This is a genomic window from Bradyrhizobium sp. FW305-F6 (assembly GCF_058782905.1).
The window spans coordinates 453773-503125 of record NZ_JBYSYD010000001.1 but is presented as its reverse complement, the minus strand read 5'-3'; the positions used below and the strand labels follow the sequence as shown (position 1 = coordinate 503125).

68 protein-coding genes and 1 tRNA gene (2 of these 69 only partly in view) are annotated in these 49353 nt (G+C 62.4%); 40 read left to right on the top strand and 29 right to left on the bottom strand.

Going from position 1 to position 49353, the window contains the following annotated elements; all coding sequences use genetic code 11:
- Window positions 1-1101: the 3' portion of a sensor histidine kinase gene (locus tag AC3WLX_RS02490; protein WP_492334555.1), read on the top strand. It extends 126 nt beyond the left edge of the window; 1101 of the gene's 1227 nt are visible here — the last part of the coding sequence; its start codon lies beyond the left edge, outside the window; it ends in the stop codon at window positions 1099-1101.
- Between the two features lie 138 nt (window positions 1102-1239).
- Here the strand turns inward: AC3WLX_RS02490 and AC3WLX_RS02485 are convergent, their stop codons facing one another.
- Both AC3WLX_RS02485 and AC3WLX_RS02480 read right to left on the bottom strand, forming a co-directional pair.
- Window positions 1240-1497, bottom strand: a complete 258-nt coding sequence (locus tag AC3WLX_RS02485) for a hypothetical protein (RefSeq protein ID WP_492334554.1) — start codon at window positions 1495-1497, stop codon at window positions 1240-1242.
- 339 nt (window positions 1498-1836) lie between these two features.
- On the bottom strand, window positions 1837-2079 hold the full coding sequence (locus tag AC3WLX_RS02480) for a hypothetical protein (RefSeq protein WP_291620681.1): 243 nt from the start codon (window positions 2077-2079) through the stop codon (window positions 1837-1839).
- Window positions 2080-2998: 919 nt separating this feature from the next.
- Between AC3WLX_RS02480 and AC3WLX_RS02475 the strand changes: the two genes are divergently transcribed.
- From AC3WLX_RS02475 to AC3WLX_RS02455, 5 genes are all read left to right on the top strand, one after another.
- Window positions 2999-3208 (top strand): hypothetical protein, encoded by a 210-nt coding sequence (locus AC3WLX_RS02475; protein WP_291620679.1) that lies wholly within the window; start codon window positions 2999-3001, stop codon window positions 3206-3208.
- Window positions 3209-4326: 1118 nt separating this feature from the next.
- The gene (locus AC3WLX_RS02470; protein ID WP_291620677.1) at window positions 4327-4566 is read left to right on the top strand and encodes a hypothetical protein; all 240 of its coding nucleotides are present in this window, start codon (window positions 4327-4329) and stop codon (window positions 4564-4566) included.
- Window positions 4567-5308: 742 nt separating this feature from the next.
- Window positions 5309-6484, top strand: a complete 1176-nt coding sequence (locus AC3WLX_RS02465; protein WP_291620675.1) for a zinc-dependent alcohol dehydrogenase — start codon at window positions 5309-5311, stop codon at window positions 6482-6484.
- Window positions 6485-6624: 140 nt separating this feature from the next.
- Window positions 6625-6837: a DUF6894 family protein gene (locus AC3WLX_RS02460; RefSeq protein WP_492334553.1), complete on the top strand. Its 213-nt coding sequence runs from the start codon at window positions 6625-6627 to the stop codon at window positions 6835-6837.
- A gap of 452 nt (window positions 6838-7289) precedes the next feature.
- Window positions 7290-7484, top strand: a complete 195-nt coding sequence (locus AC3WLX_RS02455) for a hypothetical protein (RefSeq protein ID WP_291620671.1) — start codon at window positions 7290-7292, stop codon at window positions 7482-7484.
- Between the two features lie 263 nt (window positions 7485-7747).
- Here AC3WLX_RS02455 and AC3WLX_RS02450 read toward each other — a convergent pair whose 3' ends face one another.
- A complete protein-coding gene (locus AC3WLX_RS02450; protein ID WP_492334552.1) occupies window positions 7748-7846 on the bottom strand; it encodes an alpha/beta fold hydrolase in 99 nt (32 codons plus the stop codon).
- Between the two features lie 31 nt (window positions 7847-7877).
- Between AC3WLX_RS02450 and AC3WLX_RS02445 the strand changes: the two genes are divergently transcribed.
- The 5 genes from AC3WLX_RS02445 (at window position 7878) to AC3WLX_RS02425 (ending at window position 11114) form a co-directional block, all read left to right on the top strand.
- Window positions 7878-8411, top strand: a complete 534-nt coding sequence (locus tag AC3WLX_RS02445) for a TetR/AcrR family transcriptional regulator (protein ID WP_492334551.1) — start codon at window positions 7878-7880, stop codon at window positions 8409-8411.
- A gap of 119 nt (window positions 8412-8530) precedes the next feature.
- Window positions 8531-9208, top strand: coding sequence for a transposase (locus AC3WLX_RS02440; RefSeq protein WP_492334550.1), 678 nt, complete (start codon window positions 8531-8533; stop codon window positions 9206-9208).
- 459 nt (window positions 9209-9667) lie between these two features.
- Window positions 9668-9976, top strand: a complete 309-nt coding sequence (locus tag AC3WLX_RS02435) for a hypothetical protein (protein WP_492334549.1) — start codon at window positions 9668-9670, stop codon at window positions 9974-9976.
- Between the two features lie 258 nt (window positions 9977-10234).
- Window positions 10235-10408, top strand: coding sequence for a hypothetical protein (locus AC3WLX_RS02430; RefSeq protein WP_492334548.1), 174 nt, complete (start codon window positions 10235-10237; stop codon window positions 10406-10408).
- A 370-nt stretch (window positions 10409-10778) separates the two neighbouring features.
- Window positions 10779-11114 (top strand): hypothetical protein, encoded by a 336-nt coding sequence (locus tag AC3WLX_RS02425; protein ID WP_492334547.1) that lies wholly within the window; start codon window positions 10779-10781, stop codon window positions 11112-11114.
- Between the two features lie 122 nt (window positions 11115-11236).
- Here AC3WLX_RS02425 and AC3WLX_RS02420 read toward each other — a convergent pair whose 3' ends face one another.
- Window positions 11237-11887: a hypothetical protein gene (locus AC3WLX_RS02420; protein ID WP_492334546.1), complete on the bottom strand. Its 651-nt coding sequence runs from the start codon at window positions 11885-11887 to the stop codon at window positions 11237-11239.
- A gap of 109 nt (window positions 11888-11996) precedes the next feature.
- Between AC3WLX_RS02420 and AC3WLX_RS02415 the strand changes: the two genes are divergently transcribed.
- The gene (locus AC3WLX_RS02415) at window positions 11997-12317 is read left to right on the top strand and encodes a hypothetical protein (protein WP_492334545.1); all 321 of its coding nucleotides are present in this window, start codon (window positions 11997-11999) and stop codon (window positions 12315-12317) included.
- On the top strand, window positions 12317-12580 hold the full coding sequence (locus AC3WLX_RS02410; RefSeq protein WP_492334544.1) for a hypothetical protein: 264 nt from the start codon (window positions 12317-12319) through the stop codon (window positions 12578-12580). Before AC3WLX_RS02415 ends, AC3WLX_RS02410 begins: the two co-directional genes overlap by 1 nt.
- Window positions 12581-12625: 45 nt before the next feature.
- Here the strand turns inward: AC3WLX_RS02410 and AC3WLX_RS02405 are convergent, their stop codons facing one another.
- Window positions 12626-12778, bottom strand: a complete 153-nt coding sequence (locus AC3WLX_RS02405; protein WP_291620651.1) for a hypothetical protein — start codon at window positions 12776-12778, stop codon at window positions 12626-12628.
- Window positions 12779-12836: 58 nt separating this feature from the next.
- Window positions 12837-13028, bottom strand: a complete 192-nt coding sequence (locus AC3WLX_RS02400) for a DUF3072 domain-containing protein (protein ID WP_492334543.1) — start codon at window positions 13026-13028, stop codon at window positions 12837-12839.
- Window positions 13029-13125: 97 nt separating this feature from the next.
- Between AC3WLX_RS02400 and AC3WLX_RS02395 the strand changes: the two genes are divergently transcribed.
- The 4 genes from AC3WLX_RS02395 (at window position 13126) to AC3WLX_RS02380 (ending at window position 14646) form a co-directional block, all read left to right on the top strand.
- Complete coding sequence (locus tag AC3WLX_RS02395) at window positions 13126-13359, top strand: hypothetical protein (RefSeq protein WP_291620647.1); 234 nt, start codon at window positions 13126-13128, stop codon at window positions 13357-13359.
- Complete coding sequence (locus tag AC3WLX_RS02390) at window positions 13353-13580, top strand: hypothetical protein (RefSeq protein ID WP_492334542.1); 228 nt, start codon at window positions 13353-13355, stop codon at window positions 13578-13580. Before AC3WLX_RS02395 ends, AC3WLX_RS02390 begins: the two co-directional genes overlap by 7 nt.
- Before the next feature lie 174 nt (window positions 13581-13754).
- Complete coding sequence (locus AC3WLX_RS02385) at window positions 13755-14324, top strand: hypothetical protein (protein WP_291620643.1); 570 nt, start codon at window positions 13755-13757, stop codon at window positions 14322-14324.
- 109 nt (window positions 14325-14433) lie between these two features.
- Window positions 14434-14646 (top strand): DUF2934 domain-containing protein, encoded by a 213-nt coding sequence (locus AC3WLX_RS02380; RefSeq protein ID WP_492334541.1) that lies wholly within the window; start codon window positions 14434-14436, stop codon window positions 14644-14646.
- 76 nt (window positions 14647-14722) lie between these two features.
- On the opposite strand, the gene AC3WLX_RS02375 is transcribed toward AC3WLX_RS02380, so the two are convergent.
- A complete protein-coding gene (locus AC3WLX_RS02375; protein ID WP_492334540.1) occupies window positions 14723-14956 on the bottom strand; it encodes a hypothetical protein in 234 nt (77 codons plus the stop codon).
- Window positions 14957-15456: 500 nt separating this feature from the next.
- On the opposite strand from AC3WLX_RS02375, the gene AC3WLX_RS02370 reads away from it, so the two are divergent.
- Window positions 15457-15672: a hypothetical protein gene (locus tag AC3WLX_RS02370; RefSeq protein WP_291620637.1), complete on the top strand. Its 216-nt coding sequence runs from the start codon at window positions 15457-15459 to the stop codon at window positions 15670-15672.
- Window positions 15673-15740: 68 nt separating this feature from the next.
- On the opposite strand, the gene AC3WLX_RS02365 is transcribed toward AC3WLX_RS02370, so the two are convergent.
- From AC3WLX_RS02365 to AC3WLX_RS02355, 3 genes are all read right to left on the bottom strand, one after another.
- Window positions 15741-16013: a hypothetical protein gene (locus AC3WLX_RS02365; RefSeq protein WP_291620636.1), complete on the bottom strand. Its 273-nt coding sequence runs from the start codon at window positions 16011-16013 to the stop codon at window positions 15741-15743.
- Between the two features lie 179 nt (window positions 16014-16192).
- The gene (locus tag AC3WLX_RS02360) at window positions 16193-16495 is read right to left on the bottom strand and encodes a hypothetical protein (protein WP_291620634.1); all 303 of its coding nucleotides are present in this window, start codon (window positions 16493-16495) and stop codon (window positions 16193-16195) included.
- Window positions 16496-16607: 112 nt separating this feature from the next.
- The gene (locus AC3WLX_RS02355) at window positions 16608-17096 is read right to left on the bottom strand and encodes a hypothetical protein (RefSeq protein ID WP_291620632.1); all 489 of its coding nucleotides are present in this window, start codon (window positions 17094-17096) and stop codon (window positions 16608-16610) included.
- 356 nt (window positions 17097-17452) lie between these two features.
- Between AC3WLX_RS02355 and AC3WLX_RS02350 the strand changes: the two genes are divergently transcribed.
- The 3 genes from AC3WLX_RS02350 (at window position 17453) to AC3WLX_RS02340 (ending at window position 18748) form a co-directional block, all read left to right on the top strand.
- On the top strand, window positions 17453-17749 hold the full coding sequence (locus tag AC3WLX_RS02350; protein ID WP_018323108.1) for an HU family DNA-binding protein: 297 nt from the start codon (window positions 17453-17455) through the stop codon (window positions 17747-17749).
- A gap of 303 nt (window positions 17750-18052) precedes the next feature.
- Window positions 18053-18190 (top strand): hypothetical protein, encoded by a 138-nt coding sequence (locus AC3WLX_RS02345; protein WP_291620611.1) that lies wholly within the window; start codon window positions 18053-18055, stop codon window positions 18188-18190.
- 360 nt (window positions 18191-18550) lie between these two features.
- Window positions 18551-18748, top strand: a complete 198-nt coding sequence (locus tag AC3WLX_RS02340; RefSeq protein WP_492334539.1) for a hypothetical protein — start codon at window positions 18551-18553, stop codon at window positions 18746-18748.
- Here AC3WLX_RS02340 and AC3WLX_RS02335 read toward each other — a convergent pair.
- Together AC3WLX_RS02335 and AC3WLX_RS02330 are read right to left on the bottom strand one after the other, a co-directional pair.
- A complete protein-coding gene (locus AC3WLX_RS02335) occupies window positions 18745-18870 on the bottom strand; it encodes a hypothetical protein (RefSeq protein WP_291620609.1) in 126 nt (41 codons plus the stop codon). The genes AC3WLX_RS02340 and AC3WLX_RS02335 overlap by 4 nt on opposite strands.
- Before the next feature lie 137 nt (window positions 18871-19007).
- Window positions 19008-19238 carry a hypothetical protein gene (locus tag AC3WLX_RS02330; RefSeq protein ID WP_492334538.1) on the bottom strand — a complete coding sequence of 77 codons (231 nt, stop codon included), beginning with the start codon at window positions 19236-19238 and terminating at the stop codon, window positions 19008-19010.
- A 283-nt stretch (window positions 19239-19521) separates the two neighbouring features.
- Between AC3WLX_RS02330 and AC3WLX_RS02325 the strand changes: the two genes are divergently transcribed.
- Entirely contained in the window at window positions 19522-19815 is a 294-nt protein-coding gene (locus AC3WLX_RS02325) for a hypothetical protein (protein ID WP_492334537.1), read from the top strand.
- A gap of 108 nt (window positions 19816-19923) precedes the next feature.
- On the opposite strand, the gene AC3WLX_RS02320 is transcribed toward AC3WLX_RS02325, so the two are convergent.
- Entirely contained in the window at window positions 19924-20088 is a 165-nt protein-coding gene (locus AC3WLX_RS02320) for a hypothetical protein (RefSeq protein ID WP_492334536.1), read from the bottom strand.
- Between the two features lie 252 nt (window positions 20089-20340).
- Here AC3WLX_RS02320 and AC3WLX_RS02315 point away from each other — a divergent pair, with 252 nt between their 5' ends.
- The 4 genes from AC3WLX_RS02315 (at window position 20341) to AC3WLX_RS02300 (ending at window position 22758) form a co-directional block, all read left to right on the top strand.
- Window positions 20341-21102: an SIR2 family NAD-dependent protein deacylase gene (locus tag AC3WLX_RS02315; RefSeq protein ID WP_492334535.1), complete on the top strand. Its 762-nt coding sequence runs from the start codon at window positions 20341-20343 to the stop codon at window positions 21100-21102.
- A 198-nt stretch (window positions 21103-21300) separates the two neighbouring features.
- Complete coding sequence (locus tag AC3WLX_RS02310; RefSeq protein ID WP_291626166.1) at window positions 21301-21963, top strand: cold-shock protein; 663 nt, start codon at window positions 21301-21303, stop codon at window positions 21961-21963.
- Window positions 21964-22076: 113 nt separating this feature from the next.
- Window positions 22077-22562: a DUF192 domain-containing protein gene (locus AC3WLX_RS02305; protein ID WP_492334534.1), complete on the top strand. Its 486-nt coding sequence runs from the start codon at window positions 22077-22079 to the stop codon at window positions 22560-22562.
- 119 nt (window positions 22563-22681) lie between these two features.
- Window positions 22682-22758, top strand: a tRNA-Pro gene (locus AC3WLX_RS02300).
- A 127-nt stretch (window positions 22759-22885) separates the two neighbouring features.
- Here AC3WLX_RS02300 and AC3WLX_RS02295 read toward each other — a convergent pair.
- The 4 genes from AC3WLX_RS02295 to AC3WLX_RS02280 form a co-directional block, all read right to left on the bottom strand.
- Entirely contained in the window at window positions 22886-23413 is a 528-nt protein-coding gene (locus AC3WLX_RS02295) for a hypothetical protein (RefSeq protein WP_492334533.1), read from the bottom strand.
- A gap of 107 nt (window positions 23414-23520) precedes the next feature.
- Window positions 23521-24015 (bottom strand): DUF302 domain-containing protein, encoded by a 495-nt coding sequence (locus tag AC3WLX_RS02290; RefSeq protein ID WP_492334532.1) that lies wholly within the window; start codon window positions 24013-24015, stop codon window positions 23521-23523.
- A gap of 64 nt (window positions 24016-24079) precedes the next feature.
- The gene (locus tag AC3WLX_RS02285) at window positions 24080-24955 is read right to left on the bottom strand and encodes an alpha/beta fold hydrolase (RefSeq protein ID WP_492334531.1); all 876 of its coding nucleotides are present in this window, start codon (window positions 24953-24955) and stop codon (window positions 24080-24082) included.
- A 131-nt stretch (window positions 24956-25086) separates the two neighbouring features.
- Window positions 25087-25857, bottom strand: a complete 771-nt coding sequence (locus AC3WLX_RS02280) for an alpha/beta fold hydrolase (protein WP_492334530.1) — start codon at window positions 25855-25857, stop codon at window positions 25087-25089.
- A gap of 216 nt (window positions 25858-26073) precedes the next feature.
- Here AC3WLX_RS02280 and AC3WLX_RS02275 point away from each other — a divergent pair, with 216 nt between their 5' ends.
- On the top strand, window positions 26074-27036 hold the full coding sequence (locus tag AC3WLX_RS02275; protein ID WP_492334529.1) for a cupin domain-containing protein: 963 nt from the start codon (window positions 26074-26076) through the stop codon (window positions 27034-27036).
- Between the two features lie 273 nt (window positions 27037-27309).
- Here the strand turns inward: AC3WLX_RS02275 and AC3WLX_RS02270 are convergent, their stop codons facing one another.
- Window positions 27310-27465, bottom strand: coding sequence for a hypothetical protein (locus AC3WLX_RS02270; RefSeq protein WP_291626176.1), 156 nt, complete (start codon window positions 27463-27465; stop codon window positions 27310-27312).
- A gap of 335 nt (window positions 27466-27800) precedes the next feature.
- Between AC3WLX_RS02270 and AC3WLX_RS02265 the strand changes: the two genes are divergently transcribed.
- Window positions 27801-27989: a hypothetical protein gene (locus tag AC3WLX_RS02265; protein ID WP_492334528.1), complete on the top strand. Its 189-nt coding sequence runs from the start codon at window positions 27801-27803 to the stop codon at window positions 27987-27989.
- A gap of 118 nt (window positions 27990-28107) precedes the next feature.
- On the opposite strand, the gene AC3WLX_RS02260 is transcribed toward AC3WLX_RS02265, so the two are convergent.
- Window positions 28108-28533 (bottom strand): translational machinery protein, encoded by a 426-nt coding sequence (locus AC3WLX_RS02260; RefSeq protein ID WP_492335899.1) that lies wholly within the window; start codon window positions 28531-28533, stop codon window positions 28108-28110.
- A 163-nt stretch (window positions 28534-28696) separates the two neighbouring features.
- Window positions 28697-29866: an OpgC domain-containing protein gene (locus AC3WLX_RS02255; protein WP_492334527.1), complete on the bottom strand. Its 1170-nt coding sequence runs from the start codon at window positions 29864-29866 to the stop codon at window positions 28697-28699.
- A gap of 254 nt (window positions 29867-30120) precedes the next feature.
- Here AC3WLX_RS02255 and AC3WLX_RS02250 point away from each other — a divergent pair, with 254 nt between their 5' ends.
- The 3 genes from AC3WLX_RS02250 to AC3WLX_RS02240 all read left to right on the top strand — a co-directional run bounded on the left by AC3WLX_RS02250 (window position 30121) and on the right by AC3WLX_RS02240 (window position 31643).
- Complete coding sequence (locus AC3WLX_RS02250) at window positions 30121-30426, top strand: ETC complex I subunit (RefSeq protein ID WP_492334526.1); 306 nt, start codon at window positions 30121-30123, stop codon at window positions 30424-30426.
- 212 nt (window positions 30427-30638) lie between these two features.
- Window positions 30639-31130 carry an Lrp/AsnC family transcriptional regulator gene (locus AC3WLX_RS02245; protein WP_492334525.1) on the top strand — a complete coding sequence of 164 codons (492 nt, stop codon included), beginning with the start codon at window positions 30639-30641 and terminating at the stop codon, window positions 31128-31130.
- A gap of 213 nt (window positions 31131-31343) precedes the next feature.
- Window positions 31344-31643 carry a DUF3551 domain-containing protein gene (locus AC3WLX_RS02240; RefSeq protein ID WP_492334524.1) on the top strand — a complete coding sequence of 100 codons (300 nt, stop codon included), beginning with the start codon at window positions 31344-31346 and terminating at the stop codon, window positions 31641-31643.
- A 75-nt stretch (window positions 31644-31718) separates the two neighbouring features.
- Here AC3WLX_RS02240 and AC3WLX_RS02235 read toward each other — a convergent pair whose 3' ends face one another.
- Complete coding sequence (locus tag AC3WLX_RS02235; protein WP_492334523.1) at window positions 31719-32747, bottom strand: AraC family transcriptional regulator; 1029 nt, start codon at window positions 32745-32747, stop codon at window positions 31719-31721.
- A 110-nt stretch (window positions 32748-32857) separates the two neighbouring features.
- Here AC3WLX_RS02235 and AC3WLX_RS02230 point away from each other — a divergent pair, with 110 nt between their 5' ends.
- From AC3WLX_RS02230 to AC3WLX_RS02215, 4 genes are read left to right on the top strand one after another with little or no spacing between them, the layout of a single operon-like run.
- Complete coding sequence (locus AC3WLX_RS02230; protein ID WP_492334522.1) at window positions 32858-34030, top strand: isovaleryl-CoA dehydrogenase; 1173 nt, start codon at window positions 32858-32860, stop codon at window positions 34028-34030.
- Window positions 34031-34054: 24 nt separating this feature from the next.
- A complete protein-coding gene (locus tag AC3WLX_RS02225; RefSeq protein ID WP_492334521.1) occupies window positions 34055-35659 on the top strand; it encodes a carboxyl transferase domain-containing protein in 1605 nt (534 codons plus the stop codon).
- A gap of 4 nt (window positions 35660-35663) precedes the next feature.
- Entirely contained in the window at window positions 35664-37667 is a 2004-nt protein-coding gene (locus AC3WLX_RS02220) for an acetyl/propionyl/methylcrotonyl-CoA carboxylase subunit alpha (RefSeq protein ID WP_492334520.1), read from the top strand.
- 1 nt (window position 37668) lies between these two features.
- Window positions 37669-38580: a hydroxymethylglutaryl-CoA lyase gene (locus AC3WLX_RS02215; RefSeq protein WP_492334519.1), complete on the top strand. Its 912-nt coding sequence runs from the start codon at window positions 37669-37671 to the stop codon at window positions 38578-38580.
- Window positions 38581-38748: 168 nt separating this feature from the next.
- On the opposite strand, the gene AC3WLX_RS02210 is transcribed toward AC3WLX_RS02215, so the two are convergent.
- The 4 genes from AC3WLX_RS02210 to AC3WLX_RS02195 form a co-directional block, all read right to left on the bottom strand.
- Window positions 38749-39675 (bottom strand): dihydrodipicolinate synthase family protein, encoded by a 927-nt coding sequence (locus AC3WLX_RS02210; protein ID WP_492334518.1) that lies wholly within the window; start codon window positions 39673-39675, stop codon window positions 38749-38751.
- 76 nt (window positions 39676-39751) lie between these two features.
- Complete coding sequence (locus AC3WLX_RS02205) at window positions 39752-40735, bottom strand: TRAP transporter substrate-binding protein (RefSeq protein ID WP_492334517.1); 984 nt, start codon at window positions 40733-40735, stop codon at window positions 39752-39754.
- Window positions 40736-40753: 18 nt separating this feature from the next.
- Window positions 40754-42019 (bottom strand): TRAP transporter large permease, encoded by a 1266-nt coding sequence (locus AC3WLX_RS02200; RefSeq protein ID WP_492334516.1) that lies wholly within the window; start codon window positions 42017-42019, stop codon window positions 40754-40756.
- Window positions 42019-42642, bottom strand: coding sequence for a TRAP transporter small permease (locus AC3WLX_RS02195; protein WP_492334515.1), 624 nt, complete (start codon window positions 42640-42642; stop codon window positions 42019-42021). Before AC3WLX_RS02195 ends, AC3WLX_RS02200 begins: the two co-directional genes overlap by 1 nt.
- A 218-nt stretch (window positions 42643-42860) precedes the next feature.
- Between AC3WLX_RS02195 and AC3WLX_RS02190 the strand changes: the two genes are divergently transcribed.
- The gene (locus tag AC3WLX_RS02190; protein WP_291623309.1) at window positions 42861-43544 is read left to right on the top strand and encodes a GntR family transcriptional regulator; all 684 of its coding nucleotides are present in this window, start codon (window positions 42861-42863) and stop codon (window positions 43542-43544) included.
- 97 nt (window positions 43545-43641) lie between these two features.
- Here AC3WLX_RS02190 and AC3WLX_RS02185 read toward each other — a convergent pair whose 3' ends face one another.
- The 3 genes from AC3WLX_RS02185 to AC3WLX_RS02175 are packed head-to-tail and all read right to left on the bottom strand — an operon-like array spanning window position 43642 to window position 46570.
- A complete protein-coding gene (locus tag AC3WLX_RS02185; RefSeq protein WP_492334514.1) occupies window positions 43642-45000 on the bottom strand; it encodes a TRAP transporter large permease in 1359 nt (452 codons plus the stop codon).
- Window positions 44997-45551 (bottom strand): TRAP transporter small permease, encoded by a 555-nt coding sequence (locus AC3WLX_RS02180; protein ID WP_492334513.1) that lies wholly within the window; start codon window positions 45549-45551, stop codon window positions 44997-44999. Before AC3WLX_RS02180 ends, AC3WLX_RS02185 begins: the two co-directional genes overlap by 4 nt.
- Window positions 45548-46570 (bottom strand): TRAP transporter substrate-binding protein, encoded by a 1023-nt coding sequence (locus tag AC3WLX_RS02175; RefSeq protein ID WP_492334512.1) that lies wholly within the window; start codon window positions 46568-46570, stop codon window positions 45548-45550. The genes AC3WLX_RS02180 and AC3WLX_RS02175 overlap by 4 nt, the downstream gene beginning before the upstream one ends.
- Window positions 46571-46901: 331 nt before the next feature.
- On the opposite strand from AC3WLX_RS02175, the gene AC3WLX_RS02170 reads away from it, so the two are divergent.
- Entirely contained in the window at window positions 46902-47147 is a 246-nt protein-coding gene (locus tag AC3WLX_RS02170; protein ID WP_291623300.1) for a pentapeptide MXKDX repeat protein, read from the top strand.
- A 126-nt stretch (window positions 47148-47273) separates the two neighbouring features.
- Here the strand turns inward: AC3WLX_RS02170 and AC3WLX_RS02165 are convergent, their stop codons facing one another.
- Window positions 47274-47621, bottom strand: a complete 348-nt coding sequence (locus AC3WLX_RS02165) for a DUF6481 family protein (RefSeq protein ID WP_492334511.1) — start codon at window positions 47619-47621, stop codon at window positions 47274-47276.
- Window positions 47622-47884: 263 nt separating this feature from the next.
- On the opposite strand from AC3WLX_RS02165, the gene AC3WLX_RS02160 reads away from it, so the two are divergent.
- The 3 genes from AC3WLX_RS02160 to AC3WLX_RS02150 all read left to right on the top strand — a co-directional run.
- The gene (locus tag AC3WLX_RS02160; RefSeq protein ID WP_492334510.1) at window positions 47885-48121 is read left to right on the top strand and encodes a hypothetical protein; all 237 of its coding nucleotides are present in this window, start codon (window positions 47885-47887) and stop codon (window positions 48119-48121) included.
- Window positions 48122-48222: 101 nt separating this feature from the next.
- The gene (locus AC3WLX_RS02155; RefSeq protein ID WP_492334509.1) at window positions 48223-48435 is read left to right on the top strand and encodes a hypothetical protein; all 213 of its coding nucleotides are present in this window, start codon (window positions 48223-48225) and stop codon (window positions 48433-48435) included.
- Window positions 48436-48602: 167 nt separating this feature from the next.
- Window positions 48603-49353 carry the 5' portion of a hypothetical protein gene (locus AC3WLX_RS02150; protein WP_492334508.1) on the top strand. The gene runs 14 nt beyond the window's last position, so only the first 751 of its 765 coding nucleotides appear in the window; its start codon is at window positions 48603-48605; its stop codon lies off the right edge, out of view.

The following is a 49353-nucleotide window of genomic DNA, read 5'->3' as shown; positions in this document are numbered from 1 at the left end:
CAGACCCGCGACTTCCGGAAGATTCTGCAGAGGGCTACCGAACTGTGCGCCGTTGGGTTGCAGGCTCCATTCGTGAAGGTCCTGGAATATGAACCGTACGAAAACCATCTGATGGTACGCGCAGGCGTGGGCTGGGCCCCAGGCACCATCGATGCCGTCTCGCTCCCGGCGGACATCGGATCGCCGGCCGGTTACGCTTACCAGACCGGAAAGTCTGTCATATCGAACCACATGGGAGCGGATACCCGCTTCCGCACGCCTCAGCTCTTGGCGGATCACGGCATCAGGCGCGCGATCAACGTGCTGATAGAAAAGGGCGGAGAGGGCAAGGCCTTCTTCGGCGTGCTGGAGGTCGACAGCGCCGAACCGGGCGAGTTCGATCAAGATGACGCCAACTTCCTTGCCGGCTTCGCTGGTCTACTAGGGATTGCTATCGAACGACAGCAGGCTGACGCCAGGTTTCAAGATGCTCTCAAGCACCAAGCCTTGCTGACGAGGGAGATGAGCCACCGTGTTAAGAACAGCCTCGCGTCAGTCGTGGGCCTGCTTCGCGTCCAGGCGCGCAGCGCTCAGTCTCGGGATGTCAAAAATGCACTGCAAGACGCAAGCTTGCGGGTGTCGACCATAGCCGAGGTACACGACCATCTTTGGCGGGGTTCGCACATCGGCTATGTCGAACTTGCGGACTTCATGACCGAGCTCTGTAAAAAGCTGCGGGCCAGCACCGAAGGGCACACGCTGCATTGCCACGCCGATCCAATATTGCTCGCGGCTGACCATGCCATTCCCCTTGGACTTCTGATCAACGAATTAGTGACCAATGCAATCAAGTACGCCTATCCGGAAAGCAGCGGCGACATCGAAGTGTCGGCCCGGGAGGTCAATGGACGTCTCCACGTCGAAATCTCTGACCATGGCACCGGCCTCCCGGACGGGTTCGACATCGATCAGCCGCGGGCAAGCCTCGGCTTCAAGGTGGTCACCGGCATGGTGAGGCAGCTTCAGGGCCGTCTCACATTTGCGACAGAGCGAAAGGGGACCCGCTTTCTGCTCGACTTGCCAATCCTGTCACGGCGCGACGCATCCGGTACGGCTCAGTGACCAACGCCACGATCCGTTCGAGTTTAATCCGGCTTGCTAATCTCGTTCCAGATGACGCCAAGTTTGCGAAACTTGTTCATGAAAAAGGAGAGGCGCGAGCGGGTCGCGGTTTCGGGCAAGCGCACTGAGGAGGTGGGCTTATTTCATCATCTTAGCTTTGGTCCCGCCCTGGTCGCTGCCTGGGCCCGAACCGCCTTGGCCCGACGCGTCAGGCTTCACCATTCCGTCCTTGGCCATGCCGTCCTTGCTCATGCCGGTGGTGTTCTTCATGGAGCCCTTTTCCATGGAGCCCTTCTCCATCTTGTTCATGCCGGGCTTCTCCATGTTGCCGCTTTGCGCGAAAGCGGAGCCGCACATGAGACCGAGCGCGGTAGTAGCAATAATCAACTTCTTCATTCTGAAACTCCTGTTTGGATAGTACGGAGCCAACGGAAACGCAAAAGCCGCCACGTTCCAAAATGGACAAACGTTCGAGAAAATTATCCTTTGGCGACTATGAAACTTCGACCTACGCAATGCGTAGCGTGCGGCCCACGCGGTGCGGAGCGTTCCAACCGTTCGGCGTCCGCGTCAAATTCCGAAGGCGAGCGCCTTCAGGGTCTGTTGCTGCTGATTGAGCAAGAGAGCCTCTCGGTTCTACGTGCCTGGTCTCAGTGAGAGCCACATGACCATCGGGATATGTCGGTTCGAAGTCACCCCCGAGAGGCCCTTGCGCCAAAGCGCCACCAAAAAGATCTAGCCCGGTCGCGGCGTGGGCGGGTCACGCCACTCCAACTCAGTGCCATCGGGTATCGTACCCGACTTATAAAAAACCTTGCCATGTTCCCGCACCACGAACGGATCGGCGCCTCTGTCGCCCAGTCTTCCCTCGACAATCTTCAGTGCTTCGGTAATTGCTGCCTGGTCGCTCGTGGCTTCTTCGAGCTTATGAGGCAGGACGCCGCCGTCCTCAAGAAAAATCGTCAGGGTGTATGCCATGGCCGAATGCCGAATCAAGGGTTGATAAGCGCGCGCGCCAAATCGCGAACATGCACAACGCGCGAGCGAACGACTGTTCCCTCCGAAGAGGTGGATCATCCACAACGAGGTAGACCGTCGGCTCGTTGCCCGGCACGACCGACGGGTCCCGCGAGACTAACGCATAACCAACTCTACGCAACAGAACTGGGACTCAATGGGGCCCGGAGAGATTCGTTCCGGCAAGTGCCCGGGACGACGCAGCCGTTCTTGAAACCTGCGCCGCATTCCTGGCTTATAGAAATAAGCAGCGGATTCATCTGGCTTGCGTAATGACGGATAGCGGTAAGCGCCAGATCTGGCTTGGGCCACAAGGGGCGATGAAGCCATCGATCGCGTGCTGGAGGTTGTCCCCGCGGGCTGGAGCGCAGTTTGGTCGGGCGAGCTGGTCGGCGCGGTCCTCGGTCTGCACCAAACGCAACAAGGTGTCCCGCGAGTTCATGGCCGTCAGAAGCCCGCAAAGGTCGAGACGGCTGTCGAGAAGTTCAAAGGGTGTCCGGGTGGAAAAGAAGTAGCGCGAAAGACGACGGTGCGACGATAGGAACGGACGCCACAGGGGCCGGTTGAGCGCAATAGCTTTGGAGGTTCGCCGTGAGAATAGTCCCATTGATAACAGCAGCTGTGATCGTCCTTTCGACTGCCGGTGCCTCGGCTCAGTCAGGCGGCGCTCCGAGCGGGCGAGGATCGGTCACCGGTGATCCCGCGGCCAGCTCGATGGCGCCGAGCGCGGATCCGCGTAGCACCACTGGCATGTCTCCCGGCTCGAGCAGCGGTAGCGGAACGTCCACTTCAGGCGGGAAGGACGATAATGGAGATCAGGGGCGAGACAAGATGCCGGACAGCAACGTGAGCCAACAGCCGGCCAAGCCGCATTAATTGCATGAGCCAACCACTCCCGCTCCTCGTCGAAAACTCGCTTCAAATCGCCTGGGACTTCCTTGAGCGGTCGGGAGAAATTGCCGACCCGCAGCAAACGGCTGAGATCCTCTTGGGAAGCATCAAAACCCAGATATTGAAGGGGGAGGGACGTACCCTGATGTTATCAAACAAGGCCATCGCAGCATTCGAGCGGCACCGGAAAGCTGCGTAGAATGGCGGCTCAGACGGGATAAGTTGACTCCGCTGCGCCGCGTGCAGCGAATGTAGTCTTAATCTCATGCCTGTGGGCAATTATTAATGTTGAACGGGAAGACGGTCAGCAACCCATTGAACAAGCTCTCGTTGCCATGAAGGTGTTCACGAAAGGACCTATTATGAATAAGGCAATCCTCATCGCCGCGTCGATTGTAGCAATTGGAGCGAGCGCAATCGCAGCTCCTGCAGAGGCGAGAGGCGGCCGCGGATTTGGTGGAGCTGGCATTGGTCTCGGACTCGCTGCCGGTGCACTGGCGGCAGGTGCTTACGGTGCATACGGGCCAGGCTACGGGTATGGTTACGGTTCCGGTTACTACCGTCCCCGCTATGTCTATGGCCCCGGTTACGCCTACGGTCCCGGCTATGGCTACGGACCGGGCTATGACCGACCGCGCCATTATCGTTATTATTGATCTCAGGGAGCCCGGGTTAGTCCGGGCTTTTTTTGTGGCTAGTCGGGGCCGCCCTATACTGATCGACGTGCGCCTTCGCTTTTTGCCGTGTGAGTGTTTGTCGATGGCCCCGATATTTCTGGCCAGAGCGTGATGGTGGCCGTTGAACGGACAATCATGTGTCCCTCCCGGCAATCGGATGAACCATCGGGTCGGCGGTGGCGACCAGTCTCAGCTGGAGGCAAGAACGATTTTCATCAGTTTCTCCTGTGAACGGAACGAACGCCTGCAGCGGGCCGTTATAGCTAGTCACGGCAAGAACTGTGGCACTCATCGGTCTTGAGTTCTTCGATTGCGCTCCCGCCTTCCTCTCGTGGAGAACAGTATGCATGCCCAGCCTCCATCTCCCTAACTTCAAATTGATTGATTACCGCGAAATCAAGCTAAAGCACGATCTTGCACGCTATCGCGACTTGCTGCACGACTCTCCTGACGGCTGCTCATTCACCGCGACTGCTTGCTCATGATTGAATATCTCGAGCGACAGCTGCGCGACTCCCAGAAATCGACGCCTCAATTGGCTCGACGCGCCCACAAGAGGCCTAGATTGCGGTAGGGATTCTGACTATCGAAGAAGCCGCGGGGCTTCAGCTACACTGAGGGATAGTGAGGTGGGACCGCCATGAGATACAAGATCGTTCGCTTTGTCGACGGCACTATGAAGGGCGAGGAAACGGACAATATCGTCGGGTGGTGCACAGCTGCCGGGGTCGCCATCATCGGTGCGTATGATAGGCCCGATACTCGGGCCTACATGCAGGGAGCACCGGTGCTTCGGGGGTTTGCAGGGCCTCACGGTTCGACGAATGAGAACTTCATCCGATATGAGGATGAGAAGAGCCACGAAATTTTGAGCCGCTGAAGAGGCTATGCCTATCAATCGTTAAGCTGGGCGTTATCTGCTAACCGTCGATGTGACTGCCTCAACAGGTTCAACCACCTAAGGCCGAGCGAAGCTCCGCGTGCGGTTCCAAACCTCGCGTACCAAAACGCGAGGAGATTGCTGCGCGAGGATGTCGAATTTATTCGTCACGGACCGGTGCGCGACGCGGCCCTCCGCAGAGGACAGGCGGCGGTTCTAAACCGACATCCATCCCCTACCAGTAGCATCGACCGCTGACACTAACCGGCGAAGCTTATGTCCACGAAAATCGGCCCCACTGCGAACGCGCGTTCGACGAGGGGCCGTTCCGGGTGGATGGCACGAAACTAGTATCGGACCACAGACCGCCAGATCAATCATTTCGGAGAAATGCAGTTCCTATTTGCGCGCTCGATGAGTTGCTACTTCAGCTGGATCAGTCTCGAAACATAGTGAGCCGAAAGGCCGCGAAAGTCCTAATCAAATAAAGTGGGTCAGGAGCTGAATTGCAGACTGTCACCGTGGAACGCCCAACAGATCTTCGTGCAAAAGTGGGCCGTCATATTCTTGAGAGCGCTTGAGAACCCAACGAACGTCGATGCGATGTGTACGAACGATATTGCTCTCGTGGCGAGCTTTGCCGGCAACTCTTATTCGTTAGGAACATAGCGCTGTCCGGCTCGGTTGCGTCTGCACGACATGCCGAGAATGCGCATGCCGGCCCCAAAATGGAGGTTCGATCATGCGTGCACTTTGTTGGCACGGCAAAGGCGACGTTCGGGTAGACACGGTTCCCGATCCCCAGATTCAGCACCCGCGTGATGCCATCATTAAGATTACCGCGTGCGCCATTTGCGGCTCTGACTTGCATCTCTTTGACGGGTATCAGCCCACCATGGAGGCCGGCGATATCCTCGGTCATGAAAACATGGGCGAGGTGATCGAGTTGGGATCGGAAGTAACGAACCTGAAAATTGGCGATCGCGTCGTTGTTCCCTTTACGATTAGCTGCGGCAATTGCTGGTTCTGTCAGCAAGGACTGTTCTCCTGCTGTGACAGCACCAATCCGAACGCGGAGGTGGCGGCCAAGGCGATGGGACAATCACCGGCCGGGCTTTTCGGCTTCAGCCACATGCTTGGCGGCTATTCAGGTGGACAGGCGGAGTACCTACGGGTGCCAATGGCTGATGTCGGTCCGATCAAGGTCCCGGAAACAATCACGGATGAGCAGGCACTGTTCCTGTCCGACATCTTTCCGACCGGCTACATGGCCGCTGTCAATGCGCAGATCCAACCGGGCGACACGGTCGCGATCTGGGGATGCGGCCCCGTTGGCCAATTCGCGATCCGCTCCGCTCTCATGCTAGGGGCTGGGCGCGTCATTGCCATCGACGAAGTGCCGGAACGTCTGGCAATGGCGGAAGTAGGCGGTGCCGAGATCATCGATTTCTCGAACGCGGAGGTTCATGAGGAATTGATGCGGCGAACCAACATGCGCGGCCCCGACAGTTGCATCGATGCGGTCGGCTGCGAAGCATCGGGCCACGGCTCGGCCGACGCGGTGCTCGATAAAGTCAAGGCCGCAACCTTCCTGGCAACGGATCGGGTTCACGTTCTTCGCCAAGCCATCATGGCCTGCCGTAAGGCGGGCACCGTCTCGATCCCGGGCGTCTATGTCGGGATGGGCGACAAGATCCCGCTTGGCGCCGCCATGAACAAGGGACTAACCATCAAGACTGGCCAGACCCATGTCCAGGCGTACACCAAGCCGCTGCTCGCCAAGATCGTCGCGGGGGAAATCGATCCCAGCTTCGTGGTGACACACCCGGCCAGCCTCGAAGACGCGCCTGAGATGTACCAGAAGTTTCGGGACAAAGAAGCGGGCGTGATCAAGGTCGTGATGCGACCGTCTCGTTAAACCGCGAAAGAACCGGCAACCACTCGTGCCGACGGCATAAGACTGTGCCGGCGGCAGCACAGAGTGGAACTCTGCCATCAAGAAACGGGTCGCTGATGCCGACCTAGAGCAAAGATTCCGCGACCTAGACGAGCATGCTGATGCCACGGTACTTCTTCAATGTTCACAATGGGGATCCAAGCATCGATGATATGGGCGAAATGGCATGGCGCACAGCAACGGTCTTTACTGCGGATATGCTAAAAGACATCGAGGGCAAGTTCCGCCCCGGTCAGGAGTGGTCGTTAGAGGTGACCGACGAAGAGCTCAAGCCGCTCTACTTCATCAGCATCGGCTCGAGGAAAATGTCCTAGCAACCGACCTGCCACTCTCAGGCTGCACTCAACGACCGAACTGCGCAAACGTAGCGCGATCGGAAGCAATGCATTACGGTGACAGTGCATTCAATTGACGCCAGATGTTTTCAAGCCCGCTAAGCGCGGCCCAAGACATCGGCGCGGGAGATGTTAAGTGCACTGTCACCGTAACACGTAACAAGCCGCAGTTTAGGCCGCGCCACATGGGGGGAGGGTATTTAGTGCATTGTCACCGTAAAAAGTTAGGAGCGAGCCACATAGGCACGGACGTGTTTCGAACGGCATTGCTGCCTCCGCTAAGTTGGTTGGAGATGTTTGGTGTAGTGGAGACAGTGTGCGAGCGTAAATCGTATACCGCACCTGGTGGGCCGCAAATGAAAGTGCGGTTGCTCACAGATGGCCCGACTGCCTTGTGGCACTGTTGTCCAACTCTCAAAGAGGGGACGGCAATGAGCCACGACTGGACGATCCGGTGGAAAGGCCTGATATTTGCGGGCTACGGCGTTATGTTTGCGCTCGTCTTGAACAAGTTTGTTTTCGACGGACCAGGTTGGAGCAAGTTCCCGGCGATGCTGCTCTTGGGATTAGTCTTCGGCGTGATCGGCCATCGCATTGGACGGAAACAAATGCGCGATAAGGTTTGACGTATACGACTTCTCTCCGCAGGCTTCACGGTAAGGCGGTGAGCACGCACCCTTGCCGCCCGACGTTTTTCTGCCGCTCGGAGACAGCCGTTTTCTCAGCCGTCTCGAACGTCAGACCGGGCGCGGCTCAAGCCCGCCAAGCGCGGGCCTGAGCCATCGGCAGGGGAGGATGTTTAGTGCACTGTCACCGTAATTTAGCGCGGACCGAAGTTGTCGCGAAATTGTCGGTGGACAGTGTTTAGCGTCATTTTCTGCCTGGATGGTCAGTCGATTTGATGCGCCACCGCCGAGAGGAAACGGACCAGCACCTGGTTGAAGGCTTCGGGCGCCTCCAGCTGCGGCCAATGACCCACATTCTTCATCTCGAGAAATCCTTGCAGACCGGGAAGCGACTTGCGCATCTCTTCTTCGCTCGGCTTGCACGAGCGCGGCTATGCGGCCACCGGAGTTCGGCAGGTCGCAGAGGCTGCCGGGGTGCCGCAGGGTTCGTTCACCAATCACTTTCGATCGAAGGAAGGCTTCGGGCGTGCGGTGCTGGAGCACTATGCGGCCCGCTTGGACCAGGTCATGCAGCAAACGCTAGGGGACGCTTCTCGCCCGCCAGCCGAACGGCTCGCCGCCTATTTCGACGAGATCGAGAAGCGGGTGCGAACGCAGGACTGGGGCATCGGATGTTTGATCCCCGACCTTGCTGCCGAGACCTCCAGCTATGGCGACGAGTTGCGCGACTTGCTCGCGCGCGTCATGGAACGGCAGACTGCCGCCTTCGCCGCTGTTCTGCGTGAGATGGTTGACCCGATGCGTGCGGACGGTCTTGCCGGCGTGCTGCTGGCAGCCTGGCACGGCACCTTGCTGCGGATGAAAGTGGAGCGGACGGGAGAGCCAATCGCGCGCTTCCGCAAGGTGCTCGACCTCTTGGTCAGGTAGCGTCGCACATTGCGCAGGATGAATTACAGGATGAATTACGGTGACCGTGCACTCAATTGCGCAATTACGGTGACAGTGCACTCAATTGACGCCGGCAGCTTTCCCGTCCATGATGCAACATGGCTCGTCTCGCCCGTGTCGTCATCCCCGGTCATCCCCACCATGTCACCCAGCGCGGCAACGGGCGGGCGCGCACATTCTTCGAGGACGGGGACTATGCGCTGTATCGCGACCTGCTTGCGGCGAACTGCAAGGATGCCGGGGTCGAGGTGTGGGCCTGGTGCCTGATGCCGAACCACGTGCACCTGATCCTGGTGCCGTCCGATCCCGACGGGTTGCGCCGTGCGCTCTCGCGCGTGCATCGCAGCTACGCCGGGATCATCCATGCGCGACGTCAGCGCACCGGTCATTTCTGGCAGGGGAGGTTCGGCGCCGTTGCCATGGACGAAGAACATCTCGCGGCGGCGCTGCGCTACGTGTCGCTCAATCCGGTGCGGGCGCGCCTGGTGCCGCGGGCACGGGATTGGCGCTGGTCGAGCACGCGCGCGCATTTGCGCGGCAAGGACGACGGCGTGACCGCGCTGGCGCCGATCCGCGATCGTTTTCCCGAGTTTGCCGATCTGCTCGCGAGCGAACCGGAAGACGATCTGTTCGACGCCCTGCGTTCAGCCGAAAGCATCGGCCGGCCGCTGGGAGACAGCCGTTTTCTTGCACGTCTCGAACGTCAAACCGGGCGCGTCCTGAAGCCCGCCAAGCGTGGGCCGAAGCCGTCGGCCCAAGAGGAGGAGGGTATTTAGTGCACTGTCACCGTAATATCGTTGCGTGTCTCGCCTAGCCCCAAAAGGGGGCAGATGCTGCTCAAAAGGTGTATCTCGACCGCTTTCGACGCTGGCGCCGCCGTCGCAGTCGGGAAATAGCATCGCGCGATCCGTAGCCGATCGCTGCGCCGACAATAAAGCCGAAGAGGAAGTTGAGCATCCAGCTTCACTACCCCAAGTTGCCGCACGCCGTCCGAATCTTCTCTCTTAGGGTGAAGAGAACGTTATTCATGACAACTTCCGTTCCATCGGTGCCGCCGCCTCGCCGGGCCAAGGTGGCCACGATCAAGGCCGCCGAAGGGGAATATCGGCTTGACACTAGGAAGCGCTTCAATGCCTTGGATCGTCCGAACTCCGTAATTCCCGGCTCATCGGCGCGAGTTGCAGCCTGGAATCGGACGCCGACCAGCAGAAGCACCTACAGCATAGAGAAAGAGAATGGCGCACGGACGAAACAAGTATCAATCACGAGAGAACCGTGCTCGCGTCCGTGAGATTCTGCTTCGGGACTGGGACCCCATCGGGGTCTACGGCATACGGCAGGCCGCCGACGAGTATGATTCCTACGCAGATAAGGCCTACGTCATGCTGATGGACGAAGGCGCAACGGCGAACGAAATTGCCGGTTATCTCTATATTATCGCCACGGAGCATATGGGACTGACCGACCAGGGGCGCTTGGCCGAGAAGAGTAATCAGGTTGCTCAACTTCTCGTGCAGCTTCGGCCTGAGTTTGGCACCCACTGAAACACTATGGTCCGAAATTTTGCTGACGGTCCTCACCGGAGGGTACGCTACGGGTCAATCTTCAGGAGACAACCGTTTTCTCAGCCGTCTCGAACGTCAGACCGGGCGTGTCCTCAAGACCGCCAAGCGGGCCCAAGCCATCGGCGGGGGAGGGTCTTTAGTGCACTTTCACCCTAAGAGCCCTTGTGAAAGGGCACAGTAGACTTGCAATGACCTTCGCGCGCGGCCGAGTTTAGCGCTGCACAAGGATGCGATTGAATGATTATGCTCATCGGCCCCGTTCTCTTTATCCTTCTCATTCTGTTTGCTATTCGCCAGCAAAAGCGTGGCCTCCCGGGGTGGAAAGCGGCACTCATGGTGATTGCCGGATCGGCCCTCATAATACTGCTGATGTTTGGATTGCTTTTCGTCGGCTTCAGAAACTTTGGCTAGATCGAAAGGACGGGGAGGCCGATTGCAGGGGGCGGGAGAGTTCTTAGCGGTGCCCCATCAATCGATGCACTGAGATGATCTTATGTGAACCATGCATTTGCCCGGACGCCTGAAGGCCAAAATTGTGGAAAGGGGACGACCACTCTCTCGACGCGGTGAACGTACGATGACAGCGCCTCACCGTAGTTATCGTGTCTCACTTCAGGTGTGCAGTCCAACCCAGTGTGGACGGGACGGGCTCACAAAGCTCATCGTTTTCATGAGCGTGAAATAGAATGGAATCGCAATTGTGCGAGATTTTGTGAGACCTGCTTTGGCATTCTTGGTGGCGCCAACGTCTGTGAGTGCAGTTCTTTTTGCGATCGGACTGATGAGAGGTACTGAAACATATTATGTCGAGCAGCTTCTGCTGATCGTGAAAATCAGCTACATTTGTGAGCTGTTTCTTGGTGTCCCAGCTTATGCATTCTTCAGATCGAAGAACATCAACGCGTACTTGTCGTACATCGCGGTTGGCGCCTTGATTGGTATAGTTGCGCCTTTATCCGTGTTTGCGCCCTGCGCCTTCGTATCTGACAGTTGCGGTGCAATAGGTGTTGGGCTTCTTACGATTTCGGCGCTTGGGGCTTTGTTTGGGGGCTTGTCCGCAATGGTGTTTCGAGTGATCCTCGGCAGACATACATGGAGAATTGTCCGCTCGACCTGACTAACTCCTGCAGGAATTGATTGAGCTTACATTGCGGTGACACTGTCACCGGAATTTCCGAGCCTGGCGCCGGTGGCGGCGCCTATGTCGACCTTGCTTCAGGGTGCCATGACGAGCGTTCGTCAACCAACGGAATGAGGACAATGCAGAGGCCGCTCCACACCGTCAGCTCGCTTTCGCCGTCTCCACATCAACAATCCAGCGGCTGCGAAGACCAGACCGGGGAGACCTGCGCCGACGATGGGGCCAGGGACCGGAAAGCCTGTATAGCTATAGTCTGTCCAAGTCGCTGGTGAGGTGGAGATCGCGTAGGAGCCGTCAGGCTGAAGGATATAGTCCCCGACAGGGGCGCCGAACGGGTTAGCTGCCTGCGAGACAGTTTCGAGGAACGCCGTTCCGTAAACCGCGGCATTGCCCACAATGGCCCAATCTGTGATCACGCCGTGGTCAAACGTGACGTAGCTTTTGGGGTCTATGAAATTGGGGCCTTGTGAGGATGATACGAAGTAGTCCGCGGTGCCCACATTGAAAAGCGATATCCACTGGAGGTTATCCGCCAATGTGTAGGTGCCGGTGACGTCAGCCGCCGAAAGAACCGACGGACCGAACTCCAAGGATACTTGAGCGTAGAGGCGGGGACCTATCCGTTGCGGGTCGAGGTTGGTCGTGAAATCGTTGCCCTGGTAAAACGCGGTTATCGTTGCGCTGAAGGATTGTCCGGTCGTTGCGAGCAGCACCAAGGACGTCAAGACGCCCAGAAGCTTTGGCTTCACTATGTATTCCCCTCGAAAATCCGCTGACGTCGAAAGAGATAAGCTACGGCCGCGGCGGGTTTAGGTCAACCTAGCGTTGAGAGAATTTCCACGGCGGGCAGCTTGTGTAATGCAGATGTCGCTCGCATCTGCGTTGGCTCGCCAAAATCGCGCTCTCGTGCTGAAGCCGACTGAAATGGTCATCCGCTCGGCACTTGAACCCCACCAGCGGCGGCGCCGACCAAACGCCATGGCCGCATTCGTTGCAGAACTCCTGTTCGATCTCGTCAGATTCCTCGTGGGGAGCTGGCTGAGAGAGGGTGCGTTCGCCATCGGTGCGTGGGTCGATACCAGGATTGAGAGCCGCACGGCGCGCCTGGTCGTCGGCCTCCTGCTCGGGGCCGCCGCTTTCTTCCTCATTCCCGCCATCGCCGGCGTGCTGGGTCTTTGATGCCCTCGTCAAGGACCAACCTCGTCATCGCATTGGCCGTGGGGGCGCTCGTCTCGGCGCTGCTCCTCGTGCTGGAGCCGCTGACCGACTTCGCGTTTCTATCGCTGGAGTGGCCGGGCATCAGCGCGGCGTATTTTTTCTGGGGAGCGGTCGGAGGATCCACCGTCCTCGGTATCGCCATTTGCTGGTTCGTGAACGCACTGACCTATGGTCTGGGCGCTTTCGTCGTTCTCAGCGTCTTCAAGGTGGTGCGGGACGCATGAAGCGCCGGCTCCGATGTGGTCGCGCGACGGCGGATCAGACGCGCTTCACGCCGCCTTCTCCTCACCCTTGGCGATGATCTCGACTTCGAAATAGCCCATGTCGCGGAGCTCGGCGGCTTTCTTCTCAGCCGCTTCCCTGGTGTTCCGCTTCAGGATGATCTGGCCCGCTCCGTCGCGGGCGCAAACGAAATAAGGCATTTTCGATTCCCAATTTCGTTTGCATACACACGGCGGCGGATTCCTGCAATTCCGGGGTTCACGGCGCCAGCCCGGCCTTTTGCCGCATCTCGTCGATCAGCTCGGAGGCCTCGGCCTTGGTCAGGTCCTCTCCGGGCAGGTCCTCGTGCGCCTGCTCGGCGAGGGTCTCGAGGTAGGATTGCTGGGCTCCCGTCATCGGGTCGTCTCCGGAAACCCAGTCTTTCGGGTCCTTCTGGGTGTTGTCGGCCATTGCAGATCTCCTATTCGCTCTTCCGTCAAACGTCGGACTCGACTCTTCGTTCCGTTTTTGTTCTCATTGGCCCATATTCAAGATCGCGAGGCCAGACATGCCGGACCTGGACTTTCTCAGGCGGGAAATCGAACGAATGCGCATCCAGATGGGCAGGCAGAGGCGGGAGATCCTCCAGCTGCAGCGGGCGGGGATCGGTACGGCCTCGGCGCAGGCGCTGCTGTCGCGGATGGAGGCGAAGGTCGAAAGTCTCTGCGCCGAACGCGACGCGCTGAAGGCGGCGCAGCCTCGCCCGGCGAAACGCAAGGTGCTGGGCGGGAGGACATGGTGAGCAGGCGGTGGTTCGACGACGAGAGAGACCTCTCGCCCTTCCTCGCCGCGCTCGAGGACGTACGCCGCAGGGCGACGCGGGAAGGGTGGTGCTATGCCCACGTCCAGGCCATCATCGTGGCGATCGACCAATACGCGGAAGCCGCGACCGGCAACCGCGAGTATTTCCTGAACAAGCCGGTTTCGATCGGGGACAACAGGAAGGCGGCCGACATTCCGTGACCGTCAATGCCGCTCCATTGCGGAGCACGGGCGTGCGGCATGCGCGCGTTGCTCGTTGGGAAGCGCGACGTTCCCATTCAAGACGAGAGGCTCGCGGCAGATTGCGGCTGACGCTTTGGAGGAACGGACCGGCGAGGCCCGGGTTGGCCAGAGACAATTGGAGACGTCTCTATCATGGCCAAAGATCTTCCCCGGTCCGAAGAAAGAGAAGGCACGCGCAAGCTGATGATGTCGGGAGCAGCGATTGCCGCGATCCTCTTCGTGGGCTTGGGGCTCTGGTTTGCTGCGCCCCAGCTGTTCGGGGTGACCAACCATGTCGGACGCCCCTCGACCGGTGCCGACAAGGGCGCGCCCGCGACCACCGTCGGCACCGGAGTTCCAACGCAGCGCGATGCCGTCAGCACGGCCGCAAAACAGGATCCGGCCGGCAACGAGGATGCGAGCGGCCGTCGCGCCCGGCAGATCAAGGAGAGCAGCCGGCCCGCGAACCTCTCCGAGCAGCAGCGCGAACAGCTCCGCTCGATCTTCTCGACGTCGCAGGGCCCTGCGATGGATCGGCCGAATTTCGAGATGATGATCGGCACCTCGGTGCCGCGACAGACCGAGACCGCCGATCTGCCGCCGGAGGCGACGCAGATCCTCGACGGGTTCTGGGGCGATCAATATCTGATCGCGGGGAATTCCCTCGTGATCGTCGATCAGCATTCCCGACGGGTCGCAGGGATCATCGCCGACGTGCGATGATCACGCCCTGCGGTGCAGGCTCGAGTGTTCCGACGCAGGAACCTCTCTCGCTTGAGAGCTTGTTAACCGGCCATGCTCAGGATGCCGCTCCGAACTGGAGAGGATACCGATGTCAGAGCTGGAACAAGCGATCCGCGAGCGTGCCTACCAGATCTGGATGGAGAGCGGCGGGCAAGACGGCCACGCCGAGCGGCATTGGCTCGAAGCCCAGCGCGAGATTCTTTCCGCCTCGCTTGGCGCCGTTGCGCGCGTCTCCAAGGTGAGTTCCGAGAAGCCGAAGGCGAAGTCCGCAAGCCCGCGCAAGAAGCGGCGCGCCGCGTAAGCTTGCGGCCCGCTCGTCATGGAGCGAGCGCGCACTCGAGATAGCCGCGTTCCACGGCGCTCGTCGTCGCCGCCGATCAGCGAGGCGAGGCGGAGGAGGGGGCCGATCGGACGCGGCCCGGCGACGTCGTCTTCTTTCGCGGCGAAGACGTCCGACGGGTCTTGCCGGACTTCGCCCGCGCGTCGGGCTTGATCCCGTTCTGCTCGTCGAACTGCTTCAGCCAGGCCTGGATGTGCCGGGGGTCGTCGGGACAAAGCCGCTCGAGCAAACGAAGGTTCTGCGCTCTGAATTCCACAAGGGTTTTCGGCATCATGCCTCCTCAAAACCCTGCCCGGCGCAAAAGTGCGTCGTGGTGGTGAAGAGGTCAACGGCAAAGAGCGCTTGAAATCCCGGGCGGGCTGATGCAGCGCGCCGAAGCGAAAACCCCGCCTGGGGGAAGCGGGGTTCTCTGTCGGGGTGAAGCTTAGGGACGCTTCAACTGTAAGACGCGCGAGCCGGAAGAAAGTTCAAAACGAAACGCAATGCCGCTTCGCGGCCCTCTGCCGAAATGCCGACGAGAGTAGCGAGACGTCTCGGCGCGGCAGCGTCGCTGAAACGCGTCCGGTGCGTCGCGCGCAGCAATTACAAATCCGTAAGTCGGTTGAAAAGGCGTGGCCAAAAACTATCTCTCGGTCAGGCGGCAGCGTAACAAGCCGCCCTTCAACTGACACCCAGCCGCCGCGCTCAGAAAAGGCGAAGCTGGGTCCTTTGAAATTCTCCCGCTTGACCCCAAGCTTGGCCCTGCCTCACTGGCCTCAGAGGCAAACATCCATGGCTACCCGCACCTACAACCACGAGCGCTGGTCCGATGACGACGACCGGCTGCTGCGATCCATGTCTGAAACCGGAAAGAGCCTCACGCTGATGATCGTGAAGCTCAAGCGCCCGATTGCGTCGATCAGGTCGCGCGCGATCGAGCTCGGCATCAATCTGCCCGGTACGCGCATCGGCCTACGACGGAAGCACCAGTCGACCCTAGGCCGCTAAAACGAGCGGCCGCGCCGCTCTGTTCCGAAGCGGCGCGGCCGTCAAAACGTCCGTTGTCGAAAAACAGCCTACTTCATATTGCTGCGCGTCTTGGTTCCGCCCTGGTCGCTGCCTGGGCCGGAGCCGCCCTGACCGGATGCGTCGGGGCTCACCATGCCGCCCTTGCTCATGCCGTCATTGCTCATGCCGGTCGTGCCCTTATTCATCGAGCCCTTGTTCGGATCGTTCATGCCGGGCTTCTGCATGTTGTTGGACTGCCCGGCAGTGCCGGTCTGGTTCTGCGCGAAGGCAGAGCCGCACATGAGGCCGAGAGCGGTGGTGGCGATCATGATCTTCTTCATTGCAAACTCCTGGTTGGTTGCGCAGGCCCAACCGGAGTGCCGAAATCATGTTCCAAAGAAATCAAAAGTTCAGATGCCGAGAAATCGCCCGAGGATGAGCCGGCGCCTGCGCTTCATGCGCAGGCGCGCGGAGCCGCGGCGAACGGCCTCGCAACCGACGGCGGCGAACTCGCCAGCCGTCAGGCCGCGATCCGATGCTCGGCAGGGGCCGTCAGGAACTTGAGCGCTTCGGCATGCGCGAGATCGGGAACCGCGATGGCCGTGTGGCTGTGCATCGCATGCGTCCGTGCGGCCGCGATTCCCTCCAGGATCTCCTTGCCCTTGATGACGTGGAGGCCCATGCCATCGCCGGCGGGGAAGATCGCGAGCACCACGTCGTAAGCCGCGATCACGGCCCTCAGCGCTGCGGCCTTGTCTTCGGCGACGTCGACGAAAATACGAACATCAGCCGCGAGTTCGCGCAGCTCGTGAAAATCCAGCACTGTCGGGATACTCCAACGCAACCAACCTGAACCGAGCTTGGTCGCGTTGGGTTACTGAAGTGTCAACAAGGCGCGCCGGACCACAGGTTTCGCGGCGAAGTGTCTTCACGCTTCAGCGCTTGGCCTCCTTGCGAAGCCTGGCCTCCGCGGCTTCGTCCACGAGGGTCAGGGCAAGGCCGTCATAGCTCAGCTTGAACCCGCGGCCGACGATCCAGGTCCATCCCTCCCGCTCCTTGACGGCTTGCGCGTTGAACTGTTCGGAGATCGACTTGACGGCAGCGTCCGGCGCCGCCGGATTGCTCAGCGTCGCATGGACGCGCCAGATCGGATGACGGTCGTCGGCCTCCTCGCTCTCGACCGTGACCTTGGCGCCGTTGATGTCGCATTCGAGGGTATGCGATCCCTGGCTCTTGCGGCAGACATAGCGCCGTTGGCCGACGAGCTTGTTGGTCTCGTCGAATGTCATCCCGGGCGAGAAGCCGAGGATGTCGGATTTCTTCACGTGGGCGAGGGACGCAGGCTTCAGGAAGCTCGGCTGGATCGCGACGATGGCTGCGACAGCGACGACGATCAAACCTGCGACGACGATTGCGACCTTCATGAGCACCCCGCGAAAAACCTTCGCGCCATTATAGCAGCGCCGCGTTCTGCGAGGCACGCAAAAGCGAAAACCCCGCCTGGGGGAAGCGGGGCTCTCTGGTGGGGTGAAGCTTGGGGACTTCATAGATAAGACGCGCCAGCTGCAAAATGGTTCAAGGAAAACTGGGCTGTTCGGTGGCATCGTTCACAGGAAGACGGCCAATCCCCGGGACGGCATGCTTGCGTTTTCGGCCTCGATGGGTTCTAAGCCCGGTCACTTCATCGCTTTCCGGCATGAAGCAGCAGCGCGCACCCGCGGGCCCGGCCCGTCCCAGCAGCAGATTGCTCCGCGCCCATCCATTCAAAGGAATTCAGAACATGGCGAAGATGACGAAGACCCAATTGATCGATGCAATTGCCGAGGGCACGCAGCTTTCGAAGAACGATGTGAAGTCGGTGATCGAGTACATGGCAACCGTCGGCTACAAGGAGCTCAACGAGTCCGGCGAGTTCGTCATTCCCGGCTTCGTCAAGATGTCGGTCGTGAACAAGCCGGCGACCGAAGCCCGCATGGGCGTCAATCCCTTCACCAAGGAGCCGATGCAGTTTGCGGCCAAGCCCGCCAGCAAATCGGTCAAGGCCTCGCCGTTGAAGGTTGCCAAGGACGCGGTGTAGCCGGCGAGAAAAAACCCCGTGCTCGCGCACGGGGCTCTCTCGGCTGGCGGCATTGGGATTTCAGCGCCTGGCCGCCTGCCATGCACCTAACTTAAGGTTGAAAACTGAAAAAGCAACAGCGCCGCCGTGACGGAGTATGTTCGTCAGGCGGCGCTGCCGTTATGACTGGGCGCTGAAATCCCCAGCTTCCATTGGTCGGCGCAGCGCCCGATAGGTTCAAGGGGCCGAGCCGAAAATTAGGAGTGGGGCTGGACTTTTTGTTCTTTGTTTGTTCTAGTCGATCATCTTCTCTGGAGGTGATTCATGACCGTCGAGAAACAGCGCGAAGTCATCCGGCTCTGGAACGAGCTCAGGAAGCTCGAGGGCCCGGCCGCGGAAGAGCTCCGCATCCAGATCCTCGAATGCTTCTCCAAGGAGCAGAAGCAGAAGCGGGCGGCCTGACCCCCATCGGCGGTACGCCGCAGAGCTTTCACCGATCGTTAGGAGTCCTTCCGCGCCCAGATTCGCGACTCCGATTCGTTCTGTGCGAACGAAACGGAGTCGGAGCTGGAACAAAGCGGGCCGGAGGCCGCAGGGCGCGCCACCTCACGTTGACACGATCGCAAGGCGAGGCGGAAGCGAAGGCGCAATGGGCGGCACAAGGCTAACGATCGCTTGTGCGAAAGCCGATAACCCTATTCGGTTAGGTTAAAAGCCCAATCGCGTTGCGCTTGCTGCGGGTTGGGGTAGGTGTCCGGCAAAGACCAAGCAAGAAACGACAACGACTTTGCCACGAGCAATTTCGCCAACAGGCAATTTGCCATGATGCCTCTTTCAAAGCCGTCCTTTTACCAAGGCGACCGGCACACCTACCGGCGTGTCGCACTCGTCGGCGCGCTGTTCTGTCTCGCGTTCGTCGCGATCAGCTTCTCGCTGCGGCCGCAGACGGAAGACACGCGCGTTGCCGTCAAGGCCGACCGCCTAGTGCGCACAGCGGGCCAGCCACCGCGCGCCAATTAGCGCTCGTCGCTTGGGATGCCATCCTCGGCCGACGATTGCGGCCACGCGGCGCCACGCGAGGCGAGCGCCACGAAGCCGGCATAGCCGGACAGGTTAAGCAGGACTTCGAACCAGGTAGGCATGTTAGTATCTCGCTCGCTGCGTGAACAGGGGTGCTCAACGCTCGCGCGCTGACCTCGTTCCCTTGCTCCCGAAGCACGTCCGGAAGTGCGAAGCGTTTTCCGAAAGAACATGCGTCAACAACGACGCGTTAGGGAACTCACAGCGGAGATGAGGGGTCGAGCCGGCGGCCGAGGGCCGCGACGGATTCGCCGGACGGCCGCTCCTTCAGGAACTCGGCGATCGCCTGTGCCAATTCGCGGTCGCTCATCGGCGTCGGCGGCGGTCGCAGCGTGCCGACACCGAAGCTGCGGACGATCTCGTCATAGTGATTGTCGTCGGACCTGGGAACCAGTTTGCGGATACGCGCCAGCAAAGCAGATAATGGCAAACCCATCTCCTTGATCGTCGTCCCCGCTGGCAACCGTCCTGGTCTGCTGCCAATTGCTCCCGTGAAACTGAAAACCCCGCCAGCATCACGCAAGATGCTGACGGGGTCTTCGTGCTGTCGCCTCAACCCGGATGGCGGAGGCGCCCGCACTTGAGACGCCAACCCGCCCGCGGCCGTTTCGTTCCCGCCTGGTCGATAATTATTGACGCCGTCTGGTGTCCATCCCGTGCGCAACCATCGCAGGCGCCCGCCGTTATCTCCGGGACACGCGAAGGAGAGAAGCATGAAGAAGACACTCGCAGTCTTGGCGACCATCGCGGCCGTCGGTGTGACCGCGGTCGCGGCGCCCGCGCCGGCCGAGGCGCGCGGCCGTGGCGGCATCGGACCGGGCCTTGCGTTCGGCCTCGCCGCGGGCGCCATCACCGCAGGCGCAATCGCAGCCTCCCAGCCGTACGGCTATGGTTATGGCTATGGTCCCCGTTACAGCTATTATGGCGGCCCGGCCTATTACGCACCGGGTCCGTACGGCTATTACGGCCGGCCATACTATCGTCATCACCACTACCGCCATTGGTAGTTGCGATCAGCGAAAAGCCCGGAGCGATGCTCCGGGCTTTTTTCATTCGCAGGATTCTATCGCAGGTCGCCTTTCATTCCCGCGTCTCAGCGCGCGGGCGCGATGCTGCTACGGCCAAAGCGAGGGCCGTTCGACCTTGCGGGCGTTTTGCAGCGTCGACACGAAGTATTCTTCGCGCTCGCGCTTGAACTTCTCCTGTGTGGCACGGAAGGCGGCGACCCGGGCGGCGATCTCTTCGCGTTCGCGCTCTTTGCGTTGTTCCTCTTCGGTCATGTCAAATCCCCTCTACACCTGAGTATGTGCACATCTGAACTCAAGCACTGCCGCCGCAATCACGTTGAGTCGCGTCAACACATCCATTGGCGCTCTTGAATGGGGCGTCAATGGGGAGGAGGCATTGCAGGATTGTGATATACGAAGGTCGGAAGAAATTGCCGAGCGCATAGCGTTTGCGCTTGATAAGAGCGTCAGCGATCTTGCCGCTTGTGCAAGTTGCTGTCAGGCCAGACGAGGCGGGAGGCGCGATTGATCGCATCGGATGTTCAGAGCGCTGTCGAGCAGCTCGGCAACATGATCGCCGAGGCCAAGACCATCGTCCCGTTCACCGGCGCGGGCATCTCGACCGAGTGCGGGATTCCCGACTTCCGCTCGCCGGGCGGAATTTGGACGCGCAACCGTCCGATCCCGTTCGATGAGTTCGTGGCGAGCCAGGAGGCGCGGGACGAATCCTGGCGCCGCCGCTTCGCGATGGAGGAGGTCTTCGCCGCCGCGAAACCAGGACGCGGCCATCGCGCGCTGGCCTCGCTCTACCGTGCCGGCAAGATTCCCGCCGTCATCACCCAGAACATCGACAATCTGCACCAGGCCTCCGGCTTCGCGCCCGATCATGTGGTTGAGCTTCACGGAAATACCACTTACGCGCGCTGCATCGTCTGTGGGCAGGCTTATCCGCTCGACTGGGTGAAGCGCCGTTTCGACGGCGATGGCGCCGCGCCCAACTGCACCGCTTGCGACGAGCCGGTGAAGACCGCCACGATTTCGTTCGGCCAGATGATGCCCGACGACGAGATGCAGCGCGCTACCGCGCTGTCGCAGGCCTGCGACCTCTTCATCGCGATCGGATCCTCGCTCGTGGTCTGGCCGGCCGCGGGCTTTCCCATGATGGCCAAACGCGCCGGTGCACGTTTGGTGATCATCAATCGCGAGCCGACCGAGCAGGACGACATTGCCGATCTCGTCATCCACCACGACATCGGCGAGACGCTCGGGCCGTTTGTCGGCAATTGAGGCAGCAGTTTGATTCGCGGCTGTGCAAGCTGTTCATAGGTTCCGGCGAATCTCTTTTTTGTCTATGCCCCGCAACCGGGAGTGTTATCTTTTGAGTCGAAAGATTCGCGTCGCGTCGAAGTGAGAAGATTCTCTTAAGACGCGTGCTTCGAGCGCCGCCGATGTGGCGGGTTGCATTGCAGTGTGGGGTCCGGGGTTATGGGGTCGTCGGACGGATTCGAGTCCAAGAAGCTGGGAGTTCCCGGGCAGGGCAATTCACCGGGGCGATTGACGCCGGGCGAGCACGGCGGTGGGGGCCGCGACAGCGCACTCAGCCCCTTCACCGGATTGGGCGAGGCCAGCGCCAATCTCGTCGAGGTCACCGGCGTCATCAAATGGTTCGACGCCTCCAAGGGCTACGGCTTCATTGTTCCGGACAATGGCTGGCCCGATGTCCTTCTGCACGTTACCGTGCTGAGGCGCGACGGCTTCCAGACCGCGTATGAAGGCGCCCGCATCGTCGTCGAGTGCATCCAGCGCGCCAAAGGCTACCAGGCCTTCCGCGTGGTCTCGATGGACGAGTCGACCGCGATCCATCCGGCGCAGATGCTGCCGCCGCGTACCCACGTCACGGTCACCCCCACGAGCGGGCTGGAACGGGCCCAGGTGAAGTGGTTCAACCGGCTGCGCGGCTTCGGCTTCCTGACCTGCGGCGAGGGTACGCCTGATATCTTCGTGCACATGGAGACGCTGCGCCGCTTCGGCATGACCGAGCTCAGGCCGGGCCAGTATGTCCTGGTCCGCTTCGGGCCCGGCTCCAAGGGCATGATGGCGGCCGAGATCCATCCCGAGGCCGGATCGCCGGGATTGCAGTCGCACTAAGAGCGGATTCCCACAATCGTGAGCTGAGGCGCGCTGCAAGTCCAGCGGGCCTCTTTCTTTTCCGGCGGTCGCCGCGTAAGGACTGATTTACGTCCCACGCCCCGAGAGCCTCCATGAACTTGAATCGAAAGGCCGTCTGGTCAGTTGCGAAGGGCTGGCTTGCCGCCGTCCTCGTCGTCGCCGCCGGGGCCGTCGGCAGCACGTCTGCCAGTGCCGCCAGTTTCCAGCCGCTCGAGATCGTCACCAGGAACGGCGTGCAGGTGTTCTCGGTGGAAATGGCAACGACCGAGGAAGAGAAGAAGACCGGCCTGATGTACCGCAAGGAATTGGCCGACGGCAAAGGCATGCTGTTCGACTTCAATCCCGAGCAGGAAATCTCGATGTGGATGAAGAACACCTACGTGTCGCTCGACATGATCTTCATCCGTGCCGATGGCCGCATCCTGAGCATCGCGGAGAACACCGAGCCGCTATCGACGAAGATCATCTCGTCCCGGGGACCTGCCCGGGCCGTGCTGGAGGTGGTGGCGGGCGCGGTGCAGAAATACGGCATCCGCCCCGGCGACCGCGTCGGCCACCCTCTGTTCGGCAGCAAATAGCGCGGACGGGGCGGGACCGATCGCCGCTCCCGCTGTCCGGGCTTTCCAGCCTTGCCGACGGGCTTGGGACGCTTGATGACGCCTCGGGAAGCGTGTATCGACGGGGCTCGCCGGACATTCGGGGTATAGCGCAGCCTGGTAGCGCGGCAGTTTTGGGTACTGCAGGTCGTTGGTTCGAATCCAGCTGCCCCGACCAAACACACTAAAATCAAAAGCTTACGTCGTTCAGCGCCTTCAGTACTGGACACCCCTCAGGCACTCCTTTTTGAGACGCGCCGTTCTTTGGCGTCCTTGAGATAGCGGTTCCGGACCAAGCGCTGCGCCTAGTCCTTCGCGGCCGGTGCGGGGGGCACCGGCAGAATGATTTCGGAGGCGATTTTCCAATCTTCCTCGACGCGAAGCCAATTGATAATCATTAGAAACGGCTTGGCTGTTCCGTCCTGCCCCGCATAAGAGACCGTGATGTTCATCGGCACGTAGGACTCGGCGACGTCGCGGGTCAGACCGACAACCTTGAGCTTGGAATAGTCCGGCTCGAGCACGACCGGACCGGAGCTGCCGATATCGTGAAGCTTCTGATCAATCGCCTCATTGCCCCAGAAGCCGGCCCAGTTGCCCTCAGACTGGATCGCGCTCTTGGCTACCAACAGTGTGGAGGGCGATTGCCAGAACATCTCATGGAGCGCCCCAAAATCGTGCTTGTTGGCCAATTCCATTAGCCTGCCGAACTTCGCTCGTATCGCGCTAAGGCTCGTCGCATCCAGCGGCTCGTTCCCGACAGCGGATCCAGCCGCGGCAGTTCCGGCGGAGAGAACTAACGCAGTGACGGTGACAACAAGTCGCTTGTACATGCGGGATATCCCTTTCGACGTCTGGCTCGTGGCGTGACAACCCCTGTCGCGGTCCGCAATCGAGATCAGTTGCCCGTTCAATCGGCCGAAGATTTCATCAGAGCGCCTTAGCCCGCACACTCGCGCAGCAAGGTTGTGATTTTCGTATCGAGATCCCGGGCGACGGCAAGTGCTTCCGCACTGCCATACTGCAGGAGATAGCTCTCCATTCTGTCGTAAGAGACATGCACGCCGTCGGGACGTTCATCAATTAGGACTGTGACCGGAGCATAGGAGCCGGCATCGGGTACGTGCTTGACCATTTCTTTCATGATGAGTGGATTGCCTACGACGAACCGTTTGATCTGCGGCGTCCTGGATCCGTTTTCGCGACGCAGAATGTCGCCCAAGTCGAATTCCGCGAAGAGCATGAGGTTTGTGCGGCCGAGCCCGCGCTGTACAACGCGCTCAAGATCCCGGAAGGAATCTGTCGCCCTCGTCTCCTTGAAGAAGTTGGCCAGGTCAGGTTGGCCGATCGCGGACTTGAAGGTGGCGACAACAGCCTCGAATGATTTTGCGCTGGTGAGGCTGAAACGTTCCACCTCGACTTTAACGACTGTCATTTTGTCCTCCGTAACAACTCGCATTGGCCAATTGCGTCCGATGGTGCGTCGGAACGCGACACGATCATGCAGTCGCGGGATGTGCTTCCAGGAAGGTCCGGACGTGGCTGACGAACAGGTCGGGATATTGAAACAGGGCGCCGTGCCCTGAATCGGGATAGAGGACCAACTGAGCGTTGCCGAGTTCCTTGAACATTGCGTAGGCGTTGTTCGCGGGCAGCATGATGTCGTGGCTGCCGCTGACCACAAGAGTGGGCTGGCGGATGGCGCGCAGAATGGCGTGATCGGGATCAGGTGTGGCGCACCAGGTGATCAGAGCCTTGGCCTGCGGATCGGTAACAGCGCTGCCGTTATCCGAGTCCCGATCGTGCTTGCGTAACTTCGTCCGCTTCAGGAAGGCCAAGCCTGACGATCGGCTTGCGGACGACGTCGTGAAGAATAGCGGCAGACGGGAGTCCGGTGCATCGGTCTGGGAAAACGCCTCCTGCAGAACCGCTAACAGGTGTTCCTCACCGCCTTTTGGCGCGGTGCCGACGAGGATGAGTTTCCGGACCAGTCTATCGTGCTCAGCTGCGATCTGTTGGGCGACGCAGCCGCCGAGAGAGAAGCCGAGCAGGTCAACCTCAGATAGGCCGAGGAGATTGATGAAGGCGACTGCATCCCTCGCCATCGCTGCGATATTGTCAGGCGTTTGGCCGGTCGAGCGACCGACCCCAGCATTGTCGAATGCGATGACGGGGCGATCGGCGGCAAGACCGTTGACGACGGCGGGATCCCACGCGTCAATGTTGCCCGAGAAGTGCTGCAGGAGGACGAGCGGCGTTCCGGTAGCGGGGCCGAGGCGACGATAGGCGAAGCGGATTCCGTGGCCTTCGACGTAACGAGTCGGTGCCGTTTCGAGCGTGGCCGCGTCTTGGCTCGCGATGTCGAGTTGGGGCATGTCATCCTCCGGATGCTTGGCATGAAATAGTCGAGTGGGGATCTGGCGTGGCCGCGCGATCGCGGCCCGCGTTCTGCATTCACTGAGCGACCGGGCGCGCTCCCGGCGCGAAAGCACCGGGAGCGGTACCGTTACTTCGCGCGTGCGGCCTTCTCGATGACCTCAGCGACTTGCTTCGCGTGGACGACGAGCGAGGCATGGCTGCCGGCAACTTCCGTCGTTTGAGCCTTGATCCTGGCCGCGAACGACTTCTGGGCCTCGGGCGCCAGCACCTTGTCCTTTGTGCTGATGACGTAGAACGTCGGCTTGTCATGCCAGGCCGCCATGTCGACCGGGGCTTCGAACGCGACGTGGTTCAACGGAAGCTGCGAGTTGGCCAGGTGCTCAGCGATTTCCGGAGGAAGGTCGGCCGCGACGGCTGACGGAAACACTTTGGGATCGATGTACAAATTCCCCTTCGCATCGGGATGGATCGCTTTGCTGCCTTCGGTCGCCGGGCCGGCTTTTGCCAGCGACGCCAAGGACTCGCCGACCTCCGGCGCGAAGGCGGAAACATAGACCAGCGCCGACACCTTGGGATCGTTACCGGCTTGCGTGATGACCACGCCGCCCCAGGAATGGCCGACGAGCACGGTTTTTCCGTCCTGCTTCGCCAGCGCCTGTTTGGTGGCATCGACGTCCGCGGCAAGGGAGGTGAGCGGGTTCTCGACGAGCGTAACGTTGTAGCCCTTCTTCGTGAGAATATCGGCAACGGGTTGCCAGCTCGTCTGGTCCACGAAAGCGCCGTGCACGAGCACGATATTGTGGGCTGCTCCCTTGGGTAGTTCAGCGGAATGAACGGAGCCGACCAGCGTCGTTCCGGCCAAGAGTACGGTGGCGGCCGAGAGAAGGATGTTTCGCATTGATTATTCCTGTTGGCATTCGGACGAACGCAGTCCGGGGGGAATGGACGGGCGTTTCCAGCAAGGTCGCGGTTCTTTCCATCTGCCATGGGCGAAATGGATGCCGTACGTGACGTCGGCCCGCCGCGACATGACCTAGTGTGCGGACTTTGCGGACGACAGAGATCAATCGTCCGGATGTTGTGTCCGATCGTCCACCGATCTAATGTCGGCGACATGGACATACTCGCCCAAGTGCTCGATCGCGTTCGTCTCGGCGGCACGCTGCTCTTTCACTTCGAGCTTGGCCATCCCTGGCATCTCGAGTTGCCGGCGCGCCCCTACGCTCTGTTTCACTATCTCAGCCAGGGCTCAGCGACCCTCACGCTCGGACAGGGACAGGAAACCCACATGAGCGAGGGAGATTTCGTCGTCATCACGCGCGGCGAGCCCCATGTGTTTTATTCGGATCGCCGGGCCAGGCCTCTGCGGATTGCGGACATCGATCGATCGTCGCCGCGTCTTGGCGTCGTTCGCCACGGCGGCCGCGCAAAGCCGCTGTCAACCATGATCTGCGGCAACTTCACGGTGTCACGGCCTGTGTTTGGCAGCGTGATGGAACTACTCCCACCCGTGCTCCTGCTGAAGCCGACGACGGACGGTGGTTGGCTCGAAGCAATCCTGCGCCGCATGGTCAGCGAGTCCGCGCTCGAGCGTCCCGGTCAAGACGTCGCACTCTCACGACTGACCGAAGTGCTTTTTGTCGAGGTGCTCCGAAGTTGGATCGCCTCCCTGAGTCCCGGACAAGGCGGCTGGCTCGGTGCCATATCTGACCCACATATCGGACCGGCACTCAAGCTGATCCACGAGAACCCCGAGAAGCCTTGGACGCTCAGCGACCTTGGCCATCGCGTGGGGCTCGGCCGCTCGGTGTTTTCGGCGCGCTTTACCAAGCTCGTCGGCCAGTCCATGCACCGTTATGTGATCGAACGCCGCATGGCGGAAGCGGCGTTCCTGCTGGAAACCAGCGATGAGTCCATCGCACGAATTGCCAGCAGGGTTGGTTACGAGACCGCAGCGGCGTTTTCGAAGTTATTCCATCGACATCACGGCGTATCGCCCGGCCGGTACCGGGCATCCCGACGCTTTGAGAGCGGCGAAGGGCAAGGGGACCTCCAGGAGGCAGCGGTGGCCGATTAGGCTTGTCGCGGTCATCGACGGCGGGTCCCGCTTATGAGCCCATCTCGGACCTCGGACGATGTTTGCCTATGCACCGCTGCTACGGAGGAAATGTGTGCTTTTCCAATTGATAAGGCTCCCCAAACCATCGTGATGCAGACCGCAGGCCGTCGAACCTTTCGCCGCCGCCGGAGACATAAGGGTATTGGGGATTTCAGCGCCCAATGTCTAAACGGACGCCGCCAAGCGATGATATTCCGCTTGCGCGGCGTTGCGCTTTTCGGGGCGCGCTCGTCAGTTCGAGGCGTGCCAGCCGGGCGGAAATGGGACGAATGACCAAGCCGCCTCGTTGTCGTTGGCGGCTTGCGGCGGCTCCTGCGGCGTGGTGACGATTGGCGCGGGCGGCGCCACTCGCACCGCGAGGCGCAGACGTGCACATTGCAAATTCATTGTTGTTGTTCCCCCGCAAAATCAACTGCTTCCAAACGTCCGACAGCTTGCAAAGTTCAGTATGGAAATCACCGTGCGCCAAAACGGCGCGGCCGTTCTCAAATCACACGCAGTCTACAAAAACATGCGCCGGCTTTCAATGGATCGCGGCAATCCGTCCCAAGAAGTAAGGTTGACCGGTTAGGTTAAGGGCGAGCGGCTGTTGCGGCCGTTTTGACGGCTGCTATCAGGTCTATCCCGGCTTGCGATGGGCTGCCTTCACTCTGTGCGACCACAGATTACGGTTCGTCGCGGCGGGCGTATCACTTGAATTTTTGCGCAGCGAGCTCTGCACCATGTCTCTTGATCGCAACTTCAAGACCGCCGGTGCGAGTTGGACGGAGGTCTGGCACCTCTGGACCGTGATCGTGCCGCGCCGCTCCATCAACGGGCAGTTCGTTGTCGGCAAGGTCTGGCGGCGCCACGACGGCCGCGACTGGATCTACAAGAAATTCACCGAGTTCGACGGCGAAGAGGCGGCCTGAAGCGCGATGCAGTCGGGATGCATCGTCATGGCGCATCAGGTCGTTGTTGACGCATAAGCTTTCGAGAAAGCCGCTTCGCACTTTGTGCTGACGCGGCCCTTCGGGTCCGGATCACGCTTCAGCCCGAGTGCCGCTCGCCCGTGGCCGATCCGCGTGGCTGCACGCGCGGCAGCGGCAGTTTGAAGTGCCGCTTCGCATAGGCGATGATCTCGGCGTCCGAGGGATGATCGGCTGCTTCCACGGCGACGATCCGCTTGGCCAGATCAGGTGCGCTCGCGCGAATGTGGCCGGCAAGCTCCGTCTTGGCGCTCGCCGGACCGATGATGAGGATCTCACCGGCGTCAGCCAGGGCTCTGGTCACTTCGGCGTAGAACGCCTTGTCGGGCGCGGCATGGCCGCTGCCGACCGCATTGGCCTTGTGGTGGAGATGGCGTGTCGCCAGGTGCGGATGCAGCGTGACTTCGTCCGAGCCGGTCAGGCCGAGATGGAAGATGCGGGCCTGCGAATGATCGATCCATATCACGGCGTGGAAATGAGAGGGCATGTGTCCGGCCTTGTGCGAGAGGAGGCCGCCGGAATCGGCGCGGCGGCTCATGTCGCGGCGACACTATGCGAGATGGCGCCACCTCTGTTGACCCAGGTCAATCCGACCCGGGTTCGAAGCAGGGCAACCGCCGGCGCCCCCGGAAAGCGGAGGCGACTCGGGCTCAAGCCGCGGCAACTGCGCCAGGCTTTGCCGGTGGCGGCTTCAGCGGCTTGTCCTGCTTCTTGGACCAGGAGATGTAATAGGCCACCGTCGTCATGATCGCGATGCCGGCGACGCTGACGAAGATCTGCGCGAGCAGCGAACCCGAGCTCATCGACAGCTCGAAATGGCCCACGAAGGACAGGAACACGCCGACGCAGAACACCGCGAGCGACTGCTGGCCGCAGACGATCAGGGGATCGAACACCTTCCATTCGAGGCCGGGCCATTCCTTCGGCACGAAGCGGATCACCAGGATCACGATCACGACGAAATGGAGGAAGCGGTACGGCGCAAGGTTGGTCTTGTCGTTCGGGTTGAACGCCGAGAACAGCCATTCCGGGAACATGCCGCCGAAGGCGGGGAAGCGGCCGGCCATGGTCATGACCAGCGCGAACAGGAGATAGCCGAGGCACAGCCACAGCGTAACAGGCGAATTGATCAGCGTCATCGAGCGCCGGGCCCCGCCGAGGGCACACCAGGCGCCGAATACGAACAGCACCTGCCAGCAGTAGGGGTTGAAGTACCACTGGCCGGCCGGATAGGCCGTCAGATTCCAACCGTTGTGGCGCGCGACCAGCCACAGCACGATCGACAAGACCATCGTCAGGTCGGGCTTGCGCAGCATGAACCAGAGCACCGGCGGAAACAGGCCCATCAGCACGATGTACAGCGGAAGCACGTCGAGATTGAGCGGCTTGAAGCGCAGGAACAGGCCCTGGCGCAGCGTCTCGGTGGCATTGTCGACGAGGCCTGCGACGTTGAACTCGTTGATCATCTCGCTGTCGCCGAAGCGCAGCGCGAGATAGGAGATCGAGGCGATGTAGATCACGAACAGGATGATGTGGGCGACATAGAGCTGCCAGACCCGCTTGGTCAGCCGCGTGGCGCCGACGATGAAGCCGCGCTCCAGCATCATCCGCGCATAGACGAAGGAGGCGGTATAGCCGGAGATGAAGACGAACAGATCGGCTGCGTCGGAGAAGCCGTAGTTGCGGGTCGTGATCCAGTTCACGACGTTGTCGGGGATATGGTCGAGGAAGATCGCCCAGTTCGCGACACCGCGAAACAGGTCGAGCCTGAGGTCACGGCCCTTGTCAGGCAGCGTGGCGTTGATGTTCAGGAAGGCCATGCGACGGGAGCTCTCGAAGGGACGGATCTGCTGGTATAGACAAGGCGGTGCCGCCGGGCGGGCCCCCGGCGCGGAAAGCGGGTACACAATTGTCACGGTGCAGCATAATGACTATACCGTTGGCGAGGGGGCCGGGGGCCGGAATCACCCATCCAGTTCCCGATCGGTGTGTCTATACTATCCCCTAGCTTTCCACCAACTGCTACCGTGACGCATCGAAATCGAACGAAAAGACGAAGAGGCCCGGACCAGCCATGACCGCACGCATTTTCAAGCCCGCCAAGAACGCGATGCAATCGGGCCGGTCCAAGACCAAGGAGTGGCAGCTCGATTATGAGCCGGAGCAGCCGCGGGCGGTCGAGCCCCTGATGGGCTGGACCTCGTCGGCCGACATGAAGCAGCAGATCACGCTGCGCTTCCACAGCAAGGACGAGGCGATCGCCTATTGTGAACGCAAGGGCATCCCTTACCAGGTGATCGAGCCGAAGGAATCGGTGCGACGGCCGGTCGCGTACGCGGACAATTTCTCGTTCCGCCGCGGCGAGCCCTGGACGCATTGAGGGGCCCATTCTCATCCCAACCATCCAAAGTGCCGTCATGCCCGGGCTTGTCCCGGGCATCCATGCTCTTGGCGGTAGTCGAAAAACGTGGATGGCCGGGACAAGCCCGGCCATGACGAAGGGAGCGGCTGGTCGCCCGAGCCCAAGACGCTTGGCACCCATTCCGCCGCGTGCTTCGCTGCCTCGCATGACACCATCATGGCGAGGTGGGTATGGCGGGGCGTGACCAGCTCGACGGCGTCGATCTGAAGATCCTTTCCGAGCTGCAACAGGACGGCCGGGTGCGCAATAACGAGCTGGCGCTGCGCGTCGGCGTGTCCGCGCCGAACTGTCTGCGGCGGCTGAAGTCGCTGTTCAGCCGCGGCGTGATCCGGGCGGTACGCGCGGTGATCGACGAGCGGCGGCTCGGCTACGAGGTGGTGTCGTTCGTCTCGATCCAGCTCGGCAGCCAGGCCCAGCCGGTGCTGGAGACGTTCGAGAGCTCGATCGCCGCGATCCCGCGCATCCAGCAGTGCTGGCGGATTTCCGGCGACACCGACTATCTGCTCAAATGCGTGGCGCCGAGCGTCGAGAGCATGCGCCAGCAGCTCCTGCATTTCGCGGCGATGCCCGACGTCAAGAACGTCCGCAGCTTCCCCGTGCTGGGGGTGGCCAAGGATGTGCCGTTGCCGTTGCAGGAGGTGGCCGCGGCGCCGGCCGGATGACGATGCGGATGCCAGAGGGCAGACATCCATTCGGGCAGTCCGATTTAATGCGTGAGTTAATCACCTAACTGTGACATGTGATTCCTGAAGTCCTGCATTGCGCGGAGCCGCGATTGTCGGTTCCGGAGGGCCGTCTAGATGCGAGGTGTAGCCCTCCGTATGCCTGGCATGCCGAGGACTCCTTTATGGGACCCCGAAGCAGGACAACACGCCATGACATCGATTTCGAAGACGTTCGTCGCATCGGCTGCGACGCTGTTTGCATCCGCGTTTCTCGTGGTGACCGCGCCCGCAGCCCAGGCGGAAGACTACTGCATCACCAACGGTGCCCAGGCCGCTCATGGCTGCGGCTATCCGACGATGGAGGCGTGCCGCGCCGCGGCCGGCGGCATCGGCGGCACCTGCGCGCAGAGCGGCGGCGCGAAGACCTCGAACGACGCGTTCGCTCAGCAGCCGAAGCAGACGCGCTCGCGCACCAAGCTTCGCCCGGGCGGCCAGACCAACTCGAACTGACGCTGCCCATCGAGATCGGTTCGGAGATGCTAGGCTTCCGAGATCCGTCTCGGGAGCCGCAGCGGACGCGCTCGCTCACCGGTACCGGCCGCGAAATTCGCGCGGGCTTGCGCCGGTCCAGCTGCGAAAGGCCCGCGAAAAGCTCTTTTCGTTGCGGAAGCCGGCAATCTCCGCGATGCGCTTGATCGGGGTGCGGCCGCGCATCAGCTCCTGCTTGGCGAGTTCGAACTTCGCCTCTTCCTTGAGATCGCGCAGCGAGGTGGACTCCTCGCGCAGGCGGCGATGCATGGTGCGGGTGGAGAGCGCGAGCTCGCGCGCGACGTCCTCGGCACCGAGAACGCGACCGCGCGCATGGCGCAGCACGCGGCGGACGCGCTCGACCAGCAGCCGGTCGCGCCGGTAGGGCAGCACGGTGAGCCGCAAGGCACCCTTGAGCATGTTGTCGAGATCGGCCGGACTGCGTGTCAGCGGCAGCGACAGATAGTGCTTGTCGAAGACGATGGCCGCGCCGGGTGCGTCGAAGCGGACGCTCCGGCAGAAGATGGTCGGATAGACCGAGACGTGGCCCGGCTCGGGAAAAGGAAACTCGGCCGTCCGGAGCGCGATCCGGGAGTCGACAGCCCAGCACGAGAAGCCGAGCACGTAGCGGAACAGGGTGACGAGGCAGAACTCGCGAAAGGGCCCGAGGTCGCGCATCTCACGGATCGAAACGATCGCTGTCTCATCGGCGATCTCGAGATCGAGCAGCACATCTTCCGTGACCAGGCGGTGATGCCGGCACCAGCGCTTGAGCGCGAGCTCCAGCGTCGGCGCGGTGATCGAGGCACGGCACAGCATGCCGTAGGTGCCCCAGGGCAGCCGGCGCGAGAACCAGCCGAGCGCCTCGTCGTCGAGCTCGCGCATGGCATGGCCGGCGAGGGCCTCGAACTGTGCGGCGGTGACCCGTCCGTCCCCGGAATGGACGAGCTCCGGCGCGACCTGGCCCCGGCTCAAGGCCTCCGCGGGATCGCGGCCGTACCGCTCGTAGGCGCCGACCACGCCGCGGACGAAGGCGGCGGGGGTCATGGCACGGCGCGGGATTGCGGTGGCGGCTTGAAAAGGCATCGGAACTCCCTGCAAAAATCCTCGCCAAGTTTGGCGGAAAATGCAACCTTTTCGACCGCATGAGGGCCGGGACCGGGCTAGGTTCGGAGCCAAAATACGGAGGAATCGCCGTGAACATCCCGAGCATCGATTTCGATCTGGGCGAAGACATCAGCCTGCTGCGCGACACCTTGCGCGCCTTCGTCGAGGCGGAGATCACCCCGCGTGCCGCTGAGATCGAGAAGGCAAACCTGTTCCCGGCGGACCTCTGGAAACGCTTCGGCGACCTCGGCCTGCTCGGGATGACCGCGCCGGAGCAATATGGCGGCTCCAGCATGGGCTATCTCGCCCACATCGTCGCCATGGAGGAGATCTCGCGCGGCTCGGCGGCGGTGGGGCTGTCCTACGGCGCCCATTCCAACCTCTGCGTCAACCAGATCCGCCGCAACGGCAACGACGCACAGCGCCAGCGCTATCTGCCGAAGCTGATCTCCGGCGAATATGTCGGCGCGCTCGCGATGTCCGAGCCGGGCGCCGGCTCCGACGTGGTCTCGATGAAGCTGCGCGCCGACAAGCGCGGCGACCGCTACGTGCTCAACGGCTCCAAGATGTGGATTACCAATGGCGGCGATGCCGACGTGCTGGTGGTCTATGCCAAGACCGATCCGGAGGCCGGCCCGCGCGGCATGACCGCATTCCTGGTCGAGAAGGGTTTCAAGGGCTTCACCTACGGCCAGCATCTCGACAAGCTCGGCATGCGCGGCTCCAACACCTATCCGCTGTTCTTCGACGAATGCGAGGTGCCGGAAGAGAATGTGCTCGGCAAGGTCGGCGAGGGGGTCAAGGTGCTGATGTCCGGGCTGGACTATGAGCGTGCGGTGCTCTCCGGCGGCCCGCTCGGAATCATGGCTGCGTGCATGGACGCCGTGGTGCCCTACATGCACGAGCGCAAGCAGTTCGGCCAGCCGATCGGCGACTTCCAGCTGATGCAGGGCAAGCTAGCCGACATGTATTCGACCTGGCAGGCCACGCGCGCCTATGTCTACGCCGTGGGCCGCGCCTGCGATCGTGCCGACCACGCGCGCACCCTGCGCAAGGACGCCGCGGCTGCGATCCTCTATTCCGCGGAGAAGGCGACGTGGATGGCCGGCGAGGCGATCCAGGCGCTGGGCGGCGTCGGCTACACCTCAGAATTCCCGGTCGGGCGTCTGTGGCGTGATGCCAAGCTGTACGAGATCGGCGCCGGCACCTCCGAGGTGCGCCGCATGCTGATCGGCCGCGAACTGATGGCCGAGACGGCTTAAGTCCTTCACCGCATTGGAATCACCATGCCGCTCCATTCCAGCATCGATCCGTCTTCGTCAGATTTCGCGCGCAATTCCGAGGCCATGCGCGGCCTCGTCGCGGACTTGCGCGAAAAGCTTGCCCAAGTCGCCGGCGGCGGCGGCGAGACCTCGCGCAAGCGCCACACTGCGCGCGGCAAAATGCTGGCGCGTGAACGCGTCGACCTCCTGGTCGATCCCGGCACCTCGTTCCTGGAGCTGTCGCCGCTGGCGGCCTACGGTCTCTATGGCGGCGACGTGCATTCGGCGAGCGTCGTCACCGGCGTCGGGCGCATCGCGGGCCGTGAATGCGTCATCGTCGCCAATGACGCCACCATCAAGGGCGGCACCTATTATCCCATGACCGTGAAGAAGCATCTGCGGGCGCAGGACGTCGCGCGGCAGAACAATCTGCCCTGCGTCTACATGGTCGATTCCGGCGGCGCCTTCCTGCCGCTGCAGGACGAGATTTTTCCGGACGAGCGTCACTTCGGCCGCATCTTCTACAACCAGGCGCAGATGTCGTCCCAGGGCATTCCGCAGATCGCGATCGTGATGGGCTCCTGCACCGCCGGCGGCGCCTATGTGCCGGCGATGTCGGACGAGAGCATCATCGTGCGCAACCAGGGCACCATCTTTCTCGGAGGGCCGCCGCTGGTGAAGGCTGCGACCGGTGAAGTCGTCAGCGCGGAAGAACTCGGCGGCGCCGACGTGCATTCGCGCCAGTCCGGCGTGACCGATCATTACGCGCAGAACGATGCCCATGCGATCGGGATCGCGCGGCGCATCGTCGGCACGCTGAAGCCGCCGGCGCGGCCGAACCTCAACATGCATGCGCCGCGCGATCCGCTGTTCGCGGCCGAGGAGATCTACGGCGTGGTGCCGGTCGACGGCCGCAAGCCGTTCGACGTGCGCGACATCATCGCGCGCGTCGTGGATGGCTCGGAGTTCGACGAGTTCAAGAAGCTCTACGGCACGACGCTGGTATGCGGCTTCGCCCACATCTGGGGTTATCCAGTCGGCATCATCGCCAACAACGGCATCCTGTTCAGCGAAAGCTCGCTGAAGGGTGCGCATTTCATCGAGCTGTGCTGCCAGCGCGGCATTCCCCTGGTGTTCCTGCAGAACATCACCGGCTTCATGGTGGGCAAGAAGTACGAGGCCGGCGGCATCGCCCGCGACGGCGCCAAGCTGGTGACGGCGGTCGCGACGGCCTCGGTGCCGAAATTCACGGTGGTGATCGGCGGCTCCTACGGCGCCGGCAATTACGGCATGTGCGGCCGCGCCTACTCGCCGCGCTTCCTCTGGATGTGGCCGAACGCGCGCATCTCTGTCATGGGCGGCGAGCAGGCGTCGATGGTGCTGAGCCAGGTCCGCCGCGACAACATCGAAGCCAAGGGTGATAGCTGGTCCCGGGAAGAGGAAGACAAGTTCCGCGAACCCATCCGCGCGCAATATGAGAGCCAGGGGCATCCGTATTACGCGACCGCGCGGCTGTGGGACGACGGCGTGATCGATCCGGCCGACACGCGCCTTGTGCTCGGCCTCGGCCTCTCGGCAGCGTCGAATGCGCCGATCGAGCCGACGAAATTCGGCCTGTTCAGGATGTGATGCGATGGACCGCTCAAAGCTCTACCGGCGTTTTCGCACCCTCCTGATCGCCAACCGCGGCGAGATCGCCTGCCGCGTCATCCGCACCGCGCGCGCCATGGGGCTGCGCACCGTCGCGGTCTATTCCGAGGCCGATCGCGACGCCATGCATGTCGCGCTCGCCGATGAAGCCGTGCTGCTCGGGCCGGCGCGGGCGCGCGACAGCTATCTCAACATCGAGCGCTTGATCGAGGCCGCGCGCAAGACCGGCGCGGAGGCCGTGCATCCCGGCTACGGCTTCCTGTCGGAGAATGCCGAGTTCGCGCAGGCCTGCTATGACGCCGGCCTCGTCTTTGTCGGCCCGACCGCCGCGATGATGAACGCGATGGGCTCGAAGTCCGGCTCGAAGGCGCTGATGGAAAAGGCCGGCGTGCCGCTGGTGCCGGGCTATCACGGCGAGGCCCAGGACGAGGCGACGCTGGCGAAGGCGGCGGACAAGATCGGCTTCCCGATCCTGGTGAAAGCGTCCGCCGGCGGCGGCGGCCGCGGCATGCGCATCGTGCGCTCCGCCGACGAGCTTGCGCCCGCGATCGTCAGTGCCAAGCGCGAGGCCAAGGCCGCGTTCGGCGACGACCGCATGTTGATCGAAAAATATGTCGACAACCCCCGGCATATCGAGGTGCAGGTCATCGGTGACAGCCACGGCAATCTGCTCTCGCTGTTCGAGCGCGAATGCACGCTGCAGCGCCGGCACCAGAAGGTGATCGAGGAGGCGCCGTCGCCGACCCTCAATGCAGCGCAGCGCGAGACGGTCTGTGCCGCCGCGCGAAAGGCGGCGGGCGCGGTGAATTATGTCGGTGCCGGCACCATCGAGTTCGTCTCCGACGGCAAGGATGTGTTCTTCATCGAGATGAACACGCGCCTGCAGGTCGAGCATCCCGTCACCGAGCTGATCACCGGGATCGATCTCGTCGAGTGGCAGCTGCGCGTCGCCTTCGGTGAGGCGCTGCCGCTGAGGCAGGACGAGATCAAGCTCAACGGCCATGCGGTCGAGGCGCGTGTCTATGCCGAGAACCCGACCAAGAACTTCATGCCATCGGTCGGTCGGATCTCGACCTGGCGGCTGCCGGCGGAAACCGGGGGCTTGCGCATCGACGCCGGCTATCGCGAGGGTGATAGCCTCTCACCGTATTATGACGCCATGCTCGCCAAGATGATCGCCTGGGCGCCGACGCGGGACGTCGCGATCGAGCGACTGAATCGCGGGCTGGAGGAGTCCGACGTCCGCGGCATCGTGACGAACATCCCGTTCCTGTCGGCGCTGATGACGCATCCGAAAGTGCGGAGCAACGCGATCGATACCGGATTCATCGAACGTGAGCTGGCGGTGCTGACCGCCGCGGCCCCGGCGCCGGGGGAGCTGGAGCTGTGTGCCGCGGTCGCGGCGATCGTCAATCAGGAGCAGCAAGCGGGCCGTGCGCAGGCAAATTCACCCTGGCAGACCTTCGGCTGGCAGCCGGTAGGCCGCCGCCAGCGCAGCTTTGCCTTCCGCGTCGGGTCCGGACCGGAGCAGAAGATCACGCTGAACTATGGCAGCGGTCCCTCGACGTTGGTGATCGGCGAGCGTGAGCTGGCGTTCGCGACCGCGGTGAAGGACGGCGGCTTCGACCTGACGCTCGATGGAGTCAAATCATCGGTCGCGGCGGTCATCGACGGCCACGAGCTGTACTTGCGCACGCGCAACGGCCGCTTCGACCTGCACTGGGTCGATCCGTTCGGCGGCGAAACCGAGGAGCAGGTCGGCGCGGACAAGATCGCTGCGCCCCTGCCGGGCACGGTCGTCGCGGTGCTGGCCGAGGAAGGCGCCAAGCTGGAGAAGGGCGCGCCGATCCTCACGCTGGAAGTGATGAAGATGGAGCAGACGCTGCGCGCGCCCTATGCCGGCGTGCTGAAGTCGATCAAGTGCAAGGTCGGCGACATCGTGCAGGAGGGCATCGAGCTCGCCGTGGTCGAGCCGTCCGGAGAGTGACATGAGCAATCCCGTCCGCATCATCGAAATGGGGCCACGCGACGGTCTCCAGAACGAAAAGACGCCGGTCAGCGTCGAGGATCGCATCGCGTTCGTCGAGGCGCTGGTCGCGGCCGGCCTCGATACGGTCGAGGTCGGTGCCTTCGTCTCGCCCAAGGCGATCCCGCAAATGGCGAGTTCGGATGCCGTCTTGCGGGGTGTCGCTCATGTGAAGGGCGCCGAATTCCACGTATTGGTGCCGAACGAGAAGGGCTACGAGGCCGCGCGTGCCGCGGGCGCCAAGGTCGTCTCGGTGTTCGCGGCGGCGTCCGAGGGCTTTTCGCGCGCCAACATCAACTGCACGGTCGCCGAATCCATCGAGCGCTTCAGGCCGGTGCTGGCGCGCGCCAGGGCCGATGGCGTGAGGGTGCGCGGCTATATTTCCTGCGTGCTCGGCTGCCCGTTCGACGGCGAGGTCAAGCCGAAGGCGGTCGCCGATCTCGCAACGACGCTCTGGGAGCTCGGCTGCTACGAGATCTCCCTCGGCGACACGATCGGGGTCGGTACGCCGGACAAGGCCAAGGAGATGCTGCGCGCGGTCAGCGCCAGCATCCCCGCCGGAAAGCTGGCGATGCATTTCCACGATACCTACGGCCAGGCGCTGGCCAATCTCTATGCGGGGATGGAGGAGGGCGTGCGTGTCATCGACGCCGCCGCGGGCGGCCTCGGCGGCTGTCCCTACGCGCCCGGCGCGACCGGCAATGTCGCGACCGAGGACGTCGTCTACATGCTCGAAGGCATGGGCGTGAAGACGGGCGTGGATATGGAGAAGCTGCTCGCGGCCACCAACGCGATGAGCGGCGTGCTTGGCAAGCTGCCTGTGAGCCGCGTGGCATCCGCGCTGAACGCGAAGAGGAAGCGAACGGCTTCGTAGCACCAAATCTAGTACGTAGGTTTCGTAGGGTGGGTTAGCTCTGCAGATGCGCACAGCGCATCTTCAGTGCGTAACCCACCTCTTTGGTATCTGCGGAGACAGAATTGGTGGGCCCCGCGACTGCGCTTTGCGCAGCCGCAGGTCTAACCCACCCTACGAGACCTCTGGTCAAGCCGCCTTGAGGCCGACATCCGGCAGGCGCGGCCGGTTCTTGAGCGCCTTGGCCATCATGGCCTCGACCTCGGCCTTTTCGTGCGGCAGCAGCGCCAGGCGGGGCGGGCGGGTCAGCGCGGTGCCGCGGCCCATGATGTGCTCGCACAGCTTGATGCACTGGACGAGGTCCGGACGGGCATCGAGGTGCAGCAGCGGCATGAACCATTCATAGAGCGGCATCGCTTCGGCAAAACGCCCGGCCTTGGCGAGGCGGAACAGCGTCTCGCCCTCGCGCGGGAACGCGTTCGACATGCCCGAGACCCAACCGACCGCGCCCATAGCGACGCTCTCGACGATGACGTCGTCCAGCCCCGCGAACAGCACGAAGCGGTCGCCGACCATGTTGCGGGTGTCGATGAAGCGCCGCGTGTCGCCCGAGGAATCCTTGAAGCAGACCACGGTCTCGACGTCGGCAAGCGAGGCGAGGATGTCGGGCGTGACATCGTTCTTGTAGATCGGCGGGTTGTTGTAGAGCATCACCGGCAGGTCGGTCGCGCTGGCGACCGCGCGGAAATGCGCGGCGGTCTCGTGCGGCTTGGACGAATAGACCAGCGCCGGCATCACCATCACGCCGTCGATGCCGACGCGCCTGGCTTCCTTGGCCGTTTCGACCGCAAAGGCCGTGGTGAATTCGGCGATGCCGCACAGCACCGGAACGCGGCCTTTCGCGACCGACTTTGCGGTCTCCATGATCGCAATCTTTTCCTTGCGCTCGAGCGAGGTGTTCTCGCCGACCGAGCCGCAGACGATCAGGCCGGAGACGCCGTCGCGGATCAAGCCGTCCATGACCTTGGCGGTCGCCTCGATGTTGAGCGACAAATCGTCGTTGAATTGGGTGGTGACGGCCGGGAAGACGCCTTCCCAGGAGATGCGTGGGCTCATTGTTGTGGCTCCGATTGGAATTGTGCCGGCGGATCGTTCGATCCGCCGGGCATTGACGTGACGGTGGTGGATGATGTCAGATCGTCGCGCCGACCTTGCGCAGCTCGGCGAGGACCGGGGCTTTGGGCAGCCAGATCTTGTCGAACTCGGCGATGACGGCCTCGGTGTCCTTGGCATCGACCTGGCGGATCGGGATCGGTGCGTTCTTGAAGTTCTCGATCAGTTTGGGTTCGTTGCCGGCGAGCTCGTCGATCTGCGCGTCCAGCGTCGTCTTGATCGTCTTGGTGATCAGCTCGCGGTCGGCTGCCGGCAGCGATTGCCAGACCCGGCCCGAGACGACGGCGGCCATCGGCATGAAGACGGCGTTCATCTGCAGGATTACCTTCGACACCTTGTCGAAGCGCTGGTTCCAGGAGAATTCGAGATCGGCCTCGAGGCCGTCGACCTGGCCGTTGGCCATGGCATCGAACACCTGCGGGGTCGGGATCGGCGTCGGAGCTGCGCCGAGCGAAGAATAGAAGTCGCGATAGACCGGCGTCGGGTTGATGCGCAGCTTCATGCCCTTGATATCGGCGAGCGAATTGAGGTCCTTGGAGGAGAACACCGCGCGCATGCCGGTGATGCCCCAGCCGAGCCCGATCGTTCCGGTCTCCTGCGGCAGCACCTCGAACAGCTTCACCGCCGCCGGATGCCGCACGAACTTCGCGACCGCCGGCGTCGAGCGGACGATGTAGGGCGCGTTGATAGCGGCGATGTGCGGCACGCGCGAGCCGAGCTCGGCAGCCTGGATGAAGCCCATGTCGAGCGCGCCGGACTGCAATTGCTGCATCATCGCGCTCTCGTTGCCGAGCTGACCGGAGTGGAACACGGTCAGGGTGAGGCGGCCGTTAGTCGCGGACTTGAGATCCTCGCCGAATTTGAGCGCGGCCTTGTTCCAGGAATGGCCGTTGGGTGTGATCAGGCCGAGGCGGAATTCCTTGGCCTGGGCGAGCGCCAGCGATGGCGCGAACACCGAGGCGGCGGCACTGGCAGCAAGAAAGCGGCGGCGAGAAAGCGGCATGGTCGGACTCCTATTGGCCTATTTGACGAGGATCAGCGAGAGCGAGGGGTACAGCGAGAGCAGCACCAGGAGGACGCAGGAGATGACGAACAGCGGCAGCGTCACAATGAACATCTTGCCGGGCTTGGCGCCGGTGACGGCGGCTGCGACGAAGAAGCAGAGCCCGACCGGCGGCGACAGCAGGCCGAGCACGAGGTTGATCACCACGACCACGCCGAACTGGCGGGGATCGATGTGATAGATCTCGGTTGCCACCGGCAGCAGGATCGGAACGGTCATGATGAGACCGGGAATGCCGTCGATCACGGTGCCGATCACCAGCAGGATGACGTTGCAGATCAGCATGAAGCTGACCGGGTCCTTGGCGACGGTCTGGATCCAGGCAGCGGTCTCCTGAGGCACCTTGCCGAAGATCAGCACCCAGGAGAATACGGCGGCGGCCGCGACCAGGAACAGCACGATCGCCGAATAGATGGCGCTGCGCAGCATCATCTGCGGCAGCTGCGAGAACTTGAACTCCTTGGTCCAGTATTTTCCGACCAGCGCCGCGGCAACGGCGCCGACGGCCGCGGATTCCGTCGCGTTGGCGAACCCGCCGAGGATGGAGCCGACGATGACGATCGGGATCAGCAGCGTCGGCGAGGTCCGCAGGATCGTCATGAGCCGCTGGCGCGGAGTCTGGTAATCCGCGCGGGGGTAGTTGTAGACGTAGCCCATCAGCGCGACGACGAGGCAGAACATCACCGTGAGGATGACGCCCGGCACGATGCCGGCGATCAGCATGTCGCTGACGGAGACCTGCGCCAGCACGCTGTAGACCACGAACATCACCGAGGGAGGGATGATCGGGCCGAGCATGCCGCCATAGGCGGTGAGGCCGGCGGCGAAGGTCTTGTCATAGCCCTTCTTCTCCATCTCGGGGACCATGATCTGGGCCATGATCGCAACCTGCGCCGTCGCAGATCCCAGGATCGAGGAGATGAACATGTTGGCGAGGATGTTGACGTAGGCGAGCCCGCCCTTGAGTGAGCCGACGAAGGCCATCGCCATGTCGACGATACGCCGCGTGATGCCGCCGCCGTTCATGATCTCGCCGATCAGGATGAACAGCGGGATGGCGATCAGCCCGTAACTGTCGACGCCGCCGAACAGCTGGAGCGGATAGGACTGAAACAGCACCGGGTTGCCTGAGGCGGCGATGTAGACGAGGCCGGCGAGGCACAAGCAAAGCCCGATCGGCACGCCGACCAGCATGAACGCCATGAAGGCCGCTGACGTGATCATCAATTGACCCCGTCCAGCTCGGAGAGCTGGAAGCCCTTCGGCGCCGTCCGCGGGACCAGCTCGAGATCTTCCAGCAAATTGGCGAGCCCGTGAATGGTCATCGACACCGCAAAGATCGGCAGCGTCAGATAGAGCACCCAGGTCGGCCAGTTCAGCGTCTGCGTGCGCTCGGTGTAGAGGAAGTTGAAGGTTGCGGCTGCGAGCTTGCGCCCGTCGAAGCCGGCGCGGGCGAGGCCGACCGGATCCATCCAGAGCACGCAGGTGACGATCAGGGCGACGCCGAACACAACGACGAGGCCGGTCGAGATTACTTTTGCAAATTTCTGGTGCTGAGCGGAAAGGCGCTCCGTCAGCATGGTCACCGCGAAATCGAGCCGCAGCCGCGTCATCGCGGACGCGCCGATGAAGGTCAGCCAGACCACGCAATAGACCGCGGATTCATCGATCCAGTAGATCGGGAAGTGTGAGTAGCGGGTGACGACGTTTACCAGGATCAGGCCGGTGAGCAGATACATCAGGCTCATCAGCGCGAGCCGCTCGCAGGCGAGCAGGGCACTCGACATCCTGACGATTATGCGTCGGAGGCCGAGTGCGCGCGTGGCCGGCATGGTCTGCTCGATCATGAAAGAAGCCCCAACCCCCGAAAGATTTGTCGTGCGATTGCCAAATGTATAATTTATACATTTTGAGTGTCAAACGGAGTTTGCGGTCATTTCGGCGGCAAACCGCGCGTTTGCTGAGCAGTGTGCCTCGGAGGAGGTCGGGCTTTTGCCAGGCATCTCCCCATGCAAGACAGGGACCGCGTCGGTCGAACGAGTCGGGAAGGACAACAGACGATCAGATGAAGCAGCCTCTAAAGCATCGCACCCTGTCGGCCGCGATCGTCGACCAGCTCCGGCAGGCGATCCTCGACGGCACCTATCCCGCAGGATCCCAGCTGCGGCAGGACGCGCTCGGCGAAGCCTATGGCGTCAGCCGCATTCCCGTGCGCGAAGCGCTGTTCCAGCTCGAGGCGGAAGGCCTGGTCCGGATCGTTCCGCAGAAGGGCGCCATCGTCTCGGAGCTGTCGCTGGATGAGATCAACGACGTGTTCGACCTGCGCTGCATCCTCGAGCCTCGCCTGCTGGCGCAATCGGCGCCCCGTTTTACCACAGAAGATATCGACGGGCTCGACGACATCCACAGGCAGTTCGAGAAGGCGATCAAGGCGAAGAACGTCAGCGATTGGGGGCGGCTCAATGCCGACTTCCACATGGCGCTCTACGTGCACGCCCCGCAGCCGCGCACCCGCGCGATCGTGCTGTCGCTGCTCCAGACCAGCGACCGCTACACGCGTCTGCAACTCTCCAACACCAAGGCGATGGGGACGGCGGAGAAGGAGCACGCCCATCTGATCGCGCTCTGCCGCGCAGGGAAGGTCGAAGAGGCCTGTCGTTTCCTGGAGCGGCACATCGAAGCCGTGCGCAAGGATTTGTTGCAGGTGGTGGCGAACGCGCCAAAGGGGCGGCGGAAGGAGAAATCGTAGGGTGGGCAATGGCGCGAATGCGCCGTGCCCACCGTTCTTCTCCGTATCCAAGAAAGATGTGGGCCCGCTTCGCTTGGCCCACTCTACGATCGCTCGCCTACCTGCTTCCGTCCGGCCCCATCACGAGGTCTGGCAGCCAGGTCGAGATCCCCGGCACGAAGCACAGCAGCAGCACCGCGAGCATCATCAAGAGCACGAAGGGCAGGGTGCCCCAGATCACCTCGCGCAGGGAAATGTCCGGCGCGACGTTGCGGATGACGAAGATGTTGAGGCCGACGGGTGGGTGGATCAGCCCCATCTCCATCACGATGGTCATGACGACGCCGAACCAGATGATGTCGAAATTGGCGGCGCGCAGCGGCGGCAGGATGATCGGCGCGGTCATGAGAATGATCGAGACCGGCGGCAGGAAGAAGCCGAGCACGACGACCATGACCAGGATCGCGAACAGCAGCTCCCAGCGCGGCAGGTGCATGGCGACGATGGATTCGGCGACCGATTGCGAGATGTGCAGGTAGCTCATCACGTAGGAATAGAGCAGCGACATGCCGATGATCATCATCAGCATGGTCGATTCCCGGATCGTCGACTTCATGATGGGAGCAAGGTCGCTCGGCCGCCACACGCTGTAGATCGCGGCAATCAGCGCCAGCGCCAGCAGGCCGCCGAGGCCGGCGGTTTCCGATGGCGTGGCGTAACCGCCGTAGAGCGCCACCATGACACCGGTGAGCAGCAGCACGAACGGAATGACCCGTGGCAGCACGCTGAATCGCTCGGCCAGCGTATACTCGTCACGCTGCAGGATCGGAGCCTCCGGTCCGCCGCTTTTGTAGGCCGCTTCGGCCGCGGCATATTCCTGTCGGAAGCGGATCACGGCATAGGCGCCGAACAGCGTGACCAGCAGGAGGCCGGGCCCGATGCCGGCGAGAAACAGCCGCCCGAGCGACTTCTCGGCGGCGACCGCGAACAGGATCATGGTGATCGAGGGCGGCAGCAGGATGCCGAGCGTGCCGCCGGCGGCGATGATCCCGGCGGCAAAGCCGCCGGAATAGCCGCGCTTGCGCATCTCCGGGATGCCGGCCGAGCCGATCGCCGAGCAGGTCGCTGGGCTCGAGCCCGCCATCGCCGCAAAAAGCGCGCAGGCGAACACGTTGGCAACGCCGAGGCCGCCGGGTACGCGGTGCAGCCAGGCATGTAGCGCCGAATAGAGATCCTGGCCGGCACGTGACTTGCCGATCGCCGCACCCTTCAAAATGAACAGCGGGATCGACAGCAGCGTGATCGAGGCCATTTCCTCGTAGACGTTCTGCGTCACCGTATCGAGGGAGGCGGCGGGCATGTAGATGGCCATGAACACGACCGCGACCGCGCCGAGCGCGAACGCAATCGGCATGCCCGAGAACATCACCAGCAGCGTTACGATTCCGTAGGAGAGACCTATACCGAAAACGCTCATGGCCGCTTGGCTCCGGTGAAGGGCAGCGCAAGCTGCACGAGGATCTGGAGGCAGAGCAGGCTCATCCCGAGCGCCATCAGCGTGTAGGGTATGGCGAGCGGCGGCGACCACATGGAGTTCGAGACCTGGCCGTCGACATAGGCTTCGTGCGCCAGCGTCCAGGACTTCCAGGTGAAGAAGGCGCAGAACAGGAACGTGGCCGCGTCGACCAGCCAGAGCCGGACCCTGTTTGCGAGCGGCGAGAGCAGGCCGACGAAGGCCTCGATGCCGATGTGTCCGCGGTGCTGCTGCACGTAGGCCGCGGTCATGAAGGTGGCGCCGACCAGCAGGAACACGGCGGCCTCGTCCTGCCAGTAGTTCGCGGCCTTGTACAGCGCGCGGCTGAGCACGCTGTAGCTCAGGATCGCACAGGCCGCGACCAGCGCGACCGCGGCGAACACGACGATGATGCTGTTGAGGATGGCGAGACCGCGATCGATCGCCGCCGCAAGGCCGGTGCTTGCGGCGGCTTTGACCTGGTCATCACGATCCGGAAGCGGACCGTGGCTCATGCGGCGACGTCGATCGCAAGCTTGAGCAGGTTGGCCGCGGTCGCGGTCTTGCCGCTGTAGTCCTTCCAGGCTGTGTCGCGGGCGATGTCACGCCACTTGCCGACCGTGGCGGCATCGAGCGGCGAGACCTTGGCGCCGGCCTTCTCGTAGACCTTGGCGACCTCGACATCGTCATCCTGCGCGCCCTTGCGGCCGAAGGCCTCGAGCTCGGAGCCGACCGCGAGCAGGATGTCCTGATGGTTCATCGGCAGCTTGTCGAAGATCGCCTTCGACATCATCAGCGGCTCGAGCATGAACCAGTAGGAGGCGCCGGCGCCCGAGGTCAGCGACTTCGCGACCTCTTCGAGGCGGAACGAGATCAGGCTGGTGGAGGAGGTGATGCCGGCGTCGCAGGCGCCGGTCTGCATTGCGGCGTAGATTTCGTTAGAGGGCACCGACAGCACCGAGGCGCCGGCGGTCTGCAGCACCATGTCCATCTCGCGCGAGCCGCCGCGGACCTTCAGGCCCTTGGCGTCTTCCGGAGCGACGATCGGCTTGGAGCGGCTGGCGACGCCGCCGGCCTGCCACACCCAGGTCAGCAGGATGATGCCTTTGTCGGCGAGGAAATCGGTCAGCGCCTTGCCGACCGGCTCCTTCTTCCAACGCAGGCCCTGGTCGTAGGTGGTCACGAGACCCGGCATCAGGCCGATATTGGTTTCCGGCACTTCGCCGCCGGCATACGGCATCGGATAGAGGCTGATGTCGAGCGCGCCCTTGCGCATCGCGGAGAACTGCGCGTTGGTCTTGATCAGCGAGGAGTTCGGATAGATCTCGGCGGCGATGTCGCCATTGCTGCGCTTGGCGATCTCTGCGGCGAACGTGCGGCAGAGCCGGTCGCGGAAATCGCCCTTGTCGATGGTGCCGCCGGGGAACTGATGCGAGATCTTCAGCGTGGTGGCGGCCTGCGCCGTACCGGTGCCGAGGCGAAGAATGGCGGGCGCGGCGACGGCGGTCGCGAGCAGATGGCGGCGCGTGAGCATGATATGATGTCCTTGGGCGGTTCTTTGAACGGTTCTTGTTTGGCGTGATCGGGTTTGATGAGCGACCGCTGCGTAGGCCCATTCTGGCCGCTCTTTGACCCAATACTCCCTCAACTCATAGTTCGAGATCGGACGTCGCGGCAAGGGTCGGTTGTGCTGCGCTGCACATGCCCTTAATTCCCGCTGCGATCTTGAACTCGTTCGGTCGAGGGCTCCCGGTGCGCTTACCGAAAATTATCAAGGGCTGCGTAACAACACCCCCCGACCATCCGTCGAGTCTGGGTAGCGGCGTCCGTCGCTGACAAACACCACCTCGAAGGGAAGATCATCCATGACCATTCGCACCCGCATCGTGCTCGGCGTCTCGGCTGCCGCTCTTTCGCTTGGCCTTGCGCTGTCGCCGGCCGCTTTCGCTCAGGACAAGATGAGCAAGGATGACGGCATGATGAAGAAAGACACGATGTCCAAGGACGGCATGATGAAGAAGGACACCATGTCCAAGGACGACGGCATGAAGAAGGACCACATGTCGAAGGACGGGATGAAGAAGGACGACGGGATGATGAAGAAGAACTGATCTTCCATCCGTCCCGCGCAGGGCCGGCACACCACCGGCCGCGCATTCTCGAATTCCGGGAGCGGTCCCATAGACCGCCCCGGATGAGGTTTCAGTGCCAGTTCAATCGAACGTGATCTGGCAGTCTTACTTGCGCTTGGCCTTGCGGGCCGCGTAGCGCGCATCGCGCTTGGCCTTTTGGTCGGCTTCCAGCGCAGCACGCTGAGCTTCGGCCTCCTCGGCCTCGCGCGCGATCCGTGCGGCTTCGGCGGCCTTGGCCTCTTCCTCGCGGCGCTTCTGCTCCGCCTTTTCGGCCTCTCGCGCAGCCTTCGCCTCGGCGCGCTTGGCCGCAAGAGCTTCGCGCTCGGCACGCTTCGCCGCAACCGCCGGATCATCGGGACCCGGTTGCGATTTGAATTTGTTCAAAAGATTTTTGCGAGCGTCCTGCGCCGCCTTTTGCCGGTCTGCGAAGCCGGGTTCCCTGAATCCACTCATGGACGAGCCTTGTCTTCCTCGCTTTCGATATTAAATCGGTGCCTGTTGGTAAGTCGGCTGGGCATAGCAGGCGCCACGCGACGCATAAGCGTGTACATCGGCGCGCGTCGCGAAGCCACCCATAATCGCAGCCGATCAGGTCAACGAAAAATCGCCCCCGACGATCTCTCGTAGCCCCGAAAAACTGCCGAATTGTGATCTCCCTCATAAAGGGAGCACTTGGGCGACGCCTAGCGTCCGCCCGAAGGACACGGAGCACGGGCATGACGATCTCTCGACTGAGCCTGAAGGCGCTCGCAATCGCTGCCGTCCTGGCAGGCGTCGCGGGCGCCGCAATCTTGCTCGCTCGCCCGCAGCCCGTCGATAGCGCCCTGCTGGGAGCGGATTGGGAATGCACCCAGACCGCGTTTGTGCTCACCACTTGTGCACCGCGGGCCCAGGAGGCTATTCCGGCGGTCGAGACCTTGCGCGAGAATGCGATCCGGCAGACCCGGGGCTGAGCCCAAAGAGGTCGCCCAAAGAGGTCGCCGATGGCGAACTCGATGTGACGGGCTGCCGCAAGAGGTAGCCAAAGCCGCCCCGGTTGTGTGATCAGGTGGCGATGTCCAAGCCCGAACCGAGCCAGAAGCCCAAGCCCGCTGGAAAATCTCGACCCGCCGACGATCGGCGCGGTGCGGTTGCCGGCTTGATCATCGCGATTGTCATCCTCGCCGTCGGCTGGTGGCTTGCCCGCGACCTGACCTCGGCGAGCAAGATGCAGGACTGCCTGATGTCGGGCCGCACCAATTGCAATGTGATCGAGCCTGCTCGCTAGGTGCGCCCGGGAGCCCGGGGCCGAAAAAATGCCGTGATCTTAATCATTTGTAACGGGACTTAGCCGATCAAGAAGGGCAGTTATTTCGGCCGGCATCAGCCCGGCGCGTGACGATTCGTCGATCGCGCCGGGACCACGGCCATCGCAAGAGCAGGGGGCGAGCACGCATGAGTGCGTCCAGACGCGTCAAGATCATCATTCCCATGGTTTCGGCCATCTCGTTGCTGGCGCTGCCGGCTCAGGCGCAAGATGCCAGACCGCGGAGCGAGGCCAGCCAACCTCAGGCGCGGCCAGCCGCAGGCCCGCCGCCTCAGTCCGATCAGAACGTCCGCAGAGGTCCCTCGCCGCAACAGGCGGCCCGGCCCGCGACGGGCGCGCAGCCTCGTGCCGGCGGTCCCGGTCCGCACCAAGCGGGCGGCCCGCCGCCCGGCCGCCATTACGCCCGCGGCCCCGCACCGGAGCGCAATTGGGGCGGTCACGCCTATCGCGGCAACCGCGCCTGGGATGGCGGGCGCTGGCGCCACGAAGTCCGCAACGGCCGCTCCGGCTGGTGGTGGGACGTAGGCGGCGTCTGGTATTATTATCCGCAGCGCATGGCCGGCCCGCCCGCCTATATCTCGGAGGACTATATCGACGATATGCCGGTGGCCTATGCTCCGCCGGTCACCTATGCACCGCCACCCCCGCCGCCGCAGCCGGCTGATCCCGGCGTCAGCGCGCTTGGCGGCGCGATCGTCGGAGGTGTGCTGGGCGGCCTGATCTCGGGCAATGCAACAGGGGCTGCCGCAGGCGCGGTTCTCGGCGGTGCGACCGGTGCGATCGCCGGCGCCACCGCGGCGTCGCAGCCTGGCTATTACTGGGCGCAGGGCACTTGCTATTATCGCTACCCGAACGGCCAATATGTCCAGGCCGATCCTC

What these genes read in the sequence shown, in the direction of transcription:
- AC3WLX_RS02240 (WP_492334524.1), top strand. Translation starts at nt 31,344, where the DNA reads ATGACATCGATTTCGAAGACGTTCGTCGCATCGGCTGCGACGCTGTTT.
- AC3WLX_RS02475 (WP_291620679.1), top strand. Translation starts at nt 2,999, where the DNA reads ATGAGCCAACCACTCCCGCTCCTCGTCGAAAACTCGCTTCAAATCGCC.
- AC3WLX_RS02485 (WP_492334554.1), bottom strand. Translation starts at nt 1,497, where the DNA reads ATGAAGAAGTTGATTATTGCTACTACCGCGCTCGGTCTCATGTGCGGC.
- AC3WLX_RS02285 (WP_492334531.1), bottom strand. Translation starts at nt 24,955, where the DNA reads ATGCCCCAACTCGACATCGCGAGCCAAGACGCGGCCACGCTCGAAACG.
- AC3WLX_RS02395 (WP_291620647.1), top strand. Translation starts at nt 13,126, where the DNA reads ATGCCGGACCTGGACTTTCTCAGGCGGGAAATCGAACGAATGCGCATC.
- AC3WLX_RS02440 (WP_492334550.1), top strand. Translation starts at nt 8,531, where the DNA reads ATGGCTCGTCTCGCCCGTGTCGTCATCCCCGGTCATCCCCACCATGTC.
- AC3WLX_RS02410 (WP_492334544.1), top strand. Translation starts at nt 12,317, where the DNA reads ATGCCCTCGTCAAGGACCAACCTCGTCATCGCATTGGCCGTGGGGGCG.
- AC3WLX_RS02305 (WP_492334534.1), top strand. Translation starts at nt 22,077, where the DNA reads ATGAACTTGAATCGAAAGGCCGTCTGGTCAGTTGCGAAGGGCTGGCTT.
- AC3WLX_RS02425 (WP_492334547.1), top strand. Translation starts at nt 10,779, where the DNA reads ATGAGAGGTACTGAAACATATTATGTCGAGCAGCTTCTGCTGATCGTG.
- AC3WLX_RS02340 (WP_492334539.1), top strand. Translation starts at nt 18,551, where the DNA reads ATGATGCCTCTTTCAAAGCCGTCCTTTTACCAAGGCGACCGGCACACC.
- AC3WLX_RS02225 (WP_492334521.1), top strand. Translation starts at nt 34,055, where the DNA reads ATGCCGCTCCATTCCAGCATCGATCCGTCTTCGTCAGATTTCGCGCGC.
- AC3WLX_RS02465 (WP_291620675.1), top strand. Translation starts at nt 5,309, where the DNA reads ATGCGTGCACTTTGTTGGCACGGCAAAGGCGACGTTCGGGTAGACACG.
- AC3WLX_RS02350 (WP_018323108.1), top strand. Translation starts at nt 17,453, where the DNA reads ATGGCGAAGATGACGAAGACCCAATTGATCGATGCAATTGCCGAGGGC.
- AC3WLX_RS02295 (WP_492334533.1), bottom strand. Translation starts at nt 23,413, where the DNA reads ATGTACAAGCGACTTGTTGTCACCGTCACTGCGTTAGTTCTCTCCGCC.
- AC3WLX_RS02270 (WP_291626176.1), bottom strand. Translation starts at nt 27,465, where the DNA reads ATGAATTTGCAATGTGCACGTCTGCGCCTCGCGGTGCGAGTGGCGCCG.
- AC3WLX_RS02325 (WP_492334537.1), top strand. Translation starts at nt 19,522, where the DNA reads ATGAAGAAGACACTCGCAGTCTTGGCGACCATCGCGGCCGTCGGTGTG.
- AC3WLX_RS02310 (WP_291626166.1), top strand. Translation starts at nt 21,301, where the DNA reads ATGGGGTCGTCGGACGGATTCGAGTCCAAGAAGCTGGGAGTTCCCGGG.
- AC3WLX_RS02200 (WP_492334516.1), bottom strand. Translation starts at nt 42,019, where the DNA reads ATGATCACGTCAGCGGCCTTCATGGCGTTCATGCTGGTCGGCGTGCCG.
- AC3WLX_RS02195 (WP_492334515.1), bottom strand. Translation starts at nt 42,642, where the DNA reads ATGATCGAGCAGACCATGCCGGCCACGCGCGCACTCGGCCTCCGACGC.
- AC3WLX_RS02190 (WP_291623309.1), top strand. Translation starts at nt 42,861, where the DNA reads ATGAAGCAGCCTCTAAAGCATCGCACCCTGTCGGCCGCGATCGTCGAC.
- AC3WLX_RS02335 (WP_291620609.1), bottom strand. Translation starts at nt 18,870, where the DNA reads ATGCCTACCTGGTTCGAAGTCCTGCTTAACCTGTCCGGCTATGCCGGC.
- AC3WLX_RS02170 (WP_291623300.1), top strand. Translation starts at nt 46,902, where the DNA reads ATGACCATTCGCACCCGCATCGTGCTCGGCGTCTCGGCTGCCGCTCTT.
- AC3WLX_RS02385 (WP_291620643.1), top strand. Translation starts at nt 13,755, where the DNA reads ATGGCCAAAGATCTTCCCCGGTCCGAAGAAAGAGAAGGCACGCGCAAG.
- AC3WLX_RS02375 (WP_492334540.1), bottom strand. Translation starts at nt 14,956, where the DNA reads ATGCCGAAAACCCTTGTGGAATTCAGAGCGCAGAACCTTCGTTTGCTC.
- AC3WLX_RS02355 (WP_291620632.1), bottom strand. Translation starts at nt 17,096, where the DNA reads ATGAAGGTCGCAATCGTCGTCGCAGGTTTGATCGTCGTCGCTGTCGCA.
- AC3WLX_RS02215 (WP_492334519.1), top strand. Translation starts at nt 37,669, where the DNA reads ATGAGCAATCCCGTCCGCATCATCGAAATGGGGCCACGCGACGGTCTC.
- AC3WLX_RS02205 (WP_492334517.1), bottom strand. Translation starts at nt 40,735, where the DNA reads ATGCCGCTTTCTCGCCGCCGCTTTCTTGCTGCCAGTGCCGCCGCCTCG.
- AC3WLX_RS02430 (WP_492334548.1), top strand. Translation starts at nt 10,235, where the DNA reads ATGATTATGCTCATCGGCCCCGTTCTCTTTATCCTTCTCATTCTGTTT.
- AC3WLX_RS02275 (WP_492334529.1), top strand. Translation starts at nt 26,074, where the DNA reads ATGGACATACTCGCCCAAGTGCTCGATCGCGTTCGTCTCGGCGGCACG.
- AC3WLX_RS02415 (WP_492334545.1), top strand. Translation starts at nt 11,997, where the DNA reads ATGCAGATGTCGCTCGCATCTGCGTTGGCTCGCCAAAATCGCGCTCTC.
- AC3WLX_RS02450 (WP_492334552.1), bottom strand. Translation starts at nt 7,846, where the DNA reads ATGAAGAATGTGGGTCATTGGCCGCAGCTGGAGGCGCCCGAAGCCTTC.
- AC3WLX_RS02175 (WP_492334512.1), bottom strand. Translation starts at nt 46,570, where the DNA reads ATGCTCACGCGCCGCCATCTGCTCGCGACCGCCGTCGCCGCGCCCGCC.
- AC3WLX_RS02250 (WP_492334526.1), top strand. Translation starts at nt 30,121, where the DNA reads ATGACCGCACGCATTTTCAAGCCCGCCAAGAACGCGATGCAATCGGGC.
- AC3WLX_RS02160 (WP_492334510.1), top strand. Translation starts at nt 47,885, where the DNA reads ATGACGATCTCTCGACTGAGCCTGAAGGCGCTCGCAATCGCTGCCGTC.
- AC3WLX_RS02470 (WP_291620677.1), top strand. Translation starts at nt 4,327, where the DNA reads ATGAGATACAAGATCGTTCGCTTTGTCGACGGCACTATGAAGGGCGAG.
- AC3WLX_RS02220 (WP_492334520.1), top strand. Translation starts at nt 35,664, where the DNA reads ATGGACCGCTCAAAGCTCTACCGGCGTTTTCGCACCCTCCTGATCGCC.
- AC3WLX_RS02155 (WP_492334509.1), top strand. Translation starts at nt 48,223, where the DNA reads ATGTCCAAGCCCGAACCGAGCCAGAAGCCCAAGCCCGCTGGAAAATCT.
- AC3WLX_RS02255 (WP_492334527.1), bottom strand. Translation starts at nt 29,866, where the DNA reads ATGGCCTTCCTGAACATCAACGCCACGCTGCCTGACAAGGGCCGTGAC.
- AC3WLX_RS02400 (WP_492334543.1), bottom strand. Translation starts at nt 13,028, where the DNA reads ATGGCCGACAACACCCAGAAGGACCCGAAAGACTGGGTTTCCGGAGAC.
- AC3WLX_RS02460 (WP_492334553.1), top strand. Translation starts at nt 6,625, where the DNA reads ATGCCACGGTACTTCTTCAATGTTCACAATGGGGATCCAAGCATCGAT.
- AC3WLX_RS02235 (WP_492334523.1), bottom strand. Translation starts at nt 32,747, where the DNA reads ATGCCTTTTCAAGCCGCCACCGCAATCCCGCGCCGTGCCATGACCCCC.
- AC3WLX_RS02185 (WP_492334514.1), bottom strand. Translation starts at nt 45,000, where the DNA reads ATGAGCGTTTTCGGTATAGGTCTCTCCTACGGAATCGTAACGCTGCTG.
- AC3WLX_RS02210 (WP_492334518.1), bottom strand. Translation starts at nt 39,675, where the DNA reads ATGAGCCCACGCATCTCCTGGGAAGGCGTCTTCCCGGCCGTCACCACC.
- AC3WLX_RS02370 (WP_291620637.1), top strand. Translation starts at nt 15,457, where the DNA reads ATGGCTACCCGCACCTACAACCACGAGCGCTGGTCCGATGACGACGAC.
- AC3WLX_RS02280 (WP_492334530.1), bottom strand. Translation starts at nt 25,857, where the DNA reads ATGCGAAACATCCTTCTCTCGGCCGCCACCGTACTCTTGGCCGGAACG.
- AC3WLX_RS02455 (WP_291620671.1), top strand. Translation starts at nt 7,290, where the DNA reads ATGAGCCACGACTGGACGATCCGGTGGAAAGGCCTGATATTTGCGGGC.
- AC3WLX_RS02390 (WP_492334542.1), top strand. Translation starts at nt 13,353, where the DNA reads ATGGTGAGCAGGCGGTGGTTCGACGACGAGAGAGACCTCTCGCCCTTC.
- AC3WLX_RS02320 (WP_492334536.1), bottom strand. Translation starts at nt 20,088, where the DNA reads ATGACCGAAGAGGAACAACGCAAAGAGCGCGAACGCGAAGAGATCGCC.
- AC3WLX_RS02365 (WP_291620636.1), bottom strand. Translation starts at nt 16,013, where the DNA reads ATGAAGAAGATCATGATCGCCACCACCGCTCTCGGCCTCATGTGCGGC.
- AC3WLX_RS02405 (WP_291620651.1), bottom strand. Translation starts at nt 12,778, where the DNA reads ATGCCTTATTTCGTTTGCGCCCGCGACGGAGCGGGCCAGATCATCCTG.
- AC3WLX_RS02260 (WP_492335899.1), bottom strand. Translation starts at nt 28,533, where the DNA reads ATGCCCTCTCATTTCCACGCCGTGATATGGATCGATCATTCGCAGGCC.
- AC3WLX_RS02265 (WP_492334528.1), top strand. Translation starts at nt 27,801, where the DNA reads ATGTCTCTTGATCGCAACTTCAAGACCGCCGGTGCGAGTTGGACGGAG.
- AC3WLX_RS02345 (WP_291620611.1), top strand. Translation starts at nt 18,053, where the DNA reads ATGACCGTCGAGAAACAGCGCGAAGTCATCCGGCTCTGGAACGAGCTC.
- AC3WLX_RS02245 (WP_492334525.1), top strand. Translation starts at nt 30,639, where the DNA reads ATGGCGGGGCGTGACCAGCTCGACGGCGTCGATCTGAAGATCCTTTCC.
- AC3WLX_RS02380 (WP_492334541.1), top strand. Translation starts at nt 14,434, where the DNA reads ATGTCAGAGCTGGAACAAGCGATCCGCGAGCGTGCCTACCAGATCTGG.
- AC3WLX_RS02480 (WP_291620681.1), bottom strand. Translation starts at nt 2,079, where the DNA reads ATGGCATACACCCTGACGATTTTTCTTGAGGACGGCGGCGTCCTGCCT.
- AC3WLX_RS02165 (WP_492334511.1), bottom strand. Translation starts at nt 47,621, where the DNA reads ATGAGTGGATTCAGGGAACCCGGCTTCGCAGACCGGCAAAAGGCGGCG.
- AC3WLX_RS02435 (WP_492334549.1), top strand. Translation starts at nt 9,668, where the DNA reads ATGGCGCACGGACGAAACAAGTATCAATCACGAGAGAACCGTGCTCGC.
- AC3WLX_RS02180 (WP_492334513.1), bottom strand. Translation starts at nt 45,551, where the DNA reads ATGAGCCACGGTCCGCTTCCGGATCGTGATGACCAGGTCAAAGCCGCC.
- AC3WLX_RS02290 (WP_492334532.1), bottom strand. Translation starts at nt 24,015, where the DNA reads ATGACAGTCGTTAAAGTCGAGGTGGAACGTTTCAGCCTCACCAGCGCA.